The organism is Paraburkholderia sp. J7 (assembly GCF_905220155.1).
GTDB lineage: Bacteria > Pseudomonadota > Gammaproteobacteria > Burkholderiales > Burkholderiaceae > Paraburkholderia.
Window position 1 is genome coordinate 1 of sequence record NZ_CAJMYZ010000026.1, and the last position, 57671, is coordinate 57671.

At 65.0% G+C, this 57671-nt stretch carries 42 protein-coding genes (1 of these 42 running past the window's edge); 31 read left to right on the forward strand and 11 right to left on the reverse strand.

Annotated features, from left to right (window positions below):
• Positions 1-535 (forward strand): ABC transporter ATP-binding protein (locus tag U5A58_RS33115; RefSeq protein ID WP_321964590.1); only part of this gene is annotated, 535 nt, incomplete at its 5' end.
• Positions 536-630: 95 nt separating this feature from the next.
• Here the strand turns inward: U5A58_RS33115 and U5A58_RS33120 are convergent.
• Entirely contained in the window at positions 631-1842 is a 1212-nt protein-coding gene (locus U5A58_RS33120; RefSeq protein ID WP_321964591.1) for a helix-turn-helix transcriptional regulator, read from the reverse strand.
• Between the two features lie 421 nt (positions 1843-2263).
• Here U5A58_RS33120 and U5A58_RS33125 point away from each other — a divergent pair, with 421 nt between their 5' ends.
• A complete protein-coding gene (locus U5A58_RS33125; protein ID WP_321964592.1) occupies positions 2264-2866 on the forward strand; it encodes a DUF4337 domain-containing protein in 603 nt (200 codons plus the stop codon).
• A 5-nt stretch (positions 2867-2871) separates the two neighbouring features.
• Here U5A58_RS33125 and U5A58_RS33130 read toward each other — a convergent pair whose 3' ends face one another.
• Together U5A58_RS33130 and U5A58_RS33135 are read right to left on the reverse strand one after the other, a co-directional pair.
• Positions 2872-3357 carry a hypothetical protein gene (locus U5A58_RS33130; RefSeq protein WP_321909365.1) on the reverse strand — a complete coding sequence of 162 codons (486 nt, stop codon included), beginning with the start codon at positions 3355-3357 and terminating at the stop codon, positions 2872-2874.
• Between the two features lie 135 nt (positions 3358-3492).
• Positions 3493-3921 carry a DUF2501 domain-containing protein gene (locus U5A58_RS33135; protein WP_321909830.1) on the reverse strand — a complete coding sequence of 143 codons (429 nt, stop codon included), beginning with the start codon at positions 3919-3921 and terminating at the stop codon, positions 3493-3495.
• A 710-nt stretch (positions 3922-4631) separates the two neighbouring features.
• Here U5A58_RS33135 and U5A58_RS33140 point away from each other — a divergent pair.
• Entirely contained in the window at positions 4632-5882 is a 1251-nt protein-coding gene (locus U5A58_RS33140; protein ID WP_321964593.1) for a transposase, read from the forward strand.
• Between the two features lie 59 nt (positions 5883-5941).
• Here the strand turns inward: U5A58_RS33140 and U5A58_RS33145 are convergent, their stop codons facing one another.
• A complete protein-coding gene (locus U5A58_RS33145) occupies positions 5942-7462 on the reverse strand; it encodes a mannose-1-phosphate guanylyltransferase/mannose-6-phosphate isomerase (protein WP_321964594.1) in 1521 nt (506 codons plus the stop codon).
• A gap of 178 nt (positions 7463-7640) precedes the next feature.
• Between U5A58_RS33145 and U5A58_RS33150 the strand changes: the two genes are divergently transcribed.
• The 11 genes from U5A58_RS33150 (at position 7641) to U5A58_RS33200 (ending at position 20860) form a co-directional block, all read left to right on the forward strand.
• Complete coding sequence (locus U5A58_RS33150; RefSeq protein WP_321964595.1) at positions 7641-7829, forward strand: hypothetical protein; 189 nt, start codon at positions 7641-7643, stop codon at positions 7827-7829.
• A 131-nt stretch (positions 7830-7960) separates the two neighbouring features.
• Entirely contained in the window at positions 7961-9340 is a 1380-nt protein-coding gene (locus tag U5A58_RS33155) for an undecaprenyl-phosphate glucose phosphotransferase (protein ID WP_321933575.1), read from the forward strand.
• Positions 9341-9417: 77 nt separating this feature from the next.
• The gene (locus U5A58_RS33160; RefSeq protein ID WP_321964596.1) at positions 9418-10833 is read left to right on the forward strand and encodes a UDP-glucose/GDP-mannose dehydrogenase family protein; all 1416 of its coding nucleotides are present in this window, start codon (positions 9418-9420) and stop codon (positions 10831-10833) included.
• Positions 10834-10883: 50 nt separating this feature from the next.
• Entirely contained in the window at positions 10884-11333 is a 450-nt protein-coding gene (locus U5A58_RS33165; RefSeq protein ID WP_321909354.1) for a low molecular weight phosphotyrosine protein phosphatase, read from the forward strand.
• Positions 11330-12505, forward strand: coding sequence for a polysaccharide biosynthesis/export family protein (locus U5A58_RS33170; RefSeq protein WP_321909352.1), 1176 nt, complete (start codon positions 11330-11332; stop codon positions 12503-12505). Before U5A58_RS33165 ends, U5A58_RS33170 begins: the two co-directional genes overlap by 4 nt.
• Positions 12506-12564: 59 nt before the next feature.
• The gene (locus U5A58_RS33175) at positions 12565-14811 is read left to right on the forward strand and encodes a polysaccharide biosynthesis tyrosine autokinase (protein ID WP_415774336.1); all 2247 of its coding nucleotides are present in this window, start codon (positions 12565-12567) and stop codon (positions 14809-14811) included.
• A gap of 40 nt (positions 14812-14851) precedes the next feature.
• Complete coding sequence (locus U5A58_RS33180; RefSeq protein ID WP_321964598.1) at positions 14852-15778, forward strand: glycosyltransferase family 2 protein; 927 nt, start codon at positions 14852-14854, stop codon at positions 15776-15778.
• A gap of 34 nt (positions 15779-15812) precedes the next feature.
• A complete protein-coding gene (locus U5A58_RS33185; RefSeq protein ID WP_321964599.1) occupies positions 15813-16958 on the forward strand; it encodes a glycosyltransferase in 1146 nt (381 codons plus the stop codon).
• 2 nt (positions 16959-16960) lie between these two features.
• The gene (locus U5A58_RS33190; RefSeq protein ID WP_415774332.1) at positions 16961-18454 is read left to right on the forward strand and encodes a glucose-6-phosphate isomerase; all 1494 of its coding nucleotides are present in this window, start codon (positions 16961-16963) and stop codon (positions 18452-18454) included.
• Positions 18451-19671 carry a glycosyltransferase family 4 protein gene (locus U5A58_RS33195; protein WP_321964600.1) on the forward strand — a complete coding sequence of 407 codons (1221 nt, stop codon included), beginning with the start codon at positions 18451-18453 and terminating at the stop codon, positions 19669-19671. The genes U5A58_RS33190 and U5A58_RS33195 overlap by 4 nt, the downstream gene beginning before the upstream one ends.
• 31 nt (positions 19672-19702) lie before the next feature.
• The gene (locus tag U5A58_RS33200) at positions 19703-20860 is read left to right on the forward strand and encodes a glycosyltransferase family 4 protein (RefSeq protein WP_321964601.1); all 1158 of its coding nucleotides are present in this window, start codon (positions 19703-19705) and stop codon (positions 20858-20860) included.
• Positions 20861-20942: 82 nt separating this feature from the next.
• On the opposite strand, the gene U5A58_RS33205 is transcribed toward U5A58_RS33200, so the two are convergent.
• From U5A58_RS33205 to U5A58_RS33215, 3 genes are read right to left on the reverse strand one after another with little or no spacing between them, the layout of a single operon-like run.
• Positions 20943-21899: a GDP-mannose 4,6-dehydratase gene (locus tag U5A58_RS33205; protein ID WP_321964602.1), complete on the reverse strand. Its 957-nt coding sequence runs from the start codon at positions 21897-21899 to the stop codon at positions 20943-20945.
• Positions 21886-22929 (reverse strand): GDP-mannose 4,6-dehydratase, encoded by a 1044-nt coding sequence (gmd, locus tag U5A58_RS33210; RefSeq protein WP_321964603.1) that lies wholly within the window; start codon positions 22927-22929, stop codon positions 21886-21888. Before gmd ends, U5A58_RS33205 begins: the two co-directional genes overlap by 14 nt.
• A 37-nt stretch (positions 22930-22966) precedes the next feature.
• On the reverse strand, positions 22967-24061 hold the full coding sequence (locus tag U5A58_RS33215) for an acyltransferase (RefSeq protein ID WP_321964604.1): 1095 nt from the start codon (positions 24059-24061) through the stop codon (positions 22967-22969).
• A gap of 345 nt (positions 24062-24406) precedes the next feature.
• Here U5A58_RS33215 and U5A58_RS33220 point away from each other — a divergent pair, with 345 nt between their 5' ends.
• The 3 genes from U5A58_RS33220 to U5A58_RS33230 are packed head-to-tail and all read left to right on the forward strand — an operon-like array spanning position 24407 to position 30617.
• Positions 24407-26638, forward strand: coding sequence for a hypothetical protein (locus U5A58_RS33220; RefSeq protein ID WP_415774333.1), 2232 nt, complete (start codon positions 24407-24409; stop codon positions 26636-26638).
• Positions 26639-26667: 29 nt separating this feature from the next.
• A complete protein-coding gene (locus U5A58_RS33225) occupies positions 26668-28134 on the forward strand; it encodes a flippase (protein WP_321964605.1) in 1467 nt (488 codons plus the stop codon).
• Complete coding sequence (locus tag U5A58_RS33230) at positions 28131-30617, forward strand: glycosyltransferase family 4 protein (RefSeq protein ID WP_321964606.1); 2487 nt, start codon at positions 28131-28133, stop codon at positions 30615-30617. The genes U5A58_RS33225 and U5A58_RS33230 overlap by 4 nt, the downstream gene beginning before the upstream one ends.
• 596 nt (positions 30618-31213) lie before the next feature.
• On the opposite strand, the gene U5A58_RS33235 is transcribed toward U5A58_RS33230, so the two are convergent.
• Entirely contained in the window at positions 31214-32395 is a 1182-nt protein-coding gene (locus tag U5A58_RS33235) for an acyltransferase (RefSeq protein WP_321964607.1), read from the reverse strand.
• A 199-nt stretch (positions 32396-32594) separates the two neighbouring features.
• On the opposite strand from U5A58_RS33235, the gene U5A58_RS33240 reads away from it, so the two are divergent.
• The 4 genes from U5A58_RS33240 to U5A58_RS33255 all read left to right on the forward strand — a co-directional run bounded on the left by U5A58_RS33240 (position 32595) and on the right by U5A58_RS33255 (position 37685).
• Entirely contained in the window at positions 32595-32738 is a 144-nt protein-coding gene (locus U5A58_RS33240) for a hypothetical protein (protein ID WP_321964608.1), read from the forward strand.
• Positions 32739-33002: 264 nt separating this feature from the next.
• Positions 33003-33893, forward strand: coding sequence for a UTP--glucose-1-phosphate uridylyltransferase GalU (gene galU / locus U5A58_RS33245; RefSeq protein ID WP_321964609.1), 891 nt, complete (start codon positions 33003-33005; stop codon positions 33891-33893).
• A 372-nt stretch (positions 33894-34265) separates the two neighbouring features.
• Entirely contained in the window at positions 34266-35888 is a 1623-nt protein-coding gene (locus U5A58_RS33250; protein ID WP_321964610.1) for a S53 family peptidase, read from the forward strand.
• A 123-nt stretch (positions 35889-36011) separates the two neighbouring features.
• Complete coding sequence (locus U5A58_RS33255; RefSeq protein ID WP_321964611.1) at positions 36012-37685, forward strand: S10 family serine carboxypeptidase-like protein; 1674 nt, start codon at positions 36012-36014, stop codon at positions 37683-37685.
• Between the two features lie 17 nt (positions 37686-37702).
• Here U5A58_RS33255 and U5A58_RS33260 read toward each other — a convergent pair whose 3' ends face one another.
• A complete protein-coding gene (locus U5A58_RS33260) occupies positions 37703-38227 on the reverse strand; it encodes a nucleoside 2-deoxyribosyltransferase (protein ID WP_321964612.1) in 525 nt (174 codons plus the stop codon).
• A gap of 322 nt (positions 38228-38549) precedes the next feature.
• On the opposite strand from U5A58_RS33260, the gene U5A58_RS33265 reads away from it, so the two are divergent.
• The 10 genes from U5A58_RS33265 (at position 38550) to recD (ending at position 56541) form a co-directional block, all read left to right on the forward strand.
• Complete coding sequence (locus tag U5A58_RS33265; protein ID WP_321964613.1) at positions 38550-39857, forward strand: MFS transporter; 1308 nt, start codon at positions 38550-38552, stop codon at positions 39855-39857.
• A 193-nt stretch (positions 39858-40050) separates the two neighbouring features.
• A complete protein-coding gene (locus tag U5A58_RS33270; RefSeq protein ID WP_321964614.1) occupies positions 40051-40959 on the forward strand; it encodes a transporter substrate-binding domain-containing protein in 909 nt (302 codons plus the stop codon).
• A gap of 145 nt (positions 40960-41104) precedes the next feature.
• On the forward strand, positions 41105-42346 hold the full coding sequence (locus tag U5A58_RS33275; RefSeq protein WP_321909317.1) for an NAD(P)/FAD-dependent oxidoreductase: 1242 nt from the start codon (positions 41105-41107) through the stop codon (positions 42344-42346).
• 105 nt (positions 42347-42451) lie between these two features.
• Entirely contained in the window at positions 42452-43687 is a 1236-nt protein-coding gene (locus U5A58_RS33280) for an autotransporter strand-loop-strand O-heptosyltransferase (protein ID WP_321964615.1), read from the forward strand.
• Positions 43688-43838: 151 nt separating this feature from the next.
• Positions 43839-44720, forward strand: a complete 882-nt coding sequence (gene ugpA / locus U5A58_RS33285) for a sn-glycerol-3-phosphate ABC transporter permease UgpA (protein ID WP_321909313.1) — start codon at positions 43839-43841, stop codon at positions 44718-44720.
• Positions 44721-44733: 13 nt separating this feature from the next.
• Positions 44734-45579, forward strand: coding sequence for a sn-glycerol-3-phosphate ABC transporter permease UgpE (gene ugpE / locus U5A58_RS33290; protein ID WP_321909311.1), 846 nt, complete (start codon positions 44734-44736; stop codon positions 45577-45579).
• A 25-nt stretch (positions 45580-45604) separates the two neighbouring features.
• Positions 45605-46696: a sn-glycerol-3-phosphate import ATP-binding protein UgpC gene (locus U5A58_RS33295; protein ID WP_321909310.1), complete on the forward strand. Its 1092-nt coding sequence runs from the start codon at positions 45605-45607 to the stop codon at positions 46694-46696.
• A gap of 229 nt (positions 46697-46925) precedes the next feature.
• Positions 46926-50510 carry an exodeoxyribonuclease V subunit gamma gene (gene recC, locus U5A58_RS33300; RefSeq protein ID WP_321964616.1) on the forward strand — a complete coding sequence of 1195 codons (3585 nt, stop codon included), beginning with the start codon at positions 46926-46928 and terminating at the stop codon, positions 50508-50510.
• Positions 50507-54343 (forward strand): exodeoxyribonuclease V subunit beta, encoded by a 3837-nt coding sequence (gene recB / locus U5A58_RS33305; protein WP_321964617.1) that lies wholly within the window; start codon positions 50507-50509, stop codon positions 54341-54343. The genes recC and recB overlap by 4 nt, the downstream gene beginning before the upstream one ends.
• A complete protein-coding gene (recD, locus tag U5A58_RS33310) occupies positions 54340-56541 on the forward strand; it encodes an exodeoxyribonuclease V subunit alpha (protein WP_321964618.1) in 2202 nt (733 codons plus the stop codon). The genes recB and recD overlap by 4 nt, the downstream gene beginning before the upstream one ends.
• Before the next feature lie 78 nt (positions 56542-56619).
• Here the strand turns inward: recD and U5A58_RS33315 are convergent, their stop codons facing one another.
• Together U5A58_RS33315 and U5A58_RS33320 are read right to left on the reverse strand one after the other, a co-directional pair.
• A complete protein-coding gene (locus tag U5A58_RS33315) occupies positions 56620-57045 on the reverse strand; it encodes an organic hydroperoxide resistance protein (RefSeq protein ID WP_321964619.1) in 426 nt (141 codons plus the stop codon).
• Positions 57046-57337: 292 nt separating this feature from the next.
• A protein-coding gene (locus U5A58_RS33320; RefSeq protein WP_321964620.1) for a TetR/AcrR family transcriptional regulator crosses the window boundary here: on the reverse strand, positions 57338-57671 show its 3' portion. Its footprint extends 233 nt past the window's final position; the window shows 334 of its 567 coding nt (coding positions 234-567); its start codon lies beyond the right edge, outside the window; the stop codon is at positions 57338-57340.

Here is a 57671-nt window from a genome sequence, read left to right on the forward strand (position 1 = left end):
GAAGGTGACGTTCGAGGGCGAGGACATCACGCGCATGCCCACGCACGACATCATGCGCAAGGGCATGGCGATTTCGCCGGAAGGGCGCCGCGTGTTCCCGAGCCTTACGGTGCTCGAAAACCTGCAGATGGGCGGTTTCTTCGCCTCGCAGCACGAGATCGATGCGGGCATTGAGCACGTGTTCAAGCTGTTTCCGCGTTTGAACCAGCGTGCGAAGCAGCGTGCGGGCACGATGTCGGGCGGCGAGCAGCAGATGCTCGCCATCGGCCGCGCGCTCATGAGCCGTCCGCGCTTGCTGCTGCTCGACGAACCCACGCTCGGCCTCGCGCCGCTCGTGATCGCGCAGATCTTCGACATCATCCGCACGATTCGCGAGGAAGGCGTGACGGTGTTCCTCGTCGAGCAGAACGCGAACAAGGCGCTGCATGTGGCCGACCGCGGCTATGTGCTGGAGACCGGGCGCGTGGTGCTCGCCGATAGCGCCGATAACTTGCTCGCCAACGACAATATCAAGCGCGCGTATCTGGGCGGTTGATCGTCTGAGGTCGTGTCGCGCTGCGGCCCGCGCAATCCGCGTTCATCGAACGTGGGTTGCGCGGGCCGTTTCTTTTATGGCACCCGGAACATGCTTCAATCGCCGCGCGCAATCGCAAGCTGCGCGATCAGCCGCATCAGCTCGGCCTGGCGGCGCGTGGTCGTTTTCGCGAACACGTGATGCAGATGCGTGCGCACGGTGGAGGGCAGAACCTCCAGCGCCTCGGCCACGTCTTTCGTGTTGAGGCCCTTGCCGACTTCGCAGGCCACGCGCGCTTCGGCAGGCGTGAGGCCGAACAGCGCGACGAGACGCGTTTCCACGCCGCGCCGCGACGACTGCGGATCGATCACGATCAGCATGGCCGTGCCGGCGCGCGCGGCTTGCGCGCAGCAGTCGGCGCGCCGGTGCGCGCCCAGCGGCGAAATGAGCGCCTGGAGCGGCTCGTCGGGCGGCTGGCGGGCGATCAGCATCGCGCCGCCCGTGCGGTCCCGTGCGTCGCGTCCGGCTGCGCGCGCGATCAGCGCGTGCAACTGCTGCGTGGCGGCGGCCGTGGCGGCGCTGAGTGCGGCGTGTTCGGTGCGCAGCCCGTTTGCGCGTGCGAGCTGCGCGGTGGCAGCGCGATTCGCGAACACGATGTGCGCATCGGCATCGACGATCAGGACGCCGTGTGCGAGCGCGTCGAGCGCGTCTGCGGGCGCATAGCCGCTTTTGTCGTACGAGGCGACGGTGCGTGCGGTGTGCCGCTGCACGCGCAACGCATTGCGCAGATGCGGCAGCAGCTCGCGCAGGGCGTCCAGTTCGTCTTCGCTATAGAAGCGCTTTTCGTGGCGCAGTGCGCCGAGCACGGCGGCCATGTCGCCTTCGCGCAGCACGTTCGCGAAGGCCACCGTGTAGAAGCGCTGCGGGCGCACCCACTCCTGCACGAAAGCGCTGCGTTCCAGACTCCCCTGCGGGTGGATCATCGTGTCGGTGACGAGTGTGCCGGCGGCCCAGCGGCGCGCCTGCGGCACGATCGGATCGAAGCCGCCGTAGTACTGCGCATACGAGTGGGCAAACGAAGCGTCGATGCCGTCCCACTCGGCGAGCGAGAACGTGCTTTCAGGCGGCAGCATGGTGAGATTCACGTGTTGCGCGCCGATGCGCTGGGCAATGCGCGCACACACATCCGGCCAGCGTTGTGCGTCGAAACCGGCGTCGTAGATCGCGTCGATCAGGCCGCCCGTTTCGTCCGGCCCGGAAAGCCTCACGCGCGCACTGTGTGCAACGGTATCGATAGCCGTAGCGTGCGCGGCCGTTGTAGGCCCCATGGCGGTCTCCCAGGCTGGAATTTATTCACGGCAGAAGGCCTCAAGGCATGCGTTGCGACGTTGCATATAGGGCCATGTGGCACTGCAACGACGCCGGCGGCGCGAAGGGGCAAACTGAGGCGTCAATTCACGTTTGCAAACGGCAGGCGGGAGGGGATGCGCTGCAGCATCCCGGGGTGCCTATTCTGAATGAATAGACGATAAAGCCTACGTTTCGCTTTCGTCAGAAGACATTTCGGGTTTCGTTACATCCAATGCATTCCGGGTACTGGACAAGCGCGCTGCGCTCACGATAATTGAGCGTCCCATATCGGGCGCGCTGCACGGGGGAAAGGCGGCGCGCGCTGTCGCGCGAGCCGCCGGAGCGAAGGGCGACAGGGCGACGAATTGGTGAAAGTCAGATCAAGCGGAGAGTCTTTGGATGTCTGAAGAGTACGAAGTGCATGGGCCGCACGACCACGCGGTCGAACACGCCGCGACGGGCCATGGCGGGCACGGCGAGGGCGACCCGTTCCCGGGCCGCATGGCAGTGATGACGGCGATCCTCGCTTCCATTGGGGCGATCTTTGCCTACCAGAGCGGCAACAGCGAGAACCAGGCGCTCTATTACAAGAACGAAGCGGCGATTCGCAAGACCGAAGCCGCGAATCAATGGGCCTACTATCAGGCGAAGGGCGAGAAGCAGAATCTGGCGGAACTGGGCGCGCAACTCTCTGCGCTTGCGCCGAATTCGGACGCCGCGCAAAAGCGCTTTGCCGCCGACGCCGACCGCTATCGCCAGCAGAAGGAGCCGATCCGCGCGAAGGCGGAGGCGCTCGAAAAGATCGTCGAGCAGGACGATGCGCTAAGCGAGCAGGTGCTGCACGGCCATCATCGCTGGGCGCAGGCCACGACGCTCATCCAGATCTCGATCGCGCTCACGGCCATCACGCTGCTTACGCGGCGCCGCTGGCTGCTCAATACGTCGGTGGGCGTGGCCGTCGTTGGCGTGGGCCTGGGCGCATTGGCGTTCTTCGGCGGCTGAGTTTTTCACCCGCCGCACACGATCGCCGTGAGCAGCAACGGCACGACCGATTGCACCGTGGCGTCGCTGTTGGCTTCGCGCACGCGCGAGCGCACCTTCTCCGCGGGCGCGGACACGACGACGCCATAAAGCGGCGAGGCGATCTCCTTGCCCGCGCCTCGCTTGAAGAGCGTGTCGTCGCGGTCGTAGCCGAGTACCACGTAAATGGGAAAGCCGAACGCGCTCAGGCGGGTGCCGCGCACGGGGCTGAACGCGTTGACCGAATTCGCTTCGACGCGCGTCGGCTCGGGTTCGATGGATTTGTCGTCGATAAGCGACGAAATGAACGTGTGGGGATCGGACTTGCAGTCGAACTGCTGGTCGCGTGTGCTGGTTTGCGCATGCGCGACCAGCGGCGCCAGCAGGGCGGCAAAAGCGGCAAGGCCGCTAAGCGCGGCCCGCAGCGTAATCGCCGGGAACGCGAATATCACGGAAGTTTGGCGCTTGGTCATGGCTACGAGCAGCAATGCCGGGAGAAGTCCGGTTGACTCTATTCGACACCCGGACTTCGTTCGTGTTCAAAGCTTACGGCACATAAATTGCGCGGGGCGTGCGCCCGCACACATCCGCATGCGCGATCGCGGCCGTTACAGCATGGATTTCGCCTGGCTCAGGATCTTGTCGCAGACCTGCTTCGTGGCCTGCTCCTTGAGGCCGCTACCCGTGAGGTCGAGCTTCTGCCCATTGCCGGCCGTGAGGATGCCGCTCGTGCCCTGCGTATAGCCGCTGTCTGTGGTGTTCGCGCCGCCGGGCAGTTTGCTCAGCAGCGAGTCCTTCACGTTGCTCGCGGCGTCGGCGTTCAGGTAATTGTTCTTGATGCAGTACTGCAGCACGCCGGTGACATTGCCGAGACTGCTCGAGGTGAGCGAGGACGCGGAAAGCGAACTGCCGAGTCCGCCCAGATTGCCGAGCGCGCCCTGTGCCGAGCCGCCGCTGCCGCCCTGGTTGAGCAGGTTGCCGAGTTGCGCCTGTGCGCCGCCCCAGGGGGCGAGCAGCGCCAGAGTCAGGGTGGCCATCAGCGCCGTGGCAATGCGCGGCGTGGCGACGCCCGGGACAGAGGTTTGCATACACGAATCTCCGTGGTGGTTCAGTGCGCTCTTACTATAGACGGATTCGTTTGCGCGGCTTCGCTACGTGACGCCGCACGGGCGTTCGGCCGGTGGGGGTGCAACCTGTGCAAAGTACGGTCGCCGCATCTCGCCGTGACCGTTTTGTGTTGCATCCGATGATTTCATCGGCATGTCATTTGTTGCGGGCACAACGATGGCGATGCAGGAGCGAACCGGGGTGTGCAAAGAGGGGGGTGTGTCTCAAGTGGTATGCATGCGTTTGGAATTGCGCACGACGCGGACCACGCGCGGGCTACGCAACGAATGCGCTTGTTACAACTGTATCGACGCTGTAAAACACCACGTTTACAGGCCTTTTCTGGCAATATTCCCGACGATTCAAGCGGGAGATTGTTTCTAACCGTAACACTTATTACGGTCCTCCTCATCGGCTGGTTTCAGGTGGTATGCTTCCTGCACAAATTCTCCCTTGCACGAGTGAGACCACGTTTATTGCGTCAATACAGTGAAAGAACGCACTGCCAGAGTGCGCGCAGCGACGCAAATGAACACGTCATATAAGCATATGGTGCAACCGAGCTAGCCAACGCGGGCAGCAAGATCCGCGAGCCAGTGCTCCGTCAATGCAGCCCCGGTCCGGCTGCGTGGAGAACAGCATGAATTTCGAAGAACTGAGCGACGACGAGTGGATGCAGGTGTCCTCGCTCGTGTCAGATGAACCTCCTATTAGACTCAACCGGCGCGGCCGCCCTCGCGCCGAGCCGCGCGTCGTGGCCAATGCCGTCCTCTGGATTCTCACCACCGGTGAGTCGTGGTCGCGCCTGCCCGCGCGTTATCCGTCCGGGCCCACCTGCCGCCGTCGTTTCGAGGAATGGCACGGCAGCGGCACGTTGATCGAACTGGTCGAGTTGCTCTCGCAACGCGGCCGCAAGTTCGTTTATGTGCCCCAGCCGGTGCAGGCCGATGCGCAACCCGTTGCAGTTGCAGTCGAGGAAGTCGCCGAGGACGACGGTCAGCCGGCCGTGTTCTGGAAGAGCCCTGAAGCCTGGCAGGCGCCCGCCGCGCTCGCCGACGCGCCGCTGGCCGATCCCATGGAAAGCATGATGCGTCAGCTCGCTGGCGGTGAGCCGGCGTTGCCCGTTTCGATCGACGCGCCTGTCGTGTCCAACGCAACGACGGCAACGACGGCCGCGGCTGTTGCGAGTGCGACGCGTTCGCAAAGCGAATCCGCATTCGCACCGTTCTCGCCTTCGCGCGTGAACAAGCCTGCTGCGACTCGCGCAATGCCGCGCGACGCGTCGCATCGGGTCGCACACCCGGCGGGCGGCGTGGTGCAGGTCGCGGAATGGCGCGGCTATACGATGAGCCTGACCGTGCAGCCCGTGCGCAACCGCATGTTTCGCGGGGCCGTGGAGATCCTCAAGGATGGCAAGCGCATCGAGCGCTCGGGCCTGATTGGGCCGCCGTTCCAGGATCGCGAATCCGCGCGCAATTTCGCTTTCGACTGGGCGCGTGAATGGCTCGATCGCGAAGGCTCGGCCGAGTCCGAGTCCGAGTCCGGCGTGTCGTGGCCGGGCTCGCATCTCGCGAGGCATGCCGCCTCGACGGGCGCGGCACAGAGCGGCTCGCGAACCACGTCGGCGAACGCCGCGCCGCACGCGGGCGTTCAGAGCACGAGCGTGACGCGTGGTGACCCGTCGAATGCCGCCGCCGCACGCGCGTTGCCTCCGGCCGTGCCGGGCAGCGTGCGGCTCACGCCGCTGCAACCGCCGGTCCAGCGTTACACCGCCAAAGGCGCACTGCTTGCCGGCGGCGAGTCTCACGAAGCCAATACGGCGTCGTCCGGCACCGCCGAGCGCCGCACTGCCGGCACCACCGGAACGCGCTACCGCACGCTCTCGCGTTGATCTTGCGAGGCCGCGCGCGCGGTGCGCGCAGCCTTCCTGCATGGCCTCTACTGCTTTCTTCACTGCCTGCCGTACTGATCGTCCAGACGCACGATATCGTCCTCGCCGAGATACGAGCCCGACTGCACCTCGATGATCTCGAGCGGCATCTTGCCCGGATTTTCCAGTCGATGCGACACGCCCAGCGGGATATACGCTGACTCGTTTTCCGAAACGATGAAGCGTTCTTCCCCGCGCGTGACGAGCGCCGTGCCGCGTACGACGACCCAATGCTCGGCGCGGTGGTGATGCATCTGCAGCGAGAGGCGTGCGCCCGGCTCGACCACGATTCGCTTGACCTGGAAGCGCTCGCCGCTGTCCACGCTGTCGTAGTGGCCCCACGGACGATGCACGAGGCGGTGCGCCACGGCTTCCGTGCGGCGTTCCTGCTTCAGGCGTTGCACGATCTTCTTGACGTCCTGGGCGCGCGAGCGGTCGGCAACGAGGAGAGCGTCGGGCGTCTCCACGATCACGAGGTCCTTCGTGCCGAGGCAGGCCACGAGCCGACCGTCCGCATGCGCGAAGGTGTCGGTTGCGCCTTCGAACATCACGCGGCCTTGCGCGACGTTGCCTTCGTCGTCCTTCGGCGAAACTTGCCAGACGGTGTCCCATGAGCCGAGGTCGGTCCAGCCGGCCGTGAGCGGCACGACTACGCCGCTTGCGATCGACGGGTCGCCGGCGAGCGGCTCCATCACGGCGTAGTCGATCGAGTTCGAAGGCGAACGTGCGAACGCTTCGCTATCCACGCGGAAGAAGTCGCCGTCCGCCTTGCCGTGCTCGATCGATTGTGCGCATGCGGCGTAGATAGCCGGATGGAAATGGCGAATCGCCTTGAGCCAGGTCGATGCACGCACGATGAAAATGCCGCTGTTCCACCAGTAGCGCTGCGAAGCGACGTATTGCTGCGCCAGCTCGAAATAGGGCTTTTCGACGAAGCCGTTCAGACGCCGTGCGCCGCCCGGCTCGGTGCTCGCGAGCGGCTCGCCCACGTGAATGTAGCCGTAGCCCACTTCGGGATGCGTGGGCACGATGCCCATCGTTACGATCTGCCCGTTCGCCGCATGACGCACGCCTTCGGCCACCGCGTTCTGGAACGCTTCGAGGTCGGCAAGCGCATGGTCGGCCGGCATCACCACGAGAATGCCGTCCTCGTGCGAGGCGACGACCGACATGGCGGCGATCGTGAGTGCGGGAGCCGTATCGCGGCCCACCGGCTCGAGGATCAGACGCGCGCGCTTGCCTGTCGCGCGAACCTGGTCGGCGGTGGTGAATCGATGTTCTTCGTTGCAGACGATCAGCAGTTCCTCTGCGAGCGTCACGCGCTCGGCGAGCGCATCGAGGCGGCCCGCGGTGTTGGCAAGCAGCGACTGCTCGCCCACGAGGTTGATCATCTGCTTCGGATATTGCTCGCGCGACAGTGGCCACAGTCGCGAGCCCGCGCCGCCCGCAAGCACGACAGGGCATACCTGCAATGCGCTGCGCGTTTCGGCACGCGTCTGGGACGCTTTTGCCGATGCCGTAGCGGAACCCGTATCCGTCATCTCGCTCTCCTGTAAAAGGTATCGGTGATGCGATTTGTAGCATGCTTAAAATCGTCATAAATCGAGTCGTAAAGAAGAAAACGGAAAATATTGGAATTAAATTTAAATCGCATAAGCGATGCATCTAAATATCGATAAAAAATTCAATAAAAAATCGGCTGTATGCCTATGAAATTTCTTGTCGAAACCCGAAATTTCACACCGTGACAGGAAAAATCTGCCGGAACGATCAGGGCTATGGGTCAATGCGGAGGCGGATTCCGGCAATCTTTGCCGACAAAATTCGCAAAAAATTGACCCGAAAGCGACGAAACAATTAGAGATACTTTTGAGGCTTGCGGGCGGAATTTTTATCGCGCCTTATTAGGGTTTATTCGGATCAGAATTAGCGTCGCCAAGCGTTTCTCACGGTGGCGCAGTCCCAGAAACTTTTGAAGAGAACGGCCACGATGTGCAGTGCGTGGCCGCGATTCATTTTTTTAACCCGAGGTGCCGGACATGCTCAGCGTTCTAGCCAGAATATTCGACGTTGCCGCCATTGCTGCTGGAGCGTTGCTCGCGGCCGCCTTGCATCGTGGCCAGCTCGTGCCGCTCACCGACGCGGAAAGCGTGGCGCTCGCGTTCAACTGCGTGCTCGCGATCTGGATGTTCCCGGCATTCGGCATCTACAAGTCGTGGCGCGGCAAGTCGCTGTACGCGCTCTTTGCCCGCGTGTGCGCGGCCTGGCTCGCCGTGGAGGGCACGGGCATCCTGCTGAGCTTCAGCCTGCACCGCGCCGATTCGCTCTCGCGCCTGTGGCTCGCGTACTGGGTCGTCGCCTCGGTGGCGTTGCTGATCGTCTCGAAGGCGCTCGTGCACATGGTGCTGCGTGGCATTCGCCGCGAGGGCTACAACCAGAAGGCCGTGGCCGTGGTGGGCGGCCCGCGCAACGGGCGTTTCCTGATCGAGCACATGCGCTTTCACCCGGAAGCGGGCTTTCATCCCGCGATCGTGTTCGACGAGGACAGCGACGCGGACGGCGCCGCTGCGATTGACGGCGTGCCTGTGGAGCGCAACCTCCAGGCGTTGCTCGCGTTCGTGCGCGAGAACGAAGTGCGCGAACTGTGGCTCGCGTTGCCGATTACCAAGGAGCGCACGATCCATCGCATCGTCACGGCCTTGCGCAACGACTTCGTGAACATCCGCTTCATTCCGGACGTGCGCAGCCTCTCGTTCTTCAGCCAGCCTGTGGTCGACCTGCTCGGCGTGCCGGCCATCAATCTCGCGGCCTCGCCGGTCACGGACCTGAGCGTGCTGCCCAAGCGCGTGTTCGACATCGTGTTCGCGGGCGGCGTGCTGGTCGCGCTCGCGCCGCTGCTCGCCGCGATTTCGTTCGCCGTGAAGCTCACGTCGAAGGGCCCGGTGTTTTTCAAACAGCGCCGCAAGGGGCTGGATGGCAACGAGTTCGAAATCTACAAGTTCCGCTCGATGAAAGTCCACGCGGAAGTCGCCGGCCAGATCACGCAAGCGCGCCGCAACGATCCGCGCGTGACGCGCGTGGGCGCGTTCCTGCGCCGCACGAGCCTCGACGAGCTGCCGCAATTCATCAACGTGCTCAAGGGCGAGATGTCGGTGGTGGGGCCGCGCCCGCACGCGCTCGCGCACGACGACATCTACAAGGACCTCGTGCGCGGCTACATGGCGCGCTACCGCATCAAGCCCGGCATTACCGGCTGGGCGCAGGTCAACGGCTTTCGCGGCGAAACCGATCGCGTGGAAAAGATGCGCGACCGCGTGCGCTTCGATCTGCACTACATGCAGCACTGGAGCTTCGCGCTCGACCTGCGCATCGTGGCGATGACCATGTGGAAGGGTTTCGCAGGCCAGAACGCATATTGAGGCGAAGCGAGTGCGCGCACGGCTCGTGTGCGCAACGGTTCGCATGACAGGAAGAACCAATCACTTTTGAGGTGGGCATGAATCTGACGATCATTGGCAGCGGTTATGTGGGTCTCGTGACGGGCGCTTGTCTTGCCGACATCGGCAACGACGTGTTCTGTCTCGACGTGGACCAGCGCAAGATCGACCTGCTCAACCAGGGCGTCGTGCCGATTCACGAGCCGGGTCTGAAGGAAATCATCGAGCGCAATGTGCGCGCGCGCCGGCTCAAGTTCTCGACCGACGTGCAAGCCGCGGTCGCGCACGGCGACGTGCAGTTCGTCGCCGTGGGCACGCCGCCCGACGAAGACGGCTCGGCCGATCTGCAATACGTGCTGGCGGCCGCGCGCAATATCGGCCGTCACATGACCGGCTTCAAGGTGGTGGTGGACAAGTCCACGGTGCCGGTGGGTACGGCCGCGCTCGTGCACGACGCGATCGCTTCCGAGCTGCGCAAGCGCGGCGAAAGCCACATGTTCTCGGTGGTCTCGAACCCCGAGTTCCTGAAGGAAGGCGCGGCCGTCGAGGACTTCGCGCGGCCGGACCGCATCGTGCTCGGCTGCAACGACGACGTGCCCGGCGAGCGCGCGAAAGAGGTCATGAAGCGGCTTTACGCGCCGTTCAACCGCAATCACGAGCGCACGCTCTACATGGACGTGCACTCGGCTGAATTCACCAAGTACGCGGCCAACGCCATGCTCGCCACGCGTATCTCGTTCATGAACGAACTCGCGAACCTGGCCGACCGCGTGGGCGCCGATATCGAGGCCGTGCGCCGCGGCGTGGGCTCGGACCCGCGCATCGGTTACGACTTCCTCTATGCGGGTTGCGGCTACGGCGGCTCGTGCTTCCCTAAAGACGTGAAGGCGCTCATGCGCACCGCCGAGGATTTCGGCGAGCCGCTGCAGATCCTGCGCGCCGTGGAGTCCGTCAATGAAGCGCAGAAGCAGGTGCTCGCACAGAAGATCGTCACGCGCTTCGGCTCCGACCTCACGGGCCGCACGTTCGGCGTCTGGGGTCTCGCGTTCAAGCCGAACACCGACGACATGCGCGAGGCGCCGAGCCGCACGCTCATCGCCGAACTGCTCGCGCGCGGCGCCACGGTCAAGGCTTACGACCCGGTTGCGACCGCAGAGGCGAAGCGTGTTCTCGCGCTCGATCTCGCGCACGCGCCGGAACATCAGACGCGGCTGTCGTTCGTGACCGACGCGATGGAGGCCGCGGGCGAAGCGGACGCCGTTGTGATCGCAACGGAATGGAAGGTCTTCAAGGCGCCCGATTTCGAAACGCTCAAGCAGCAGTTGAAGATGCCGATCGTGTTCGACGGCCGCAATCTCTACGAGCCGTCCGCGCTGCAGGAACTCGGCATCGAGTACCACGCCGTGGGCCGCGCGAGTGCGACGCAGGCAAGCCGCGCGCGCGCCGAAACCGCCGCCACGCAGGCGCTGGCCTGAGCGCTGCCGGGCTACGCATCGCGCATGTCAAGGAAGGGAGTCACGCGACCATGATCAAGAACGTGCTCATCGTTTGCCACGCCAACGTCTGCCGCTCACCGGCTGCTGAGCAGCTCTTTCGCGAGCGTCTGCGCGAACAGCAAGGCTCAGGGGCGGAATCGTTTCAATCGGCAGGCCTGCGTGCGCGCGACGGCGACGACATGGACCCCGTGATGCAGTGGCTCCTTGCCGAGCGCGGCATGAAGGTGGGCGAGCATCAGTCGCGCCGCCTCACGAGCCGCCTCGTGCGGTCGGCCGACCTCGTGCTCGTGACCGAGCGCCGTCAGGTCGCCGCGGTCGAGCGCATTGAACCCACCGCGCGCGGCAAGGTGTACGCGCTCGGTAACTGGGAAAACTCTGATGTCAGCGATCCGCATGGGCTCCACGAGTCCGCGTATCGCAAGAGTCTTGAATTGATGGATCGTATGGTTAAGGGATGGTTGAGCCGAATATGCCAATGACAAAACTGAAACTGACGGCGGTGGTCGCGTTGAGCGTCTTCGTTTCCGCGTGCGCAACGGCGCCCGGCAACTATCTCGACACGTCGAGCCTGAAAGAAGCGCCGAACAACCAGCCGCAGCAGCAGTTCAACGTGCAGCTCATTACGCAGCAAGTCGTGCTGCAGCAGGCGCAGGCGGCGGCCACCGCGCCGAAAGCGCCGCTGCCGCCCTCGAAGTTCGCAAGCGCTGCCGACTACGTCTATCACATCGCGCCGCAGGACATTCTCGGTGTGACCGTGTTCGATCACCCCGAGCTTTCGACGCCGCAGGGCTCGACGTTCTCCACGGGCGGCAACACCACGCAGACCGTGGGTCAGGCGCTCACGCAGCCCTATACCAATGCGCTCTCGGGGCAGTCCGACCCCTACGGACAGACCGTGTCGAAGGACGGCACGATCTTCTTTCCGTTCGTGGGCCGCGTGATGGCGGCGGGCAAGACGCCCTCGCAGTTGCGTGAGCAGCTCGCGGCAGGACTCGGGCCCTACGTGAAGAACCCGCAGGTGGACGTGCGCGTGCTCGCCTATCGCAGCCAGAAGGTGCAGGTCACGGGCGACGTGAAGACGCCCGGCCCACTTTCCATGAGCGACGTGCCGCTCACGCTCGTCGACGCCATTACGCGCTCGGGCGGCACGACCGACAGCGCCGACATCAACCGCGTGCGCCTCACGCGCGGCGGCAAGCTGTACACGCTCGATGCGAACCGTATGCTCGACGGCGGCGACACGACTCAGGACGTGATGCTGCAGGACGGCGACGTCATCAATATTCCGGATCGTTCGGATAGCAGAATATTCGTGATGGGTGAAGTGAAGACGCCGACGCAGACGAGCCTGATCCGCGGCAATCTGACGATCGCCGATGCGCTCACCCAGGCGGGCGGCATTCTCGATACCGACGCGAACCCGCGCCAGATCTTCGTGATGCGCGGCATGAAGGACAACCCGACGCAGCCCGAGATCTACCGTCTCGACATGACCAAGCCCGACGCGATCATGCTTTCGTCGCAATTCCAGCTCAAGCCGCTGGATGTGGTGTACGTGGGCACGGCCGCTTCGACGACCTTCAACCGTGTGTTGCAGCAGGTGCTGCCGACCATCCAGACCGTCTTCTATCTGAAGCAGATCGCGAAGTAAGCGCGCATCCACGCGCTTGCAGGGAAGACGCAGGAGCAACACCTAAACAACGGGATTGAATCGTGACCATACAAGCCAATAGCCAGGCCGCCCCGGCGGCCCGCACCGAGGAAGAGGACGTCGTCCTCGGCCAGTTGCTGCGCGTCATCATCGACGACATCGGCTGGCTCATCGCGATCGCGGCGGCGGTGATCGCCATGGCCGTGTTTTATTGCTTCATCGCCAAGCCGGTCTATACGGCCGACACCCAGGTTCGCGTGGAGCAATCCGACTCCACGTCGCAGGCCCTCACGCAAACGCAAACGGGCGCGAACATCAGCTCCGGATCGTCGGCGGGCAGTTTGCCCACCGACGCCGAGATCCAGATGATCAAGAGCCGCAGCGTGGTCGAGCCGGTGGTCAAGCAGTTCAAGCTGAACACCACCGTCACGCCGGTCATGCTGCCCTTGATCGGCAGCCTTTCCGCACGCCTCGCGACGCCGGGCACGCCCGCGCGTCCGTGGTTCGGGCTCAGCAACTGGCTCGGCAGCTATGCGTGGGGCGGCGAGGTCATCAATATCGACTCGGTCGAAGTCACGCCCGGGCTCGAAGGCAAGAAGCTCACGCTCACCGCGCTGGACAACGACCGCTATGTGATCTCGACGCCGGACGGCGCGCGCCTGCTCGAAGGCACCGTTGGCCAGGTCGAACAGGGCGGCGGCGTGAAGCTGCTCGTGAGCAAGCTCGTGGCGCGTCCGGGCACGCGCTTCAAGGTCGTGCGGCTGAACGACCTCGACGCGATCAGCGGCTTCCAGAACGCCATCCAGGTGCAGGAGCAGGGCAAGCAAACGGGCGTGATCGACATCTCGCTCGAAGACAACGACCCCGAGCACGCGGCCACGATTGCCAACGCGGTGGCGCAGTCGTACCTGCGCGAGCATGTGGCGACCAAGCAAGCCGACGCAAGCAAGATGCTCGACTTCCTGCGCAGCGAACAGCCGCGCCTGAAGGGGGACCTCGAAAACGCCGAAGCGGCGCTCACGGCGTACCAGAGCAAGTCGGGTTCGATCAACGCGAGCGACGAAGCGAAGATCTATCTCGACGGCAGCGTGCAATACGAGCAGCAGATTTCGGCGCTGCAACTGCAGATTGCCTCGCTTCAGCAGCGATTTGGCGACCAGCACCCGGTGCTGATCGCGGCACGCCAGCAGCTCGCGCAACTGCAGGGCGAGCGCGCGAAGTACGACACGAAGTTCCGCGACCTGCCGGCCACGGAAGTGAAGGCCGTGCAACTGCAGCGTGACGCGAAGGTGGCAGAGGACATCTACGTGCTGCTGCTCAACCGCATTCAGGAGCTTTCGGTGCAGCGCGTGGGCACGGGCGGCAACGTGCATATCATCGATCCGGCGTTGCGCCCCGGCAGCCCCTCGAAGCCCAAGAAACTGCTGATCGTTTCGGCGGCGTCGCTGCTCGGCATCATTCTCGGCACGGGCTTCGTGCTCATGCGCCGCAACATGTTCAAGGGCATTGTCGATCCGGACCAGATCGAGCGCTCGTTCCAGCTGCCCGTGTACGGCCTCGTGCCGCTTTCGCCGGAGCAGCTGGCGCTCGAAAAGCGCGGCCCGGTGCGTGGCGGCTCGCGCCTGCGCGAAGTGCTCGCCAACGCGCGCCCCAAGGACCTCACGGTCGAAAGCCTGCGTAGCCTGCGCACCTCGCTGCAGTTCAGCGTGATGGATGCGCGCAATCGCGTGGTCATGCTGACGGGTTCGGTGCCCGGCGTCGGCAAGAGCTTCCTGACCGCGAACCTCGCCGTGCTGCTCGCGCATTCGGGCAAGCGCGTGCTGATGATCGACGGCGACATGCGCCGTGGCGCGCTCGAACGCCATCTGGGCGGCCCGCAGGAAAACGGCTTCTCCGAGCTGCTTTCGGGGCAGATTGCGCTGGACGAGGCGATTCGCGCGACCGAAGTGGACAACCTGCACTTCATCTCGTGCGGCCGTCGTCCGCCCAACCCTTCCGAGCTGTTGATGTCGCCGCGTCTTGGCCAGTACCTCGAAGGCCTTTCGAACCGCTACGACGTGCTGCTCATCGATACGCCGCCGGTGCTCGCCGTGACCGACGCCGCCATCATCGGCGGACATGCCGGCTCGACGTTCCTCGTGTTGCGCTCGGGCCTGCACACCGAAGGCGAAATCGCCGAGGCGCTCAAGCGTCTGCGCAATGCCGGCGTGCGCGTGCAGGGCGGTGTATTCAACGGCGTGCCGGCACGCACGCGCGGCAACTATGGCTACGGCTATGCGAACGTGCGCGAGTACCTGAGCGCATGACGTCTACCCACTTATCCAGCACAGCAAAGGAGAACACGCGATGAAAGTGACCGTGCTCGTGCCGACGTATCGGCGTCCTGACGATCTGTCGCGCTGTCTTTCGGCGCTCCTGCGCCAGCAGCGCGCGCCCGACGAAATCGTGGTGGTGGCCCGCGCCGACGACGAGGCCACGCACGCGTGCCTCGCCGAACACGTCACGCCCCGCGTGCTGAACGTGGAAGTGGCCATTGTCAAGGAGCCGGGGCAGGTGGCGGCGCTCAACCGCGGCATCGAGGCCGCGACGGGCGACGTGATCGCCATCACCGACGACGATGCCGCGCCGCGCGCCGACTGGGTCGCGCGCATTGCCGCGGCCTTCGAGTCCGACCCGAAGCTCGGCGCGCTCGGCGGCCGCGACTGGGTGCACGAAGGCGGCCGCATGATCGACGGCGAGCGCACGCTCGTGGGCAAGCTGCAGCGCTCGGGCCGCATCGTCGGCAACCATCATCTGGGTGCGGGCGGCGCGCGTGAAGTGGATCTGCTCAAGGGCGCGAACATGAGCTATCGCCGCGCGGCAATCGGCGACCGGCGTTTCGACCGGCGCCTGCGCGGCACCGGCGCGCAAACGCATAACGACATGGCGTTCAGCATGAGCGTGAAGCGCGCGGGCTGGAAGCTCGTGTACGACCCGCTCGTGGCCGTGGACCATTACCCCGCGCCGCGCCCGGGCGAAGACCCGCGCAACGCGCAGACGCTCGCCTCGATCCGCAACGCCGCTTACAACCTGCATCTGATCCTGCTCGGCCATCTCACGCCGCTGCGCCGCGAAACCGCCTGGTGGTGGTATGCGCTCGTCGGCACGCGCGTGTATCCGGGCCTCGTGCACACGGGCCTGAGCGCCGTGCGCGGCGATTCCGCGGGTGCGGCGTTCGCACGCTGGCGCGCGGTGCGCGGCGGCGCACGAGAGGCGCGCCGCGCGCTCGTTTGAGCGGCGCGGCCAACGACTATACGGAGGACCCCGAATGAGCGGTACGCAAGTCCACGTCCACCTTTTCTATGGCGCCGATCCGCGCCGCTATCGCAAGGGCGAGAATATCGGCAGCCTGTATGGCTACCATCACGCGGAATCTGCGGAATTCGCGCTTAATTACGCGCAGGACGCGAGCGAGAGCACGCCCATGCGCTTCGTGCGGCGCGGCCTGAAGGCGGCGTTCGGTTTCGACTTCATTCACGCATGGCGCAATCGCCGCGCCATTCTGCAGTCCGATGTGATCTGGACGCATACCGAGCAGGAGCATCTGGCCGTGGCGCTGGTGCTGCTGATGAACGCGAAGAAGGGCGGCGCGCGCCCGCTGCTGCTCGCCCAAAGCGTGTGGCTGCTCGACCGCTGGCCGGGCTATGGCGCGCTGCGCCGCGCGATGTACAAGCGGCTGCTCAAGCGGGCCGATCTGCTCACCACGCTCGCGAGCGAGAACGCTGCGCTGTGCGGCGAGTATTTCGGGCGCGAGGCGCGCCACGTGCTCTATGGGCTGAACACGAACGACTTTCCGCTGCGTCCGCCTTCGGAATGGAAACCGCATACGCCGGTGCGCGTGGCCGCGATCGGCAACGACCGCGACCGCGACTGGACCACGCTCGTGAGCGCGCTCGGCAACGATTCGCGCTACCAGGTGCGGATCGCCACGCGGCGGCGCATGCCGGCATCGGCGCGCGCGGACAACGTCGAAATCGTGCGCGTTTCCGGCATCAAGCAGCAGCATGCGCTCTATGACTGGGCGGACATCATTGTCGTGCCGCTTCGTCCCAACACGCACGCTTCGGGCATCACGGTGATGCTCGAAGCTGCGGCGCTCGGCAAGCCGATGATCGCAACGAAGGTCGGCGCGCTCGAAGACTACTTCGACGACAAGGCCGCGTCGTATGTCGAACCGTTCAACGCCCAGCAGTTGCGCGACGCCGCGAATGCGCTCGTGGCCGATCCGGCGCGCGCGCTCGAACAGGCGCGCGAGGCCGGCGAGCAGCTGCGTACGCGCGATCTCACGACGCAGCACTTCGCGCGCCAGCACGCGCAGCTCACGCGCGAGATGCTGCTCGAGCGCGACGCGCTCAATGGCGGCTCGATTGCGGGCGAACCCCAGGGCCGGGGCGTCGCTGCGCGCGGGATGTGATCATGGATGTCACGACCGCTATCCCTGCACCGGCGCCGCAGCCTTCGAGCCCGCAACGCGCCCGCCGTGGGGGGCTGCGCAGCCTGATGGGCCGCGATACGCTGCCGCCGCTCGCCTTGTGGGTGTTCACAGTGCTGCTGATCGGCGCGCACCAGGGCACCGTGCTCACGCTCGCGTTCCCCGTGCTTTCGATCGCGGTGGGCTTCTGGCTCTACTTCGTGAACCCGGTGCGCTATATCGGTTTCATGTGGTGGCTGTGGTTCCTGAGCCCGGAAGTGCGGCGTCTGGCCGACTACGGCAAGGGCGGCTTCACGCCCACGAGTCTTATTCAGGTCGCCCCGCTCGCCGTGACGATGATCAGCGGCATTTCGCTGCTGCGCTACTACCCGATCCTCGGGCAGCGGCGCGGCCTGCCGCTCCTGCTCGCGCTGCTCGGCATCGGCTATGGGTTCGCGGTGGGCGTAGTGGGCAGCGGCCCGGCGGCGGCCGTCTATGACCTCGCGAACTGGATCTATCCGTTCCTGATCGGCTTTCACATCATGGTGCTCACGCGCCAGTACCCCGAATGCAGCAAGACCATCATCAACACCTTCATCTACGGCATGCTCGTGATGGGCGCGTATGGTCTCGTGCAGTTCTTCATCATGCCGCCGTGGGACGCCATGTGGATGATCGGCTCGGACATGAACTCGCAGGGCGACCCCGTGCCGCTCGGCGTGCGCGTGTTCAGCACGATGAATTCGTCGGGCCCGTTCGCATTCGCGATGATGGGCGCGATGGTGTTCGTGATGGCCGCGAAGCATCGCGTGCGCTGGGTCGCAGCGGCGTTCGGCTTCTTCTCGTTCGCGCTCTCGCTCGTGCGCTCCACCTGGGGCGGCTGGGCGATCGCCATGGTCATCCAGTTGATGAAGTCGAGCAACAAGGTGCGTATTCGCATCATCGTGAGCGCGGTCGTGCTGGCGGGCGTATGCGTGCCGCTGCTCACGTTCGGTCCGGTGGCGGACCGCATGCAGCAGCGCCTGAATACGCTCGTGAATCTGAAGGACGACCAGAGCTACGAGGCGCGTAACCAGTTCTATGCCGACTTCGCAAAGAAAGCCTTCACCGACGTGACGGGCGAGGGCCTCGGCGCCACCGGCGCATCGACGAAGCTCTCAAGCAACAACGGCCAGCTCGGCCAGTACGGCAGCTTCGACAGCGGCGTGATGAACATTCCGTTCGTGCTCGGCTGGCCCGGCACGCTGCTCTATATGTCGGGTGTGATGTGGCTGCTCGTGCGCGCGGTGCGCGTGTCGTTTCGCCTGCAGGAGGACCGCTACGTTTGCGCGTGCCTGAGCCTCGCGATCTCGATCTTCGCCATGCTCGTCTTCACCAACTCGCTCGTGGGCACCGGCGGCCTGCTGCTCTTTTCGAGCGTGTTTTCCATTCTCAGCGCGGGACATTGGACGAAGCTTCAACGCCAGGCCAATGTCCGCACCACGGAGGTCTCCGATTGAGAGTCGCAATCGTCACGCATGTCGTGCGCCACAATGACGGCCAGGGCCGCGTCAATCATGAAATCGCGCGCGCCGCGCTCGACGAGGGGTTCGAGGTGACGCTGGTCGCCTCGCATGTCGCGCCCGAACTGCTTGCCCACCCGAAGGTGAAGTGGGTGAACGTGCAACCATCGCGCGCATGGCCCACCAACCTGCTGCGCCAGCAGGTGTTCGCGCTGAAGAGCGCACTGTGGCTGCGCCGCAACCGGCGCGCATACGACGTGCTCCATGTGAACGGCTTCATCACCTGGGCGCACGCCGACGTCAACACCGCGCACTTCGTGCACGGCGGCTGGGCGCGCAGCAAGTACTACCCGTTCGGTCTCACGCGCGGCGTGTGGTCCGCTTACCAGTTCGTGTACACGCGTGCCAATGCGGTGCTGGAGCGCTGGGCGTACCGGCGCTCGCGCGTGATCGCCGCAGTCTCGCGCAAGGTCGCGGACGAAATCCGCGCGTCGGGCGGCCACCCCGTGGAGCGGCTCGACGTCATTTACAACGGCGTGGACACGCGCGGCTTTTCGGCCGCGAGCGCCGACCGCGCGAAGTTCTCGCTGCCCGCCGATGCGTTCCTGCTGCTTTTCGTGGGCGATCTGCGCACGCCGCGCAAGAACCTCGGCACGGTGCTGCACGCGCTCAAGCAGATGCCCGGCAACGTGCATCTGGCCGTGGCCGGCTACCTGCCGGGCAGCCCGTATCCCGATCTCGCGCGCGAGCTTGGCATCGAGTCTCGCGTGCATTTTCTCGGCCTTGTGCGCGAGATGCCCACGCTCATGCGCTCCGTCGATACCTACGTATTTCCTTCGCGCTACGAAGCAATGAGCCTGTCGCTGCTCGAAGCGATGGCGGCGGGTTTGCCCGTCGTGACGGCGCGCACGGCGGGCGGCGCGGAAATCATCACGCCGGAGTGCGGCATCGTGCTCGACGATCCCGACGACGTGCCCGCGCTCGCCAATGCCGTGAAAACGCTCGCCACCGACACACCGCGCCGCCTCGCAATGGGCGCGGCCGCGGCCGAACTCGCCACGCAATTCGGCTGGGCGCGTATGGCTGCGCAATACATCTCGCTCTACCGGCAACTAGCCGGCGACGCAAGCGAGGCCGTGCACCGCGAAGAACCCGAGTTCGCTGCTGCGACGCTGCCGGGCGGTCAACCGCTCCAGCGCGCAGAAACCCCCTGATAACCGCATACGTGCAGAACAAGGACACGCGATGACCACACAATCCATTCAATCGCTGCAAATCGGCATGCACTGGTTTCCCGAGCGCGCAGGCGGGCTCGACCGCATGTACTACTCGCTGGTGGGCGCGCTGCCCGGTGCGGGCGTGCGCGTGCGCGGCGTCGTGGCCGGCTCGCCCAAGGTGGCCCAGGACAGCGGCGGTGCGATCCAGGGCTTCGGCTCCGCTTCGCGCTCGCTGCCGTTTCGCCTGATGGACGCGCGCCGCGCATTGCGCCGCGAGATTCGCCGCCACCGTCCCGACGTGATTTCCTCGCACTTCGCGCTGTACACCTTCCCCGGACTCGACGTCACGCGCGGCATTCCGCAGGTTTCGCATTTCCAGGGACCGTGGGCCGACGAAAGCTTCGTGGAAGGCGCGGCCACGCTGAGCCAGCGCATCAAGCACTCGCTGGAGCAGTCGGTGTATGAGCGCTCGTCGCGGCTCATCGTGCTTTCGAAGGCGTTTGGCGATATTCTCACGCGTCGCTACGGCATTTCGCCCGAGCGCGTGCGCATCGTGCCGGGCTGCGTGGATACGGCGCATTTCGACCCGGCGTGCTCGTCCGCCGAGGCGCGCCTGAGGCTCCAGCTGCCGCAGGGCCGCCCGATCATCCTGGCTGTGCGCCGCCTCGTGCGCCGCATGGGTCTGGAAGACCTGATCGATGCGATCAAGATGGTGAAGCAGCGTCATCCGGACGTGCTCCTGCTGATCGCAGGGCGCGGCCGTCTGGAGTCCGAACTGCAGCAGCGCATCGACGAAGCGGGTCTGGTCGATAACGTGAAGCTGCTCGGTTTCGTGCCTGACGCGCACCTGCCGTCGCTCTATCGCGCCGCAACGCTGAGCGTGGTGCCGACGGTCGCGCTGGAGGGCTTCGGCCTGATTACGGTGGAATCGCTTTCCGCTGGCACGCCGGTTCTGGTGACGCCAGTGGGCGGTTTGCCGGAAGCGGTGGCAGGGCTCTCACAGGACCTCGTGCTGCCGGCCACGGGTGCGAACGCGATTGCCGACGGCATCGACGGCGCGCTTTCTGGGCGCATCAAGCTGCCGGATGAAGCGGCATGCAAGGCGTATGCGCGCGAGCACTTCGACAACGCCGTGATCGCGAAGCGCGTGGCCGGTGTTTATGCGGAAGCGATTGCTACCCACTGAAGCGGGCCGTTAGACCAAAAGAAAACCGCCGCTCGGGAGAGCGGCGGTTGATGTGTAGACGAGAGAAAGCGCGCAGGGCGCGCTATTGCGTTTCGAGCACGCGTTCGCGGGCTTCGTCGTACATCCAGCGCAGCGTGTCTTCTAGGTGCTTGCGCGAGCTGTCGCCGACGATCGAGCGAAGCTTCGCGTTAGACCCGATCAACTGGCGCACCTCGTTGGCGCGCACGAAACGCGGATCGACATGCACCTCGATCTCGTAGCCGGCAATGCGCGCAAGCATGCCGAGCAGCGCGCCAAGCGTTTGACCACTGCCCGAGCAGACGTTGACAGTGACGCCGCGCGGCGCGACTTCGACAAGCCGCGCATAGGCGTTCACGACGTCGCGCACATCGGAGAAGTCGCGGGCCACGTGAAGGTTGCCAAGCGAAATCTGCTTTTCGCCGCGCGCATAGTGCTCGACGATCTTCGGGATCAGGAAGTCCGGCGACTGGCCAACGCCTGTGTAGTTGAACGGGCGCGCGATGATGATCGGCAATTGCGCCTGAAAACGCCTCGCGACGTATTCCATCGCAAGCTTGCTGACTGCGTAGTCGTTGGCGGGTTGGGGTTCGACGTGCTCGTCGATCACGCCGTTCGTGGCGTTGCCGTAGACGTTCGCGCTGCTCGCCAGCAGCACGGCGCGCGGCACGTGCTCTTGCTGCGCGAGGGCTTCGAGCAGATTGCGCGTGCCGACCACGTTCACGAGATACGTGCGCGCAACGTCGCTGTCGGCCACGTGGGCCACCGCGGCGAGATGCACGACCACGTCCGGTCGCGCGGACTCGAGCGCATGGGCGATGGCACCGCGTTCGAGCAGGTCGGCTTCGATCGCCGTGGCGCCAAACGGGAAGGCTTCGGCGCTGAGCGATTCGCCGGCCCGGACGGTGCCCCAGACACGGTAGCCGTCCGCCGCGAGGCGGGCGGCCATATAGCGGCCCGTAAAGCCGCCAATGCCCGTGATGAGCGCGCGCGGACGGCTAGCGGGATCAGAATGTGTCATGGCGTTCGTTGCGCGCAAGGTCGGCCGTGACCATCATCTGGCAGAGTTGCTCGAGCGAAGTCTGCGGCTGCCAGCCGAGCTTTTGCTGAGCCTTGGTCGGGTCGCCAATGAGCAGATCGACTTCGGCCGGGCGGTAGTAGCGCGGGCTCACGCGCACGAGCGTGCGGCCCGTGGCGACGCAAATGCCGGTTTCGCGCTCGCCCTTGCCCGACCATTCGAGCTGGATGCCGGCCGCCGTGAACGCCATCTTCACGAAGTCGCGCACGGTTTCGGTGCGGCCCGTGGCGAGCACGTAGGTGTCCGGTTCATCGGCCTGCAGCATGCGCCACATGCCTTCGACGTATTCTGAGGCGTAGCCCCAGTCGCGCTTGGCGTCGAGATTGCCGAGTTCGAGCATGTTGAGCTTGCCGAGCTTGATCTTGGCAACGCTGTCGGTGATCTTGCGCGTGACGAACTCGCGCCCGCGCAGCGGCGACTCGTGATTGAAGAGAATGCCGCTCGTCGCGAAGATGTCGTAAGACTCGCGATAGTTGATGGTCGACCAGTGCGCGAACAGCTTGGCCACGCCATAGGGGCTGCGCGGATAGAACGGCGTTTCTTCGCATTGCGGGATCGCCTGAACCTTGCCGAACATTTCGGAGGTCGAAGCCTGATAGAAGCGTGCTTTCGGATTCACCACGCGAATCGCTTCGAGCATGTTCAGCACGCCAATGCCGGTGACTTCGGCGGTCGTGGCAGGCTGGTCGAACGAGACGCCCACGAAGCTCTGGGCCGCAAGGTTGTAAACCTCCTGCGCTTGTGCGCGCTCGACGAGGCGCAGGGTCGAGCCCGCATCCGTGAGGTCGTGTTCGACGAGCTCGAGCGAAGGATGGTCGAGGATCCCCAGCTCGTTCATGCGCCAGAAGTTCACGGAGCTGGTGCGGCGATACGTGCCGGTGACGTTGTAGCCCTTGTCGAGCAGAAGGCGCGTGAGGTAGGCGCCGTCCTGGCCGGAAACACCGGTGATGATCGCTTTGCGACGTTCGTTCATGTGATGTGTCCTTGAAATAGCGAACGGGATTCAGGAATTACGATTGCGTGCTCGACTGGCGCACGCGCGCGGTGATGTCCACCGGCTTCGCCGCCGAGCGGCGGCGCGGGCCGCGCGTGAGGCGGCGCTCGAAGAGGAACCAGCTCGCACTCGCATAAGCGAGCGTGAGGACGAGCGCAATCGCGGCGCTCTCGATGCGGCCGTAGTGAAGCGGCCACACGGCATAGAGAATCGTAAGGTGAATGAGGTAGATCGTGTAGCTGATCGTGCCGATATACACGAGCACCGGGTTCGACAGCAGGCGCCGCACGATGCCTTTCGACTGCAGCGCGAACACGACGATGGAGGTGCAGAGCACGAGCGAAATGCTATAGAGCGTCGCATTCGAGAGCGGCGTGTTCATCGCGCGAAAGCGCGGGTAGTGCAGGTGCAGCCAGGCCAGCGCGCCGAGCGCCGCAAAGAACAGCACGGCGGCGGGCCACTTGAAGGGTTCGAGCGCGTTGCGGTCGCGGCGCACGAGCACGGCGAGCAACGCGCCGGCGGCCAGCAGGTCCATGCGGAACGGCGTGAGATAGTAGATCGGCCAGTACGTGTCGAACCACGGCGTCGCAACGGCGCGCAGTACAGGCACAAGCAGGATGAGCGCGGCGGCCACGAGCGCCATGAGGCGCTGCGGCAGGAACAGCACGACGAAGGGCCACACGATGTAGAACTGCTCTTCTACGGCGAGCGACCAGAGAATGTTGAGGCTGTCGTGTCCGCTCTGGCCGAGCGCGTCGCCGATATTGGTGGCGAAGAACGCATACCACGGCCAGTAGTGCGCCCAGCCGAAGCCGAACAGCAGCGACGACACCACGAGCAGCAGCACGTAAGGCGGCAGAATGCGGCGCAAGCGGCGCGCATAGAAGTAGCTGAAATACGATTGCCCGCGCGCCTTGCGCTCGAGCAGGATGCCGGTGATCAGAAAGCCGCTCAGCACGAAGAACAGGTCGACGCCCATCCACAGCGGCGCGTGCAACGCGTGCTGCGCGAACACGGCGAGCACGGCGAAAGCACGCAGACCGTCCAGCTGGACTATGCGGTGGGAATGGTCGGCGGGGGCTTGTTGATGGACCAGGCGGCTAACGGTCATCGGTTCTCCGGTGAGTTCATGCATGCACGATTACTGTGCGATTCATTCTAGAAAGAATTAAATCTTCAAAAAGCCGAAATATATTGGCATTGGATTTTTAATTTTAATTACCGGAATTTGCGCGATATGAAATACGCATGGCTGTCCGGAAATGAGGTCACGTCAAGCTGCGTAGGCCTTACAGGCTTCACGTCCCGGCTCTGGGATTTATTTCCGGCGCACTCGGAAATGGGTCATAAATACTGAATTTTTTTGAATTATTTTCCCTTTTTTGGAGGCGATTTTTCATACGGTTTGTGCGGCATGATCCAGGCAGATTGCCGTCATCAGACCGGAGGAATTGCCTTGCCGTTATCGAATCCCGATCGCCGTTTGCGCAGGACGTTGGCGCTGGCCGCGACGTGCACGTTTATCTGCACGTCTTCGGTCCAGACCATCGCCGCGCCGCAGCTCAACGTGACGACCTCGTGGATCGGCAACACCTTTGGTAATGGCCAGGGCACCTGGATGCAAATCAACGTCACGGCCATTGCCGTCACACCCGAAGGCAAGGTCTTCACCAACGCCCCGTGGGACGAGAGCGGCGCCGAGATCAGCGCGTACCAGGACGGCAAGCCGCTCGGCTTTGCCGGCGGCACGCATGGCTGGGGCGGCGGCGGTGGCAGCGCGGTGGCCGTGAATCATCGCTATCTGTATGCGGCGGTGGGCGTGGGCAACGAGAAGGGCCATCTCGTCGGCAGCGGCATCTGGCCTGCGAAGGGCAGCCAGTGGTACGGCATCACGCGCCGGCCGCTCGACGAGCCCAAACGTCCGGCCGCGTTTCAGGCTTCGCCCGATCCGCTCAATCCGCATGCGCAGCTTTCGGCGTCGTTTCTGAAGATCAACGAAGTCCCTGCGGGCACGCCTGCCGACATTGGCGGCCTCGCCGCTACGGATTCGACGCTCTACGTGAGCAACACGCCGATGAACCGCATCGAGGTGTACGACGCGAACTCGATGCAGCGCAAGACGCAATGGGACGTTGAGGCGCCGGGACGTATCGCGCTCGCGGCCGACGGGTCGGTGTGGGTGCTCACGGGGAGTGGCGCGGGCAAGGGCGCTGCCCAGCCGCGCGTGGCGCATTACTCGGCAGATGGCAAGCGCCTCGACGACACGCTCGCGCTGCCCGACGATGCGGTGCCCGTGGATCTCGCGTTCGATCCGCAGCAACGCTTGCTGATCGCCGATAACGGGCCACGCCAGCAGATTCTGATCTTCACGCGCAACGGCAAGACGTGGACGCAGAGCGCCACGCTTGGCGAACGCGGCGGCATCTTCTCGGGTGTCGCGGGCAGGCCGGGGCCGGGCCGGTTCAATGGCCTGACGGGCGTCGGCACCGATGCGCGCGGCAACATCTACGTCTCGACCAACGGCGTGGGGCCGCAGCACGATGGCAGCATCGGCGCAGGCCTTGGCGCGACGCTGGAGGCGTATACGCCCGCAGGCAAGCGCCTGTGGAACCTGGAAGGCCTGCTCTTCGTAGATGGCGCCTGGGTGGACCCGCAGCGCCCCAACAGCGTTTATACGGGCAACAAGCGCTTCGAACTTGATTTGTCGAAGCCAGCAGGGCAGGACTGGAAATATGTCGGATTCCTGTCTAATCGGTTCCGCTATCCCGACGACCCCGTTTTTCACACCGATCAGTGGCCGGGTCTGCCGACCGCGCGCGTGTTGGATGGACACACGTTCCTGTTCCTGACCGACATGTATGCGGACCACCTGAAGATCTATCGCTTCGACGCGCAGCGCGACGGCGAGACCGCGATTCCCTCGGGCTTCATCGCGGGGCGCGGCCGCGGGGTGCAGAACGTGCCGAACGCGCCAACCGTGCCGTCGGCCGGCGACTGGATCTGGCGCGACACGAACGGCAACGGCGCGTTCGACGCCGACGAATTCACGCGCAATCCGGGCCGCGATCACCTTGCAGGCGGGTGGGGCTGGTGGATCGACACGCGCGGCGACATCTGGCGCGCGCGCGACGACAAGGGCATCTGGCGCTTTCGCTTTGGCGGTCTCGATGCGAAGGGCAACCCGATCTACTCGTACGACAAGCTCGACAAGTACGCGATTCCCGCGCCGTTTACCGAGGTGCATCGCGCGATCTACGAACCGCAGACCGACACGCTCTACGTGACGGGCTACACCGCCGACGCGCCGCACGATCCCGGCTTCTGGAAGGAAGCGGGGCGTGTGCTGGTGCGCTACGACAAGTGGTCGAGCGCTCACCCCGAGCAGCGCTACATGCTGCGCCTGCCGTGGGACCCGAAGGCGAAGCCGCCTGTCACGCCCGCAGGGCTCACGGTGGAAGGCCAGTACATGTTCGTGGTCGAGCCCGCGGGCAACGTGCACGTGTACGACAAGGACAGCGCGAAGGAGATCGGCACCTTCGGCCCGGGCGCGGAAGTGGGCAATACCTCGGGTTGGGTCGACGTGCCGTTCGGCATCACCGCGCATCGCGAAGCAAACGGCGAATACCTCGTGTTCGTCGAGGAAGACGCGCGCGGCAAGGTCCTCATGTACCGCTGGAAACCGGCCTGACCCTCACGGGCCACGCAACTGGATACCTAATGGATAAAGGAATACTGCGCAACGTCGCAATCAATCTGTTCGGTCTCGTGCTGCCGACCTTCGTGTCGCTCGTCACGGTGCCTTCGTATATTCGCCTGCTCGGCGTGGAGCGCTACGGCGTGATCGCGCTCGTGTGGACCTTGATCGGCTACTTCAGCGTGCTCGATCTCGGCATGAGCATGGCCGCGCAGAACCAGATCTCAAAGGCGTATGCGTCCAAAGATGCCGATGCGTGCGAGCGCGTGTTCTGGAGCGCGTTCTGGCTGAACTTCACGACCGGCGCGATCGGCGGCCTGCTGATCTATTCGGGCGGCGCGCTCTATACCGCGTATTTCACGCACGTCACGCCCGAACTGCGCCACGAGGTTTATCTCGCACTGCCCTGGCTCGCCGTGGCGATTCCGGTGGCGAATGTGTCGTGGGTGTTCGCGGGCGCGATCAACGGTGCGGAGCGATTTGGCATCTACAACACGAACCAGACGCTCGGCACGTTCCTGTTCCAGCTGCTGCCGCTTGCCGCCGCCTGGGCCTACGAGCCGAATCTGCAGACCGTGCTTGCCGCCGCCGTGTTCGCGCGTCTCGCGGCCGCCATCCTGCTTGGCCGCTCCGCGCTGCGCGTACTCGGCATTCGCAAGGTGCGCGGGCCGCGCCTCGATACCTCGAAGGCGCTCTTCAATTTCGGCGGCTGGATGCTGGTTGCGAGCGTCACCACGATGGTCGCGGACTCGCTCGACCGCATGATGCTGGGCGCGGGCCTCGGCGCGCGCTTCGTCACTTATTACACCGTGCCGCAGAACCTCGTCACGCGCCTGAACATGGTGCCCAATGCGCTCGTGCGCACACTGTTCCCGCGCCTCTCGGCACTCGGTCGCGAGCATGCGGATGAAATCGCCGCGCAGTCGCTGCAATTTCTCAATGCCGTGTTCACGCCCATCGCCATCGGCGCGATCGTCGTGCTCGCGCCCTTCCTGCATGCGTGGGTGGGGCCCGTGATCGCCGAGCATGGCGCGCCGGTTGGACGCGTGCTGATCATCGCCGTGTGGCTCGTCGGGCAGGCGGGCGTCACGCGTATTCTCATCCAGTCGCAAAACAATCCTGCCGCTGCCGCACGCGTGGGGATCGTGGAATTGCCGCTCTTTGCGGGCCTGCTGTGGCTCGGCATTTCGCGTTTCGGTTTGCCGGGCGCAGCGGCCGCCGTGCTGTTTCGCGCACTGTTCGACTACGTCGTGCTGTTGTGGCTGTCGCGCATTCATAGCCGCACGATCATCGTCGATATGTTTGCACACCTGAGTTTTCTTGCCACGGCGCTCGCTCTCGCGTGGTGGCTGCCGGACGCGCTGTACGCCATTGGCGCCGGTGTCGTGCTGGCGCTCGGCAACGTGGTGTGGTCGGTAGCGACCACGCCCATGCTGCGCGGCTACGCCCGCTCCCTTCTCTTTCGACTGAATTCACGGAAAAGCGCATGAGTCACGAACTGATCGACGAAGCGGCGCCGTCCGAAAGCGCCGCCGCGCCCATTCAACGGCGCGACGCCACCGAACCGCGACGCGCCGAAACGGGCGCTGTCATGCCGCTGCGTCCCTTGCGGCCAGCCTTCGCCGCGGGCCGCGCGCCGCGCGTGGCCATCGTGCACGACTGGCTCGTGACCTACGCGGGCGCGGAGCGTGTGCTCGAGCAGATCCTGGCCTGCTTTCCCGACGCGGACCTGTTCTCGGTCGTCGACTTCGTCGATGCGAAGGACCGCACGTTCCTGCGCGGCAAGCGTGCCACGACCTCTTTCATTCAGAAGCTGCCCGGCGCGCGCAAGCGATATCGCGCGTACTTGCCGTTCATGCCCCTCGCCATCGAGCAACTCGACGTGTCGGGCTACGACGTGGTGATTTCGAGTAGCCACGCGGTAGCCAAGGGCGTGCTCACGGGACCGGACCAGTTTCATATCAGCTACGTGCATTCGCCGATCCGCTATGCGTGGGATCTCCAGCATCAGTACCTGCAGGAGTCGAGCCTCACACGCGGCCCGAAGTCGATGCTCGCGCGCCTGATCCTGCACTACATCCGCAACTGGGATGTACGTACGGCGAATTCTGTGGACCAGTTCGTCGCCAATTCGGAGTTCATCGCGCGCCGCATTCAGAAGGTGTACCAGCGCCAGGCCGAGGTGGTGTACCCGCCCGTGGATGTCGACGCGTTCGAGCTGGAAACGCAGAAGGAAGACTTCTATGTGACCGCCTCGCGACTCGTGCCGTACAAGAAGATCGACCTGATCGTCGAGGCGTTCTCGCGCATGCCCGAGCGACGTCTCGTGGTGATCGGCGACGGCCCCGACATGAACAAGGTGCGCGCGAAGGCCACGCCTAACGTGGAAGTGCTCGGCTATCAGCCGTTCGCGGTGCTGCATGACCGCATGCGGCGCGCCAAAGCCTTCGTGTTCGCGGCGGAAGAGGACTTCGGTATTTCCGTGGTCGAGGCGCAGGCTTGCGGCACGCCTGTAATTGCCTTCGGGAAGGGCGGCGCACTCGAAACGGTGCGCGACACCGGTTCGCGGCCCACGGGCATCTTCTTCGAAGAGCAAAACGCGGACGCGATCATCGCGGCCGTCGACTCGTTCGAAAGCGATCCGGGGCGATTCCGAGCCGAGGATTGTCGCGCGAACGCCGAGCGCTTTTCTTCGCGGCATTTCCGCGAGCAGTTCTTCGCACGCGTGGCGAAGGCGGTGCCGGCGATCTCGCAGGCGGGCTCCGCGCACGGCGCGCCGCCGTTTGAAGTCGATGCGGACGCAACGGAATCGCCGCGAGTACTCGCGATCGACCAGAGCGGCGTGCTGGGCGGCGCCGAGCTATCGCTGCTCGAAGTGGTGAAGGGCTTGCGCTCGCGTATCGACGTGCTGCTCTTTAACGACGGCCCCTTCAGGGAGGCGCTCGACAAGGCAGGCGCGCGCGTGGAGGTGCTCGATTCGGGGGCATTGAGCAAGGTGCGGCGCGATGGCGGTGCAGCGCCGCGTCTCGGTGTGCTCGCGGGCATTGCCGCGCTCGTGCGCGAGACGCGCCGCCGCGCCCGTGAAGCTGACGTGCTTTACGCCAACACGCAACGCGCCATGGTGATTGGCGTGCTTGCGGGCAAGTTGGCGCGTAAGCCGGTGGTTTGGCATTTGCGCGACATCGTGAGCGACGAGCACTTCGGCCGCGTGCAGCGCGCCGTGATCAAGGGCTGCGCGAAGCTGGGGCTCGCGCATGTGATTGCGAATTCGCATGCTTCGGCGAAGGTGTTTGCACAACTCACGCGGTTCGATGCGAAGCGAATCGATGTCGTGCATAACGGGGTGGATGAATCGCCGTTCCGTGCGCTTGCGCGTGTGCCTCAGGCGCAATTGCGCGCGCAGATCGGGTTGCCCGAGGACGCGTTCCTCGTTGGCGCGTTTAGCCGGCTTGCGCGCTGGAAAGGGCAGCATGTGCTGCTCGAAGCGTTGCTCGATGAGCCGCGGGCGCATGCTGTGTTTGTGGGGGCGCCGCTGTTTGGCGAGGACGCCTATGCGGCGGAGTTGCGTGCGTTTGTCGATGCGAATGGGTTGCAGGCGCGTGTGCATTTTCTTGGCTTCCGGCATGACATCGCGGCGTGTATGCGTGCTGTCGATGTGATCGCGCACACGTCTATTACGGCTGAGCCGTTCGGGCGCGTGGTCGTGGAAGGCATGCTCGCGCAGCGGCCGGTTGTGGCTTCGCGTGATGGTGGTGTGACCGAGATTGTCGAGCACGGTAAGAGTGGGTTGCTCTGCACGCCTGCCGATGCGAAGGAACTGGCTGCGACTATCGGCAGGTTGCATGATGATGCGGGTTTGCGTGAAGCGCTTGCCGCGCAAGGGCTCGCTACTGCGCGCGAGCGGTTTGGGAAGCAGCAGTATGTCGAGGCGGTCGAGCGGGTGCTCGATGGTGTTGTTGCGCGGGGGAAGTGAAGGGTTTTTGGCTCCTTGCCGCTTTGGCGTTTCCTTGTGTTCGCGTCGGTATGCCAGCGTTGCCCCTGTGCGGGGCCGCACCTACTTTTCTTTGCAGCGGCAAAGAAAAGTAGGCAAAAGAAAGCCGCTCAAACCGCTAGCGCCTGCCACAGTTCACATCGCGCCACCAAGGGTTAATGGCTCCGGAGCGTCTGTCACCTCGCACCATTCTCGTTAGTGACAAAGGGCTTGTCCGTTCCCGCTGCTCGCTACGCGCGCTGCGGTTGGGTCTGCACGGGAAACCAGGGGGCATTGTCATGCGGTAACGCAATGCAAACGCACCACTGGTTTTAGGTTATGCGCTTCGGCGCGCGTAGCGCCGCCGGAAGGATGAGCGCCTTGTCACTCAGTTCAGTGGTGCGAGGTGCCAGACGCTCCGGAGCCATTAACCCTTGGTGGTGCGATGTGAACTGTGGCAGGCATTAGCGGTTTGAGCGGCTTTCTTTTGCCTACTTTTCTTTGCCGCTGCAAAGAAAAGTAGGTGCCGCCCCGCACAGGGGCAACGCTGGCATACCGCCGCGAAAACAAGAAAAGGCCAAAGCGCCAGGGACCCACGATCAAACGGCGACCCGCCTCCTAAGCCGCGCGGCAGCATTCAGCGCAGGCCGCTCGAAGAGCCGATAGAACACCCAGGCAACAGGAATCACGGCGAGGGTAAAACCGAACGACGGCCAGATCGAAGTCTGCAACTCGGAGCGGAACAACAGCGATCCGAGCAGCACGAACAGTGGCAAATGGATGAGATAGAGCGAGTAGCTGAAATCGCCGAGTTTGGAGAACAGCAGGTGGAGCGCGCCAGGAGAAGCGGGCTGCGCAAGCGCCTTCACGAGATAGCACGCAAACGCACAGGCCCAGAGCTGGAACGCGCCAAACTGGCCAAAGTGAAACGCCACGCATCCGGCCACGGCGAAAAGCGCCGCAGCGGGATAGGCAAACCGGAACCCGGAAGACCCACGCAAGCGCACTTCGGCGATCCATGCGCCGAGCACCCACGAGAACCAGTACGACGTGAAGACGACGACGTCATGCCGCTCCAGCGTCAAAGCAGACACGACATTAACGAGCGCCACGGCAGCAAGCACAACATTCAGCCCAAACCGCCGGCGCGCAGCGAAAAGCAGCGGATAGAGCAGGTAAAACTGCACTTCGAGCGAAAGGGTCCAGAGCGCGCCGTTAGAGCCATACGTCTTACCGGCCACGCCCTGCAGAGAAAACAGATTGACGAAGAAGTCACGCACCCCGATGCCATTGATCTTGTGGCTCACAGGAAAGAGCGAGAGGCTGACCGAATCCACAGCCAGCGTGAGCAGCAACGCCGCGAGCAGCACCGGATAAATGCGCACGAAACGGCGCAACCAGAACTGCCGCGCGTCGAGCCGGAAATTGGGGTTTGCATTCAGGCGCGCGGCGCCGCTGCGGTGAATGCAATACCCGCTGATGACGAAAAAAATCGGCACGCCCGCCGATCCCCAGGCAATGGGAAACGTAAGCCACGCGGCGATCGTGCCTGGGCTCGCGAGGCTCGCGTGCAGCTGGTGAAACGCACCCATGCCGATCCAGGTCACCTGACGGCAATGGAAATAGGCCACCAGCAAGGCCGCAAAGCCGCGCAGCGCCTCGATCAGTTGATCGCCTGCAAGCTCGCGCGCCGCGGTCGCGGGCCGCGCTGCAGGGGACACCACAGCGCCGGGAAGCGCGGACGCAGGCGGCATGGCGGTTTGGAGTACGGGATCGCTCATCGGTGTCAGCCGGTCCTTGGGGAGAGTACCCGGCGATCTTAGAGGCGCGCGCGCGAGTGAAGTAAGCAAAAGATTTTCAAAATGTATTCGAGCGGTTAAGAGAAATGGAGAAATAAATGGATTGAAAATCAAAGCGGTTTATTTGTGGAATTTGAAATGCTAGTTTGTGTGTGATCGACTATGGTCGCTGGAGAATCCGATGAACCTGCACTTGCTGGCCGGCGTGGCCGTGCTGTTGATACTCGTGGGGGTATCCGCATATCGTGAGGCCTTGCGCAATGAGCCAATCCGGCGCACACGCACGCGTTCCGGCGCGTTGCCGCCCGCCGATGAAGCGGAGTAGACTGCGCCCGAACGAGACGCGTCACCGACACAAGCCGGATCAGGAAATTCATGCCGATTCGCTCTAAATTATTCAGAATGAATGGAAATAATTTCCGGTGTTAAGTTGGAATCTTACAATCTGAATTTATTGGCCTTTTTTATTCTTTAAAAGGCGGTAAACAATCTTGTTCAATACAAGAATCTGCCAGGGCAGAACCTCGGGGAAGTCGGCTTGCCTCGCTGCGAGACCGAGACTCAAACGAACGATCTGGGAATGGACATCATGCTCAAAGTAACCAAAGCGGTATTTCCTGTTGCAGGCCTGGGGACGCGCTTCTTGCCCGCCACCAAGGCGAGCCCCAAGGAAATGCTGCCGGTCGTCGACAAGCCGCTCATTCAGTACGCGGTGGAAGAGGCGATCGCTGCGGGGATTACCGAAATGATCTTCGTGACCGGCCGCAGCAAGCGCGCGATCGAAGACCATTTCGACAAGTCGTACGAGATCGAATGCGAACTCGAAGCCCGCAACAAGCAAAAGCTGCTCGACCTCGTTCGCAGCATCAAGCCGGCCAATGTGGACTGCTTCTACGTGCGCCAGGCCGAGGCGCTCGGTCTGGGCCACGCCGTGCTGTGCGCGGAAAAGCTCGTGGGCGGCTCGCCGTTCGCCGTGATCCTGGCGGACGACCTGCTCTACAGCCCCACGCCGGTCATGAAGCAGCTCGTGAACACGTTCAATCACTATCACAGTTCGGTGATCGGTGTGGAATCGATCGCGCGTGAAAACAGCGCGTCGTACGGCATCGTCGATGGCCGCGAGTGGGAAGAGGATGTGTTCAAGCTGTCGGGCATCGTCGAAAAGCCGGCGCCGGAAGCCGCGCCCTCGAATCTCGGCGTGGTGGGCCGCTATGTGCTGATGCCCACGATTTTCGACCATCTGCGCGCGCTGAAGCCGGGTGCAGGCGGCGAGCTGCAGCTTACAGACGCATTGCAGTCGTTGCTCACCGAAGAGCAGGTGCTCGCGTACCGCTATATGGGCACGCGTTTCGACTGCGGCAGCAAGCTCGGCTACCTCAAGGCAACGGTGGAGTTCGCGCTGCGCCATCCGGAGGTGAAGGACGAGTTCGAGGCGTATCTGCAAACGCATCTGCCGGCCGCGCTCGCTGCTGCGGCATAACAACGCCGCAGCGGCGCAACCACGCTACGGGGTCATTCGAAGCGCGCGGGCTCAGTGCCCGCGCGCTTTTTGCACATCTTGCCTTCCTCCCCAACGACCTCCTGGCATGGCTATGCGCTTGCGCCCGGAGAGATTTGCAATCGTCATCGGTGTATAACGATTCTGGCGGGCACGCCGAATGCGCACAACGTTTCGTTTGTGTTCGCGCTGCGCCGTTGGCCGCATCGTGCGGTGGCGATGCTGCATGAATATCCCAACGATTCTTGTATGGCATGCCGGGCTGGTTTGGTGCGCGCAATTGCGGTGATTCAACGCGCGTGCGGGCGCCAGGATCCAGTCACAGGTACGCGCTTCACGAAGGAGAAACCGGCCATGACCAGGCACCTTCCCGTGGCAGGCAGCGAACATCCCGCGCCCGCTGGCGCGCAGTGCGTCGGCGCGTGCGACCCGGCGGAGCGCTTCAAGATCGTGTTGATCCTGCGGCGTCAGGCGTCGCCTGAATTTCACGAGCTGGTGAACCGGCTCACCGCCAACGACCCCGCCGCCAAGCCGGTTTCCCGCGAAGAGTATGAGCGGCGCTTTGGCGCCAGCGCGGCGGATATCGAGCGTGTCGAACAGTTCGCGAAGGCGCACGGCCTCGCCGTGGACCACGCCGACGCCTCGGCGCGCCGGGTCGTGCTCTCGGGCACGGTGCAGCAGTACAACGCCGCCTTTGGCATCGACCTGCAGCGTTTCGAGCATCAGGTCGGCAAGACCACGCATCACTTTCACCAGCCGAGCGGCCCTCTGCATTTGCCGCAAGACATGCACGAGGTCGTCACCGCCGTCGTGGGGCTCGACAATCGCGCGAAGGCGCAGCCGCACTTTCGCTTCGTGCCGACGAGTCTCGCCAATGCGCCGGCTGCTGGCGCACCCATCCGTCCGCCCATCCGTGCCGCGCGCGCGGTGACCCGGTCGTTCACGCCTTTGCAGCTTGCGGAGCTTTACAGCTTTCCCGCAGGCGACGGCAGCGGCCAGTGCATTGCAATCGTCGAAATGGGCGGCGGATACGACACGGCGGACCTCACCGCGTATTTCAAGGCACTGGGCGTGAGCGCGCCGCGCGTCGAGGATGTGTCTGTCGATCAGGCGACGAACGCGCCGACCGGCGACCCCAACGGGCCCGACGCCGAAGTTACGCTCGACGTGGAAATCGCGGGCGCGCTGGCTCCCGGGGCGCTCATTGCCGTGTATTTCGCGCCGAACAGCGAGGCCGGTTTCGTGGATGCGGTGAGCGCGGCGCTGCACGACAGCCAGCGCAAGCCATCGGTCATCTCGATCAGCTGGGGCGCGCCGGAGTCGGCGTGGTCGCAGCAAACGCTCGGCGCGCTGAACGACGCCATGCAAACGGCCGTTGCGCTCGGCGTGACCGTGTGTGCGGCCTCGGGCGACAGCGGCTCATCGGACGGCGTGGGCGACGGCGCCGATCATGTTGATTTCCCCGCGTCGAGCCCTTATGCGCTCGGCTGCGGCGGCACGCACATCGCGGCGTCGAACGGACGCATCTCGCAAGAGACCGTGTGGAGCGACGGCGAAAACGGCGCGACCGGCGGCGGCGTGAGCGCGACGTTCGCGCTGCCGGACTGGCAAAAGGGCTTGCGCGTCGTGCGTGGCAGCGGCGGGGCCGGCGCGCTGGTGCGGCGCGGCGTGCCCGATGTCTCAGCCGATGCCGACCCAGCCACGGGCTACGCGGTGCGCGTGGCCGGCGCGGATACGGTGGTGGGCGGCACGAGCGCTGTCGCGCCACTGTGGGCTGCGCTGATCGCGCGCATCAACGCGGCGCGCGGCACGCCCGTGGGCTTCGCGAACGCGAGGCTCTATGCGCAGCCCGGCGCCTTCAACGACGTGACGAGCGGCAGCAATGGCGACTTCTCCGCGGCGCCCGGCTGGGACGCCTGCACGGGCCTCGGCACGCCGGTCGGCAGCAAGGTGGCGGCGGCACTCGGCTCGACGTAGGATGAGCGCGGCGCGTCGCCCCGGTGAGAAGGAAATGGCGATCGCATGCGAGTTGCATGAAAGGTTGCCATTCGAAGTTGCATTCACGGTCTCAAACGCGAACACACAGAAAGTGGAGACGACATGAACGACGAAGCGCAGTCCACCAAGGGCAACGGCGGCGCTCAAGGGGCCAGCCCCGCGAGCGGCAACGGCAAGCATCGCTCCCAGGCCGACCAGCCGTGCTTCGATCCCACCGCTTACGGCAACGGTCCCGACGACTTCGTCACCGACGTAACCGAGAACGCCGCGATCACGCACCACGCCATTCAGATCGGCAAGGAAGTCATCGCCTATACGGCTACGGCCGGTCATCTCGTGACGGTCGATCCGAGCAGCTCGCAGCCCAATGCCAAGATGTTCTACGTGGCGTTCACGAAGGACGGCGTGCAGGCGCAGGACCGTCCCGTCACGTTCTTCTACAACGGCGGGCCGGGCTCGTCATCCGTGTTCGTGCTGCTCGGCTCGTTCGCGCCCAAGCGCATCAAGACCTCGATGCCGGGCTTCACGCCGCCCGCGCCCTATACGCTCGAAGACAATCCGGACAGCCTGCTCGACAAGAGCGACCTCATCTTCATCAATCCGGTGGGCACGGGCTATTCGGCCGCGATCGCGCCGCATCACAATCGCGACTTCTGGGGCGTGGATCAGGACGCGGATTCGCTCAAGCAGTTCATCAAGCGCTACCTCTCGGCGAACGATCGCTGGAATTCGCCGAAGTTTCTCTACGGCGAATCGTATGGCACGGCGCGCAGTTGCGTGCTCGCCTACCGGCTGCACGAGGATGGCGTGGATCTGAACGGCATCACGCTGCAGTCGTCGATACTCGATTACACGCAAAGCGGCAATCCGGTGGGCGCGCTGCCCACGGCGGCCGCCGACGCCTGGTACCACAAGCGCCTTGGCGTGACGCCCGCGCCGAAGGACCTGCAGGCGTTCGTCGCGCAGGTCGCGCAATTCGCGCGCACCGATTATCTGCAGGCGCTGTCGAAGTTTCCCGATCCCAGCGACAAGGGCATTCCGGCCACGCTGAAGACGCTGTCGCAATACACGGGCATCGACACGCAAACGCTGGAGTCGTGGAATCTCGACATCGCCTCGTACGACAGCCGCGGCAATTCGCTATTTCTCACCACGCTCATGAAGGACAAGGGCGTGGCGCTCGGCTCGTACGACGGCCGCGTGACTGCCATCGACACGGGCATTGCCGGCAATATCGACCCCAACTCGGGCGGCAACGATCCCACCATGACGGCGGTGAGCGGCGTGTATACGGCGATGTGGAACAGCTACCTGAACGAGCAGCTGAAGTTCCGCACGAACTCGTCGTTCACGGACCTGAACGATCAGGCATTCAAGAACTGGAACTTCGGCCATATCGATCCGACGGGCGCGCAAAAGGGCGTGGATGCACAGGGCAATATCGTGCTCTACACGGCCGGCGACCTGGCGGCGGTGATGGCGCTGAACCCGGATTTGCGCGTGCTTTCGGCGAACGGCTACTACGACTTCGTCACGCCGTTCTACCAGACCGTGATCGACTTGCAGAAGATGCCGCTCCTCGACCAGAAGGTGCGCGACAACCTGAGCGCACGCTTCTATCCGTCGGGGCACATGGTGTATCTCGACGCCGGCTCACGCACGGCGCTCAAGGCCGATCTCGCGAAGCTCTATCAGGTCGCCGTGACGGACCGCCCCGCGGTGGCGCGCATCCGCGCCCTCCAGCGCATGAGCACGATGAGCACCATGCATCATTGAGGCGGGGGCGCGCGCTGTCATCGCGTGCGCCCTTGCGCCATGGCTTCGAGGCACGCGCGCGCGTCGCCCTGCACGAGGCGCGCCGCGCACGCGATCATCAGGTTCTTGGCGAGGCCGAAATCTTCCACCAGATAGCCGCGTTCGCATACGCGCCCCTGCGCGTCGGGCACCGAAGGCACGCGTTCGATGAGCGTGCCCTGGTCGGACGTGTAGGCCCAGACTTCCTTGCCTAGTGCGGCTGCATAGCCAATCTCGAAGGCGGTGCCGGAGTCGGGCTCGCCGGGGCCGCGAAAGTCGTTCACATTTGCCATCACGATATCGGCGGCGCGGATCGCTTCGACGTTCGCGCGATAGATCCACGCGGCGAGGCGCGGGCCGTCGAGGTCCGGCGGCACTTGCGCGTCGAGCGGATAGACGCCCTCGAAGCCATATTCCGCACACGCAGAGACGAGGCGGGCGCCGTGCTCGAGCGCGTCGCGCCGGAAGACGTCGAAGCCGGCGAGATACACGCGCGGGCGGCGGGGCAGCGGGGTGGAATTCATGGCGCGCGGTTCTCCATGCAAGCGGTGCGTCGAGAGCGAGTTCGACGATTCTAGCGCCAGGTCCCGGGGCAGCGGCGTTTCGGGCGTATTCCCGTTACTTACAAACAGTTGACAGCAATTGTTGCGTCTCGCTACGATGATGCGCTTTGCATGCTATCGTGCGGCGTTGCGCGCCGTGCAACTGCGCGCAATTTGTTGTGGGCGCAACGTATTGGGGACAAACCTCGGGGGATAAACCTCGGGGTTGATACCCGGCCGATGCGCCCTCGTTTTCCTTGGCCCTTGTCGTTTGCGGCGTGGGCTTCGCACCATGTTGGAGACCATGAATACGATCGCCGGCGGCCAGTCGAAGGCCGCACTACACAATCTCGAAGCGGGCGCCTATTCCAAGGCGACGCTGCGCCTGTTGCCGTTTCTTTTCCTCTGCTATGTGGCCGCGTATCTCGACCGCGTCAACGTAGGCTTCGCCAAGCTGCAGATGCTGAGCGACCTGCAGTTCAGCGAAACCGTGTACGGTCTCGGCGCGGGCATTTTCTTTATCGGCTACTTCTTCTTCGAAGTCCCAAGCAATATTCTCATGCACCGCGTGGGCGCGCGCGTGTGGATCGCGCGCATCATGATTACGTGGGCCGTGCTTTCGGCGGCCACGCTGCTCGTGAAGACGCCCACGCAGTTCTATTTCGTGCGCTTCCTGCTGGGCGTGGCCGAGGCCGGCTTCTTCCCTGGCATCGTGCTCTATCTCACCTACTGGTTTCCGGCCGCGCGCCGCAGCCGCATGAACGCGCTCTTCATGATCGGCATTCCGATCGCGGGTGTGCTGGGCGGCCCGCTTTCGGGCTGGATTCTCTCGGCGTTCACCGGCACGAACGGCTGGGCGGGCTGGCAGTGGCTTTTCCTGATCGAAGCAGTGCCTTCGCTCGTGCTGGGCGTGATCACGCTCTTCTATTTGCCTAACGGCATTCGTGCGGCGAAGTGGCTATCGGACGACGAGAAGGCCGCGCTCGAACGCAATATCGAGCAGGACCAGGCCGGCAAGGGCCACGCATCGATCGGCTCGGTGTTCGCCAATGGCCGCGTGTGGCTCATGGCCGTGATCTACTTCTGCTGCATGATGGGCCTCTACGGCATCAGCTTTTATCTGCCCACGCTCATCAAGGCGAGCGGCGTGAAGAGCGCGCTCGACGTGGGCCTGCTCACCGCCATTCCGTACGCGTGCGCGGTGTTCAGCATGCTGTTCGTGGCGAAGAGCGCCGACCGCACGGGCGAGCGCCGCTGGCACTTCGCCATCGCTTCGCTGGCTTCGGCACTCGGCCTGTATTTCAGCACCGTGTTCGGCAACAACGTGCCGCTCGCCATGCTTGCGCTCTCGGTGGGCGCGGCTGGCATGCTCGCCACGATGCCCGTGTTCTGGACCTGGCCGAGCGCGATTCTCGCGGGCGGTTCGGCCGCCGCCGCCATCGGCATGATCAACTCGATCGGCAATCTCGCGGGCTTCGTGAGCCCTTCGATCATCGGCTGGATGAAGGACGCGACGCAAAGCACGAATGCGGGCATGTACTGTGTTTCGGCGGCCATGGTGCTGGGCGCGGTGCTGGCGCTGCTGCAGCCGAAGAAGATCGTCAACGGCTGATGGCGTTTGCCGCGAAGATTGTGCGGCATTGAGCAAGAAAAGCAGCGGCAAGGTCCGCTGCTTTTTTTTCGTCGTCGGCTTAACATCTCGGGAAAGCCCTGGTATTTCCCGCATGTTGCGCGATGATCGATTCTGGCGACATATGTAGGCTTTGAATGCGCAAGACAACGATACGCGAGTAGAGGACCGACTGATGAACGCACTGAAGCTGCTGTCGCTGGCTTGCTGGTCCATCGCGGCATGCATTGCGCTGCTGCAGCCGGCGGCCGCCCAGGTCGCACAGCCCACGCTCGACAAGATCCGCGCGGCAAACATCATCGCCGTTGGGTATCGCGAGACTTCGGTCCCGTTCTCCTACGTGATTGGCGACAACCAGGTGATCGGCTTTTCGCAGGACATCTGCAACAAGGTGATCGACGCGGTCAAGCTCAGGACGAAGCGCCCGAATTTGCAGGTGCATTTCATTCCCGTCACTTCGCAAAACCGCATTCCGCTCGTGCAGAACGGCACCGTGGATCTGGAGTGCGGCGTCACGACGAACCTGAAGGCGCGCGAGGCTCAGGTGAGCTTTTCCAATACGTTCTTCATTGCGACCACGCGCCTGCTCACGCACAAGAATTCGGGCATTCACGACTTTCCCGATCTCGCGGGCAAGACGGTGCTCACGAACCAGGGCACGACGTCCGAGCGCATCCTGCGGCGCATGAACCTCGACAAGCAGATGAACATGCGCATCATCAGCGCGCGCGACTATGCCGAGGGGCGCGCCACGCTCGAGTCGGGGCGCGTCGTGGCCTACATGATGGACGACGTGCTGCTCGCCGGTACGCGCTCGCTCACGCAGAAGCCGTCCGAATGGGTGATCGTGGGTACGCCGCAATCGTTGGAGGCGTATGCGTTCATGATGCGCAACGGCGACCCCGAATTCCGGCAACTCGTGAACGACACGATGGCGGGAATCATGAAGAGCGGCGAAATCAACGCAATGTACGCGAAGTGGTTCGAGAAGCCGGTGCCGCCCAAAGGCGTGAATTTCGCGTTTCCGATGAGCGAGCAATTGCGCGCGCTCTATGCCGCGCCGAACGATCGCGCGTTCGACTAAGCGCCGCGTGCGTGTGCGAACCATGAGATGATCTCGTTCCTGGCGCGGCGGGCGGCGTGGATTCAAGTGCATGAATGAGTCCTGGCCGCTGATGCACGCGATGAATCGATTAATAGGTAAAGAGCAGGATCAAGCGGGAGCGGACATGCAAGAAAACGGCAGCACAGTGGTGATCGTTGGGGCAGGGCATGCGGGCGGCAACGCCGCGGCGCTGCTGCGGCAATATGGATTCGACGGCCGCGTGGTGCTGGTTGGCGAAGAACCGGTGCCGCCCTATCACCGGCCGCCGCTCAGCAAGGCCTATTTGAAGGGCGAGGCCGACGTCGAACGTCTGTGGCTCAAGCCGCGCGCGTTCTATGACGAGCAGCGCATCGAGCTGAAGCTCGGCGCAAGCGCGCAGTCGCTCGACCGCGCGAACCGCACGCTCACACTCGCCGACGGCAGCCACGTTCAATACGACAAGCTGATTCTCGCCACCGGCTCGACGCCGCGCGCGTTGACGGTGCCAGGCCACGATCTCGCGGGTGTGATCGCGCTGCGCTCGCTCGCGGACGCAGACGTGCTGCGCGAGCGCGTGAAGCCGGGCGAAAAGCTCGTGGTGATCGGCGCCGGCTATATTGGCCTCGAAGCGGCAGCGGCGGCGCGCCAGCTCGGCCACGAGGTCACGGTGCTCGAAGCGGCGCCGCGCGTGCTGGGCCGCGTGGCGGGCGAGACCGTTTCCGCGTTCTACGCGAACGAGCATCGCGCGCAAGGCGTGGAACTGCGCCTGAACGCGACGATCGAGGCGCTCGTGGGCGAGGGCGGCAAGCTCACCGGCGTGAAGCTGGCCGATGGCGAAATCGTGCCCGCTACGCTTGCGCTGGTCGGCATCGGTATTTTGCCGAACGAGGCGCTCGCGAAAGCGGCGGGCATTGTGTGCGCCAACGGCATCCAGGTGGACGACGACGCGCGCACGAGCGACCCCGACGTGTTCGCCATCGGCGATTGCGCGCACCGGCCGCTTGCGCACTATGGCCGCGCGGGGCGCCTGGAAAGCGTGCACAACGCGGTGGAGCAGGCGAAGCTCGCGGCCGCGGCGATCGTCGGCAAGCCGCGGCCCGCGTGCGATGCGCCATGGTTCTGGTCCGATCAGTACGACCTCAAGCTGCAGACCGTGGGGCTGCTCGAGGGCTATGACGAGGCCATCGTGCGCGGCGACCCCGTAGCGCGCCGCTTCGCGGTGTACTACCTGAAGGACCGCGAACTGCTCGCGGTCGACGCCGTCAATTCGATGCCCGACTTTCTGTGCGGCAAGAAGCTCGTGGGCAAGGGCGTGAAGCTCGACCTCGACGCGCTGCGCGATCCGGCCACGGATATGGGCAAGTTTGCCGCGGCGGCGCTTGCCTGAGCCGCGCGTTCAACGATGAAGTCAGGGGGCGGCGACGTCCCCGTTATTTTCGCGACCGGGATACGCTGCGCGTCGGTTCAACCGTCCCAGCAGCCCGATCGCCCGATGCATCCCTCCACTCACCCCGCTCCCGGCGCCCAGCGCGGCCTCCAGTCCACCGCTTTCGCGCAGCCCGGCACCCCAGCGCTGGCTGGCCCGGAAGGCATCCGTTACGACTTCAATTTTGGTTGCCGCGTGCAGGTGCCGAAAGACGGCTGGCGTGTGCGCATGCACGATCTCGACACGGTCAATGTGTTGTTCGACGAGGTGTTGCACGCGGGCGAGATCGCCACGAGCCGCCGGAAATACTATGTGCGCTTCCTGTTGGAGGTATTCGACGGTCCGCGCTGCGTTTTTTCGCATTCCTTCGATGCGGCAGGGCGCCACGTACGCGTGGAAGTCGGATCGGGCGCGATTGGCGATGCGATCGCCTGGATGCCGGCATTCGAGGCCTTTCGTGAGCAGCATGCGTGTGCGTTGACCGTGCGGATGGCGGCCCCGCTGCATGCGCTGTTCGAGGCGAGCTATCCCGCCATCGCGTTCACGGCTGCCGCTGCTGCCGATGATGAAACCGGCGAGCCCGTCTACGCGACTTACCGCGTTGGCGCGTACCGGCCGCTCTCCGACCGCGATCACCAGCCGACCGACCTGCGCGTAAGCAATTTGCAGGACTTCGCTTCGTACATGCTGGGCGTGCCGGCGCTCGAGCGCAGCCCCCGCGTTTCCGTCGCGAGCCCCGAGCGTGTCATTGCCGGGCGCTATGTCTGCATCGCTACGCAAGCCTCTTCGCAGTGCAAATACTGGAACAATCCGCATGGCTGGCCCGCGCTCGTCGCGCACTTGTTGGCGCGCGGCTACCGGGTGCTGTGTATCGACCGCGACCGCGAATATGGCTTGCCCGGTGAACTGAACGTCATGCCCGAAGGCGCCGAGGATTTCACGGGCGCGCGGGCGCTGACCGAGCGCGCGAGCCTGCTCGCCCATGCCGACTTTTTCGTGGGCCTTGGCAGCGGGCTCTCGTGGCTCGCGTGGGCCGTGGGCGTGCCGGTCGTGCTGATCAGCGGCTTCTCGCACCCGAAGGCGGAATTCCACACGCCGTGGCGCGTGATCAACTTCCACGCCTGCAATAGCTGCTACAACGACACGCGCTACGAGTCCGACGACACCGACTTCGGCTGGTGCCCGCGCCATGCGGGCGACGCGTTCCGCTACCAGTGCACGAAGGCCATCACGCCGGCCCACGTGATCGGCGTGGTGGACCGACTCATCGCCACGCTCGGCGCAACACATCGAGACGAATAGCGTTTCAAACCGCGCTTTGATCCGCACTGTCATGACTCTCGGCTAGAATGCGAACGCGGCGCCGCCCAGGAGGTGGCTCAATTCGATAAACAAGCCGCGCCAACTGGCGTTCGCGCCCAGCCGAACGCCGCCACTCGAGGAGAGTGACGCAATGGAACAACGCTCCCGTTTTGGGGCGAGCCTGCTGCCGTACCTGCTCGTCGGCCCGCAGCTTGCGGTGACCGTGATCTTTTTCCTGTGGCCGGCCGGGGTGGCGCTGCTGCAGTCCACCCAGGCTCAGGACGCCTTCGGCACGTCGTCGGTGTTCGTCGGCTTCGCCAACTTCACACGGCTCCTGCACGATCCGCTCTATCTGGCCTCGGTCCAGACCACGCTCGTTTTTACGGCGCTCGTCACGTTCGGAGGCCTCGCCATTTCGCTGCTGCTGGCGGCCATGGCGCACCATGTGACGCGCGGCAAGCGCTTCTATCAAACGTTTCTTATCTGGCCGTATGCGGTCGCGCCTGTCATTGCCGCCGTGCTGTGGGGCTTTCTGTTCAACCCGAGCATCGGCCTCGTGACCTTCGCGCTCGCGCGTTTCGGCGTTACGTGGAATCACGCGCTCAACCCCGGCCAGGCCATGACGCTCGTTGTGATCGCATCGGTCTGGCAGCAGATCAGCTACAACTTCCTGTTCTTCTACGCGGGCCTGCAGTCGATTCCGCAATCGCTCTTCGAGGCGGCCGCCATCGACGGCGCAGGGCCCGTGCGGCGCTTCTTCGGCATTGCGTTTCCGCTGCTGTCGCCCACGAGCTTCTTTTTGCTCGTCGTGAACGTGGTCTATGCGCTGTTCGACACCTTCCCCGTGATCGACGCCGCAACTGGGGGCGGCCCGGGTCAGGCCACGCGCACGCTCGTGTACAAGATCTTCGACGAAGGCTTTCGCGGCCTCGACATCGGCAGTTCGGGCGCGCAGTCGGTCGTACTGATGCTGATCGTCACGGCGCTCACGATCTTCCAGTTCCGCTTCATCGAACGACGCGTGCAGTACTAAGGGGTATGAGCTGATGGTCGAGAACCGCAAATACTTCAACCTGTTCTGCCACGTCATGCTGCTGCTCGGCGTGGCGGTGGTGGCCTTCCCCGTGTACGTGGCGTTTTGCGCGGCCACGATGAACGAGAAAGAAGTCTTCTCCGTGCCGCTCTCGCTCGTGCCGAGCACGCATCTGTTCGCGAACATGGCCACCGTGTGGAACGTGGGCACCGGCAGCGCCGCGAGCCCGTTCGGCGCGATGCTCCTGAACAGCGTGATCACGGCGCTCGTGATCTCGGTGGGCAAGATCGCCATTTCGATCATCTCGGCCTATGCGATCGTGTTCTTCCGCTTTCCGTTCCGGCGTCTCGCGTTCTGGCTGATCTTCGTGACGCTCATGCTGCCCGTGGAAGTGCGCATCTTCCCCACGGTGCAGGTTGCGGCCACGCTGCATCTCACGAATACCTATGCGGGCCTCACGCTGCCGCTCATCGCTTCGGCCACCGCCACGTTCCTGTTCCGCCAGTTCTTCCTCACGCTGCCCAACGAACTGATCGAGGCCGCGCGTATTGACGGCGCGGGACCGCTGCGTTTCTTCTGGGACGTGGTGTTGCCGCTATCCAAAACGAACATCGCGTCGCTGTTCGTCATTACGTTTATTTTCGGCTGGAACCAGTATCTGTGGCCGATCCTCATGTCGAGCACGGCCTCGATGACGACCGCCGTGGTGGGTATCAAGAGCATGATCTCGAGCGGCGACGCGGCCACGCAATGGCATCTCGTGATGTGCGCGACGATGATCGCCATGCTGCCGCCGCTCGTGGTGGTGCTGGCCATGCAGCGCTGGTTCGTGCGCGGCCTCGTGGATGTGGAGAAATAAGCATGAATGCAAATCGGGAGACGGCATGGCGGCATTGAGCATACGGGGCGTCACGAAGTCATACGACGGCGCGCAACAGGTGTTGCACGGCATCGACGTGCAGGTGGCGGACGGCGAATTCATGGTGCTCGTCGGCCCGTCGGGCTGCGGGAAATCGACGCTGCTGCGCATGGTGGCGGGCCTGGAGACCATCACGTCGGGCGAGATCGCCATCGGCGAAAAGGTGGTCAATCGTGTGGAGCCCAAGGATCGCGACATCGCGATGGTGTTCCAGAACTACGCGCTGTATCCGCACATGACGGTTGCGCGCAACATGGGCTACAGCCTCAAGTTGCAGGGGCTCGACCGCGCAGCGATCGATGCGCGCGTGGCCGCGGCCGCCGAAATCCTGGAGCTGGGCAAGCTGCTGGAGCGCAAGCCGCGCGAGCTTTCGGGCGGCCAGCGCCAGCGCGTGGCGATGGGCCGCGCGATCGTGCGCGAGCCTTCGGTGTTCCTGTTCGACGAGCCGCTCTCGAACCTCGACGCGAAGCTGCGCGTGCAGATGCGCCTTGAAATCCAGCGTCTGCATGCGCGTCTGCGCACGACGAGCCTTTATGTCACGCACGACCAGATCGAGGCGATGACGCTCGCGCAGCGCGTGATGGTGCTCAATGGCGGGCGCGCGGAGCAGATCGGCACGCCCAGCGAAGTGTACGACCGGCCCGCTTCGATGTTCGTGGCGAGCTTCATCGGCTCGCCGGCCATGAACCTGCTGCGCGGGCGCGTGAGCGACGATGGCCAGCGCTTCGAAATCGAGGGCAACGGGCCGCATCTGCCGCTTGGCGATGCGCCGGCCTGGCTGCCGAAGGGTGCGCCATGCGTGCTGGGCGTGCGGCCCGAGCATATGCACGCGCGCGGCGCCAACGAGCCGGTCACGCTCGAAGTCGAGACCTGCGAATTGCTCGGCGCGGACAACCTTGCGCACGGCCGCTGGGGCAGCGCCGATGTGGTGGTGCGCCTGCCGCACGAAACGCGGCCCACGCCCGGCGAGCGGCTGGCGGTGCACTTGCCGCCGGCGCGCCTGCATTTCTTCGATCCGGCTACGGGTAAGCGCCTGGGTCCGGCCGCGACGGCCTGACGAGGCTGGCACCCAAACCGCGGCCTGCGCGCGAATGCGCCGCTCGCCGCGGTCCCGATTGTCGTAAACTGTCGCATCACGCGGGCGCAAAAGCCGCCCGCGCAATTCGTAACGGTAAGTACCGGCACCCAACACGAACTGGCGACATGGCCGCAATCCCTTTTCTTCGCTTTCTCGCCCACTCTGCCCAACGCGTGCCCAATGTGCGCCACGCGCGCCGGAGCCTCGCTTGAGTGCGCGCGAACTGCCCACGGGGCTGATGCTCGTTCACGGCAATCAGCCCGAGCGCATGCGCGACCTGATCGTGCACTGGATCGGGCAGAACCCGGTCGCGCCGCTCGAAAAGGAAATGTTCCTCGTGCAGAGCAACGGCATTGCGCAGTGGCTCAAGCTTGCGTTTGCCGCCGACCCTGAGGACGGCGGTTGCGGTATCGCGGCGGCGTTCGAAATGTCGCTGCCGTCGCGCTTCCTGTGGCAGGTGTATCGCGCGGTGCTCGGCAACGACGCGGTGCCCGCGGTCTCGCCGTTCGACAAGTCGCGCCTCGTCTGGCGTCTCATGCGCATGCTGCCGGCGTTGCTCGACGAGCCTGGTTATGAGCCGCTCAAACGCTTCATGGCCAACGACGAGGACCAGCGCAAGTGCTTCCAGCTCGCGCAGCGCGTGGCGGATTTGCTCGACCAGTACCAGGTCTATCGCGCGGACTGGCTCGCCGCGTGGGCCGCTAACGAGGACGTGCTGATCGATGCACGCAACGTGCGTACGCCGTTGCCCGAGGAGGCGCGCTGGCAGGCCGCGCTTTGGCGCGCGCTGCTCGCGGACGTGAGCGCGCAGGCGCCGGACGGCATCGGCCTGCGCGACACGGGCCGTGCCGCCGTGCACGAGGCATTCATGGCGCGCGCGCAATCGTGGCAGGAGGGCGATGCGCGGCCGAAGGGGCTGCCGCGCCGCCTCGTCGTATTCGGCATTTCAAGCCTCGCGCGCCAGTCGGTCGAAGTGCTCGCGGCGCTCGCGCGCTGGAGCCAGGTGCTGATGTGCGTGCACAACCCCTGCATGCACTACTGGGCCGACATCGTTGCGGACCAGGACCTGCTGCGCGCGCGCCACGCTCGCCAGCGCCGCCGCGCGGGCGCACCGGATCAGCTCGACGAGGCACAGCTGCATCTGCATTCGCAGCCGCTGCTCGCGGCGTGGGGTAAACAGGGCCGCGATTTCATCGGCCTGCTCGACGAATACGATAGCGACGAAGCGCGCGAGACCTACACGCCGCATTTCACGCGCATTGGCCAGCGTATCGATCTGTTCGACGGCGAAGACGCGCTCACTCTGCTCTCGCAGTTGCAGGACGACATTCGCGATCTGCGTCCGCTTGGCGAGACGCGCGAGCACTGGGAGCCTGTCGACATACAGGATGACGAATCAATTCGATTTCACGTTGCGCACAGCGCGCAACGCGAAGTGGAGATTCTGCACGACCGCCTGCTTGCGGCATTTGCGGCGGACCCCACATTGCGGCCGCGCGATGTGATCGTGATGGTGCCCGACATCGAGGTCTACGCGCCGCATATTCAGGCCGTGTTCGGCCTGCTCGACGGCAACGACCCGCGCAGTATCCCGTTCAGCGTAGCCGACCGCGCGCAGCGCGCGTTCGACCCGCTCATCGGCGCGCTGGAAATGCTGCTGTCGCTGCCGTACTCGCGCGTGACGGTGAGCGACGTGCTCGACCTGCTCGAAGTGCCGGCCGTGCGCGCACGCTTTGGCATCGATGTCGAAGACGTGCCGACGTTGCGCAACTGGATCGACGGCGCAAATATCCGCTGGGGATTGCACGCGGGCCAGCGCGCGAGCCTCGGGCTGCCCCAGGCAGACGAGCTGAACGCGCCCAATAGCTGGGCGTTCGGTTTGCGGCGCATGCTGCTGGGCTACGCCGCGGGCGAGCGCGCGGGGGCATGGCGCGACATCGAGCCGTACAGCGAAATCGGCGGCCTGGACGCCGCGTTGCTGGGCCCGCTCACGCGGCTCGTGGATGCGCTCGATCACGCATGGCGCACGCTGCGCGAACCGGCCACGGTGGACGCGTGGTGCGAACGTCTGCGCGACTTGAAGGCGGCTTTTTTTGAGGCCCAGGACGAAGACGCCTACACACTCGACCGCCTCGACGGCGCGCTCGAAACGTGGCGCGAAGCCTGCGACGAAGCCGCGCTCACGCAGGCGTTGCCGCTTGCCATCGTCGCGGAGAACTGGCTCGCGGCGCTCGAAGGCGGCGGCCTCTCGCAGCGCTTCTTCGCGGGCGCGGTGACGTTCGCCACGCTCATGCCGATGCGGGCCATTCCGTTCCGGCGCGTGTGCCTGCTCGGCATGAACGACGGCGACTATCCGCGCAGCCGCACGCCGCTCGACTTCGACCTCATGCGCCGCGACTACCGCCCGGGCGACCGCTCGCGCCGCGAAGACGACCGTTATCTGTTCCTCGAGGCGCTGCTCTCGGCGCGCGACCATCTGCACGTTTCGTGGATCGGCCGCAGCGTGACCGACAACACGCCGCGCCCGCCTTCGGTGCTGGTGGGGCAGTTGCGCGATCATCTGAAGGCCGGCTGGCGGCTCGACGGCGAAGAAGATGCCGATGGGGACGCGCTGCTCGACGCGTTGACCATCGAGCATCGCTTGCAGCCATTCAGCCCTGACTATTTTCCGCCGCGCCCGGAAGAGGCGACGCTCTACACGTATGCGCATGAGTGGGGCAAGCCTGCTGATGTGCGGCCCGCAGCCGAAGCCAACGCGCAAGTCCTGGCGCCCCCTGAACGCGACGAGCCGCTTTCGATTCGCGAGCTTGGCGAATTTCTGCGCGAGCCGGTGCGCAGCTTCTTCCGTCAGCGACTGCGCGTGGCCTTCGAAAGCGAAGACGCGGCGAGCGAGAATCACGAGCCCTTCGAGGTGGATGCGTTGCAGGCGTGGCAGTTGCAAAGCGAACTGATCCGCGCGCAGGTCAAGGCGATGGAGCGCGGCGAAGACGATCTCGAACCGGCCGCGCTTGCGCGCCTCGAGCGCATGCACCGCAGTGGCGATCTTGCGACGGGCGGCTTTGGCGAAGTGATCGGCGAAGAACTGCTTGCGCCCATGCCCGAGCTGTTCGCCGAATATCGCAAGGCGCTCGCGCGCTGGCCTGAGCCGCTCGAGCATCAATACGAAATTCGTCTCGATGCGATGCTGGAAGGCCGCACCGTTTCGCTAGACGACTGGCTCGGCGATTTGCGCGCGGGCCTGGACGGCGCGCTTGGCCGCGTGATTCTGGAGCCGGGCACGCTCGTGAAGGACAGCCGCTATCGCAGCGATCGTCTCGTGCCTTATTGGGTTGCGCACGTCGCCGCACAAATCGCGGCCGGACCGGTGACCACGGTGATCGTGAGCAAGGTGGGCGTGGCGGAGTTCGCGCCGCTCGATGCGCAGGTGGCGCGCGCCTATCTGCTGGCATTGCTCGCCGCATGGGACGACGGCGCACGACGGCCGTTGCCGCTCGCGGTGAAGACTGCGTTTGCGTGGCTGCGCAAGTTGCCGGACAGCTTCGACGGCGCGCGCGCCACGGTGCCGGCCGAAGCGTGGGAAGCCGCGTGCGCGGCATATGAAGGCAATGGACGCACGCCCGGCGAGCGCGAGGCGAATCCGTATCTGCGCCGCGCCTTCCCCGATTTCGAGGCGCTGGTCGCCCACGACGATTTCATCACGCTCGCCACGACGCTGTTGCTGCCGGTGAGCCGCGCGCCGCTCGCGTCGTCGCGTGCGAAGCGAGCCTCGAGCGAGGCAGGAGAAACGGCATGAATCCGCTCGGGACCATGGACGCACATGTACTGGAGCCGTTGCGCTTCCCGCTTTACGGTAGCCGCTTGATCGAGGCGAGCGCGGGCACGGGCAAGACCTTCACGATTGCCATGCTGTACGTGCGTCTCGTGCTCGGTCACGGCGCGCTCAATGCGGCAAGCGGCGAGGCGAATGCCGATGACGAGGCGCGCACGGCAGGCCGCGCGCTCACGCCGCCAGAGATTCTCGTGGTGACGTTTACCGACGCGGCGACGAAGGAGCTGCGCGAGCGTATTCGCGCGCGCCTTATCGAAGCGGCCGAATACTTTCGCGTAGCGCCGGATGACGTGCCCGAGCGCGAGCCCGGCGTCGACCTGTTGCATGACCTGCGCACAGAGTACTTGCCGGAGCAGTGGACTTCATGCGCGCGTCGCCTGCAACTCGCGGCCGAATGGATGGACGAGGCGGCCGTCTCGACGATCCACGGCTGGTGCAACCGCATGCTGAGCGAGCACGCGTTCGACAGCGACAGCCTCTTTTCGCAGACGCTCGAAACCGACCAGACGGAATTGCGCGCCGAAGTCGTGCGCGACTACTGGCGCACCTTCATGGCGCCGCTCGACGCGGCGAGCGCCGCCGAAGTGAGAGCATGGTTCGCGAGTCCGGACGAATTGCACAACGCAATACGCGGGCTGCTTCCCCACGCTGATCTTTTGCCGGATGCGAGCGACCCTGGCGCTGCGCTCGCAGACGCCCGCAAGCGCGCGCGCGACGAACTCGAAACGCTGAAGGCGCCCTGGCCCGTCTGGATCGACGAGGTCGAGGCGCTGCTGAACGCGGCGCGCGCGGCCAAACAGTTCGACGCCAGAAAGTTGAATTCTAAGCATAGCGAAACGTGGATCGGCAAGCTGCGCGACTGGGCCAACGATCCCGAGTCCGCGCATCCGGGCTTCGACGATAAGGCGGCCGTGTGGACGCGCCTCACGCCCGACGGCCTCGCCGAAATCTGGGTGAAGGGGGAGCCGCCGGACCATGCGGCCTTCGTGGCGATGCAAACGTTGCGCGAGTCGCTGGCCGCGCCGCCCGAGGCGAAGCAGGACCTGCTGTGCCACGCCGCGCGCTGGGTGGCGCGCCGCTTCGAGGAGGAAGAAGCGCGCCGCTCGCAAATGGGCTTCGACGATCTGCTCACGCGGCTGCGCGCGGCACTGCAGCGCGAGAACGGTGTGCGCCTCGCGGAAATCATCCGCAAGCAGTACCCGGTCGCGCTCATCGACGAGTTTCAGGACACGGACCCGGTCCAGTACCAGATCTTCGATTCTGTCTACCGTATCGCCGGGAATGACACCGAAACAGCTATCGTTCTGATCGGCGACCCGAAGCAGGCGATCTATGCGTTTCGCGGCGCGGATATTTACACCTACCTGCGCGCGCGCCGTGCCTGCGAAGGGCGGCTCTATACGCTCAAGAAGAATTTCCGCTCCACGCGCGCGATGGTCGAGGCGGTGAACCGCTGTTTCGAGGCGGCGGAATCGCGGCCCGAGGGAAGCGGTGCGTTTTTGTTTCGCAGCCCTGATGGACGCGAGAACGCATTGCCGTTCGTCGCTGCCGATGCGCATGGACGTGCCGAGAAGCTGGTCGCTGCCGGCGCGGCGCTGCCCGCGCTCAACGTTTTCTGGATGCCGCCTGCCGCGGAGGGCAAGCCGCTCAGCAAGGGCGCGTATCTTGCGGGCATGGCGGGGAGCTGCGCGACCGAGATGGTGCGCCTGCTCAACCTCGGTCAGGAACACGCAGCGGGTTTCTCGGGCGAACACGGCATGCGGCCGTTGCAGCCCGCCGACATGGCCGTGCTCGTCAACAACCGCAGCGAAGCGCAGGCGATACGCGAAGCGCTGGCCGCGCGCGGCGTGCGCAGCGTCTATCTCTCGGATCGCGATTCGGTCTACCAGACGCCGCAGGCGGAAGAGCTGCGCTACTGGCTGGCGGCCTGCGCCGAGCCCGACGACGGCCGCCTCGTGCGCACGGCGCTCGCCACGCCCACGCTCGGGCTCGAATGGGCCGAACTCGACCGGCTCGGGCACGACGAGATCGCGTGGGAGTCGCGCGTGCTGCAGTTCCGCGAGTACCGCGAATGCTGGCGCAGGAAGGGCGTGCTGCCGATGTTGCGCCGTCTCTTCAACGACTTTCATGTGCCGCAGCGCTTGCTTGGCGAGGCGGCTGGCGCAGGACTCAACGGCGAGCGCGCGCTCACGAACCTGCTGCATCTCGCCGAACTGCTGCAACAGGCGAGCACGCAGCTCGATGGCGAACACGCGTTGATCCGCTATCTCGACGAGCAGCGCGAAGACGAAAGCGCAGGCGGCGGGGGCGACGCGCGCCAGTTGCGTCTGGAGAGCGACGCGGGGCTCGTGCAAGTGGTCACGATTCACAAGTCGAAAGGTCTCGAATACCCGCTCGTGTTTTTGCCGTTCGCGTGCGCGCACCGCGCCGTCAAGCCCGACGACGTGCCGTTCAAGTGGCACGACGGCGAAGGCGAATTGCGCGTGACCCTCGAGGCGGACCCGCGCGTGCTGAGTCAGGCCGATCGCGAACGCCTCGGCGAAGATCTGCGCAAACTCTACGTTGCGCTGACGCGCGCGCGTTACGCGACGTGGGTCGGCTATGGACCGGTGCAGGGCGTCGAGGCAAGTGCATTCGGTTATCTCATGAGGGGCGGCGCGGCTATTCCTGCTGAGGAAACCGAAGCATTGCTCGATGCGTTGCGCGGACCGTGCGCGGATATCGCCGTGGCGAGCGCTCCCGAAGCGCGTCGCGACGCGCTCGCGCTGCGCGACACCGGTGCCGTGCGCGGCGAAGCGCGCACCCTTGCCCATCGCGAGCGCGAACGCTGGTGGATCGCGAGCTATTCGAGCCTGAAGACGGTCGAAACGTCGATCGGGTCGGGCGTTCCCGTCGAAGCGGACGACGCGCGCGGCGCGCCCGACACGCGCAGCGAGGACGTGTTCCTCGAACTGCTCGATGCGAGCGTGCCACCCGAGGACGACGAGGCGTTCGCAAGCGCCGGGCAAGCGCTCGTCGCCCCCGCGCTCGCGCCGATGCACGGCTTCGAGCGCGGCGCGGACGCAGGCACCTTCCTGCACGAACTGATGGAGTGGGCGGCCAACGAAGGCTTCGCCGAAATCGCACTAGACGAAGCGCGGGTGCGCGACATGGTGGCGCGCCGTTGCAGCGTGCGCGGCTGGTCGCACTGGATCGAAACGCTCACGGCGTGGATGCTGGAACTCGTGCGCACGCCGCTGCGCCTGCCCGATATCGAAGGCGAGCGTGTGGCGAGCGTGGCGTTCGCGCAGTTCGCGCCCGGTGCGTATATGGCCGAACTGGAGTTCTGGGTCACGGCACACGCCGTCGATACGCTGGCAATCGATGCCCTCGTCACTGAATTCACGCTGGACGGCGAGGCGCGCCCCGCGCTCGACGCCGCCACGCTCAATGGCATGCTCAAGGGCTTCATGGATCTGGTGTTCGAACACGAAGGCCGCTACTACGTGGCCGACTACAAGTCGAACTGGCTCGGTCCCGACGATGCTTCGTATACGACCGCGAAAATGCGCGCGCAGATTCTCCATTCGCGTTACGAGCTGCAATACGTGCTCTATTTGTTCGCGCTGCACCGCCTGCTCAAGGCGCGTTTGCCCGATTACGACTACGACCGCCACGTGGGCGGAGCCGTCTATCTGTTCCTGCGTGGCGGCCGCGCGCCGGGGCAGGGGCTGCATTGCGAGCGGCCGCCGCGTGAGTTGATCGAACGACTCGACGCGCTCTTCGCGCGTCGCAACGCGCTGGAGGACGTGGCATGACGAGGCGCCGCACGAAAGGGCAGGACGGCCTCACCGGCGATCTGTTCGAGAATCTGGACATGCCGGACGCCGAGCCGCAAGCGGGGACGGGCGGCGCGCGCGAAACGCCCGCGCACATGCTCGGCGTGCTCGACAACTGGGTGGAGCGCGGCTGGCTGCGTACGCTCGATGCCGCATTCGCGCGCTTTCTGTGGACCGAAGCGCCGCACAGTGAGCCGTTGTTGCTGCTCGCGGCCGCGCTGGCGAGCCATCAACTCGGGCGCGGTCACGTGTGTCTCGACCTGAAGGCCACGCTGGAGGACCCGGCGTTCGCGCTTTCCCTGCCGCCCGATGGACCGCAGGTGCTGGCCGCGGTGCCGGCGCAGCCGCCTGCCGAAGTGCTCGCGGGCGTCACGCTCGCGCAATGGCGCGCGGCGCTCGCTGCGCCCGATCTGGTGAGCGAAGAGACCGCGGCTACCGACGTTGCAGCGGGCAACGCGCCGCTCGTGCTCGTGGGCACGCGGCTTTATTTGCGGCGCTACTGGCAATACGAGCAGGACGTGCGCGAGGGGATCGAGCGCCGGCTTGGCCGCGCCGCACGGCTCGAAGCCGCGCTGCCGCTCGACGTCGCGCGCGCGGCGCTCGATGCGCTGTTCGCGCCGCGCAGCGGCGAGATGCGCACCGCCGACTGGCAAAAGCTCGCTTGCGCGCTCGCCGCACGCAGCGCGTTCAGTATCGTCACGGGCGGCCCGGGCACCGGCAAAACGACTACGGTCGTGAGATTATTGGCACTCCTGCAAACACTTGCGCTGGGCCGCGCAGGGCAGGGAACGCCCGCCTCGCGGCCGTTGCGCATTCGCCTTGCCGCGCCCACCGGCAAGGCCGCAGCGCGGTTGAACGAATCGATTGCGGGCGCGGTGGAGCGGCTGCCGTTCGACGCGCTGCAGGCACACGTAGATGCCGTGGCGCTGCGCAAGGCGATTCCGACTGTCGTGACCACGCTGCATCGCGTGCTGGGCACGCGGCCAGGCAGCCGGCGCTTCCGCCACGACGCCGCGAACCCGCTGCCTGTGGACGTGCTCGTAATCGACGAGGCCTCGATGGTGGACCTCGAAATGATGGCCGCCGTGCTCGACGCGCTGCCGCCCACCGCGAGGCTCATCCTGCTTGGCGACAAGGATCAGCTCGCGTCGGTCGAAGCGGGCGCGGTGCTCGGCGAACTGTGCGACCGGGCGCGCGAAGGCCATTACACGCAGGCGTCGCGCGCGTGGCTCGAAGCTGCCACCGGCGAGCGTATCGAAGCCGCCATGCTCGACGCGCACGGTCTGCCGCTCGACCAGGCCATCGCGATGCTGCGCGAGAGCCATCGTTTTGCATCGGAAAGCGGTATCGGCGCGCTGGCCGAACTTGTCAATACGGGCGATGCCGTGGGTGTCGCGAAGATCTGGTCACGCGGATACGAGGATCTCGCGCGGCTCGTCTGTCCCGCCGACGATGACGGTCCGTTGCGCTCGCTGATCGTCGATGGCCGTGTGGGAGGGCAAAGCGCCGCCCAGCGCCAGGGCTACCGGCACTACCTGGAAACGATGCGAACGACGCGGCCCGAACCCGGCGCCACGACCGATGCGCTTTCCGCCTGGGCCGCGGGGGTGCTGAAAGCGCACGGCGCGTTCCAGCTGCTGTGCGCGCTGCGGCGCGGTCCGTGGGGCGTCGAAGGCCTGAACCGGCGCGTCGCGCGCCTGCTGCAGGAAGAAGGACTCATCGAACCGTATGGCGACTGGTACGCGGGCCGGCCCGTGCTCGTCATGCACAACGACTACGAGCTTGGACTCATGAACGGCGATATCGGCGTCGCGCTGGCGTTGCCCGTTGCGGCAGGCGCGCCGCCCGTGTTGCGCGTGGCGTTCCCGGCCGGCGACGGCTCGGGCGGCGTGAAGTGGGTGTCGCCGAGCCGACTGCAAGGCGTGGAAACCGTGTTCGCGCTCACCGTCCACAAATCGCAGGGCTCGGAGTTCACGCACGCCGCGCTCGTGTTGCCCGATACGTACAGCCCCATTCTCACGCGCGAACTCGTCTACACCGGCATCACGCGTGCGCGGTCGTTTCTTACGCTTGCAGTGCCCGAGGGCCGTTCCGTGCTCGATCGCGCGGTGCTCGCCAAGGTGCAGCGCGCAAGCGGCCTCATGGCAGGGCTCGCGCGCGACGCGCAGGCCGCATGAGCGGTAAGCAAAACAGTCGAGGGCCGCTTATGGCGGCCCTCGACTTGTGCTGCATCTCGCTCGCGTGGAGCGTGACGCTTAAACGATCGTGAGCGTCACGTCGATGTTGCCGCGCGTGGCGTTCGAGTACGGGCACACGATATGGGCCTTGTCGACGAGCGCCTGGGCGGCCGCGCGGTCCATGCCGGGCAGCGAAATCTTCAGTTCGACTTCAATGCCGAAGCCATTCGGAATCTGGCCGATGCCGACATTGCCGGTAATCGAAACATCGGCGGGCAGGGCAATCTTGTCGCGCGCCGAGACGAACTTCATCGCACCGATGAAGCACGCGCTATAGCCCGCGGCAAACAGCTGCTCGGGGTTCGTGCCGTCGCCGCCCGCGCCGCCGAGTTCACGCGGCGTGGTGAGCTTGAGGTCCAGGTGGCTGGCGGGGACGACGGCGCGGCCATCGCGGCCACCGGTGACGTTGGCTTCGGCGCGGTAGAGGACTTTTTCGATCGACATGACAGGCTCCTTTGAGCAAAGACGGTTCGGTAAAGGTAAATAAGGGTACGGCGGAGTACAGCGTCCAATTTACTGGTGCAAGGCGACAGCCATGTGCACCAGGGTCCAGCAGAAGAGCAGCGCTTGCGAATTTCCGGTCGTCAGCTTTTGCATTCTATCTATTGCCAGATAGATTTCCGGCCGTCGAAACACACTCATGATGCTCCTCCTTTTAACTATCTATCAGAAGATAGAACCAAGGGGCTAATAAAAGAGGCGGCTAGCCGCCCCGCATTACGGGCAAAAAAATCCTTCACTGCGCCACGCGCCACATGGCTTCGACATCTTCGAGGCGCGACTTCGTATGAAACAAGCGGCTCGCCAGCACGCTGCCCTGCAAGGCCGCGAACAACGTGCGGGCCGCGCTTTCGGGCTTGCTCTTCACGACCAGCGTGCCTTCTTTCGCGCCTTGGGCCAGCACCTCGGCCAGCCAGTTTTCGTTGGCGCGGAAGAATGCCTGCACAGCCTGACGCACGGTTTCCGGCAGCGACTCGATGTCGGCGGCCAGCATGCCGCACAGACAGATCTGGTGGCCGTCGCCGAGCGTCTTGCCGAAGAGCCGCGTGTACGTAGCGAGCTTTTCGCGC

Excerpts from the sequence above, each read along its gene's own strand:
- U5A58_RS33120 (WP_321964591.1), bottom strand. The coding sequence starts at position 1,842 with ATGGGGCCTACAACGGCCGCGCACGCTACGGCTATCGATACCGTTGCA.
- U5A58_RS33125 (WP_321964592.1), top strand. The coding sequence starts at position 2,264 with ATGTCTGAAGAGTACGAAGTGCATGGGCCGCACGACCACGCGGTCGAA.
- U5A58_RS33130 (WP_321909365.1), bottom strand. The coding sequence starts at position 3,357 with ATGACCAAGCGCCAAACTTCCGTGATATTCGCGTTCCCGGCGATTACG.
- U5A58_RS33135 (WP_321909830.1), bottom strand. The coding sequence starts at position 3,921 with ATGGCCACCCTGACTCTGGCGCTGCTCGCCCCCTGGGGCGGCGCACAG.
- U5A58_RS33140 (WP_321964593.1), top strand. The coding sequence starts at position 4,632 with ATGAATTTCGAAGAACTGAGCGACGACGAGTGGATGCAGGTGTCCTCG.
- U5A58_RS33145 (WP_321964594.1), bottom strand. The coding sequence starts at position 7,462 with ATGACGGATACGGGTTCCGCTACGGCATCGGCAAAAGCGTCCCAGACG.
- U5A58_RS33155 (WP_321933575.1), top strand. The coding sequence starts at position 7,961 with ATGCTCAGCGTTCTAGCCAGAATATTCGACGTTGCCGCCATTGCTGCT.
- U5A58_RS33160 (WP_321964596.1), top strand. The coding sequence starts at position 9,418 with ATGAATCTGACGATCATTGGCAGCGGTTATGTGGGTCTCGTGACGGGC.
- U5A58_RS33165 (WP_321909354.1), top strand. The coding sequence starts at position 10,884 with ATGATCAAGAACGTGCTCATCGTTTGCCACGCCAACGTCTGCCGCTCA.
- U5A58_RS33170 (WP_321909352.1), top strand. The coding sequence starts at position 11,330 with ATGACAAAACTGAAACTGACGGCGGTGGTCGCGTTGAGCGTCTTCGTT.
- U5A58_RS33180 (WP_321964598.1), top strand. The coding sequence starts at position 14,852 with ATGAAAGTGACCGTGCTCGTGCCGACGTATCGGCGTCCTGACGATCTG.
- U5A58_RS33185 (WP_321964599.1), top strand. The coding sequence starts at position 15,813 with ATGAGCGGTACGCAAGTCCACGTCCACCTTTTCTATGGCGCCGATCCG.
- U5A58_RS33190 (WP_415774332.1), top strand. The coding sequence starts at position 16,961 with ATGGATGTCACGACCGCTATCCCTGCACCGGCGCCGCAGCCTTCGAGC.
- U5A58_RS33200 (WP_321964601.1), top strand. The coding sequence starts at position 19,703 with ATGACCACACAATCCATTCAATCGCTGCAAATCGGCATGCACTGGTTT.
- U5A58_RS33205 (WP_321964602.1), bottom strand. The coding sequence starts at position 21,899 with ATGACACATTCTGATCCCGCTAGCCGTCCGCGCGCGCTCATCACGGGC.
- gmd (WP_321964603.1), bottom strand. The coding sequence starts at position 22,929 with ATGAACGAACGTCGCAAAGCGATCATCACCGGTGTTTCCGGCCAGGAC.
- U5A58_RS33215 (WP_321964604.1), bottom strand. The coding sequence starts at position 24,061 with ATGACCGTTAGCCGCCTGGTCCATCAACAAGCCCCCGCCGACCATTCC.
- U5A58_RS33225 (WP_321964605.1), top strand. The coding sequence starts at position 26,668 with ATGGATAAAGGAATACTGCGCAACGTCGCAATCAATCTGTTCGGTCTC.
- U5A58_RS33230 (WP_321964606.1), top strand. The coding sequence starts at position 28,131 with ATGAGTCACGAACTGATCGACGAAGCGGCGCCGTCCGAAAGCGCCGCC.
- U5A58_RS33235 (WP_321964607.1), bottom strand. The coding sequence starts at position 32,395 with ATGAGCGATCCCGTACTCCAAACCGCCATGCCGCCTGCGTCCGCGCTT.
- U5A58_RS33240 (WP_321964608.1), top strand. The coding sequence starts at position 32,595 with ATGAACCTGCACTTGCTGGCCGGCGTGGCCGTGCTGTTGATACTCGTG.
- galU (WP_321964609.1), top strand. The coding sequence starts at position 33,003 with ATGCTCAAAGTAACCAAAGCGGTATTTCCTGTTGCAGGCCTGGGGACG.
- U5A58_RS33250 (WP_321964610.1), top strand. The coding sequence starts at position 34,266 with ATGACCAGGCACCTTCCCGTGGCAGGCAGCGAACATCCCGCGCCCGCT.
- U5A58_RS33255 (WP_321964611.1), top strand. The coding sequence starts at position 36,012 with ATGAACGACGAAGCGCAGTCCACCAAGGGCAACGGCGGCGCTCAAGGG.
- U5A58_RS33260 (WP_321964612.1), bottom strand. The coding sequence starts at position 38,227 with ATGAATTCCACCCCGCTGCCCCGCCGCCCGCGCGTGTATCTCGCCGGC.
- U5A58_RS33265 (WP_321964613.1), top strand. The coding sequence starts at position 38,550 with ATGAATACGATCGCCGGCGGCCAGTCGAAGGCCGCACTACACAATCTC.
- U5A58_RS33270 (WP_321964614.1), top strand. The coding sequence starts at position 40,051 with ATGAACGCACTGAAGCTGCTGTCGCTGGCTTGCTGGTCCATCGCGGCA.
- U5A58_RS33275 (WP_321909317.1), top strand. The coding sequence starts at position 41,105 with ATGCAAGAAAACGGCAGCACAGTGGTGATCGTTGGGGCAGGGCATGCG.
- U5A58_RS33280 (WP_321964615.1), top strand. The coding sequence starts at position 42,452 with ATGCATCCCTCCACTCACCCCGCTCCCGGCGCCCAGCGCGGCCTCCAG.
- ugpA (WP_321909313.1), top strand. The coding sequence starts at position 43,839 with ATGGAACAACGCTCCCGTTTTGGGGCGAGCCTGCTGCCGTACCTGCTC.
- ugpE (WP_321909311.1), top strand. The coding sequence starts at position 44,734 with ATGGTCGAGAACCGCAAATACTTCAACCTGTTCTGCCACGTCATGCTG.
- U5A58_RS33295 (WP_321909310.1), top strand. The coding sequence starts at position 45,605 with ATGGCGGCATTGAGCATACGGGGCGTCACGAAGTCATACGACGGCGCG.
- recB (WP_321964617.1), top strand. The coding sequence starts at position 50,507 with ATGAATCCGCTCGGGACCATGGACGCACATGTACTGGAGCCGTTGCGC.
- recD (WP_321964618.1), top strand. The coding sequence starts at position 54,340 with ATGACGAGGCGCCGCACGAAAGGGCAGGACGGCCTCACCGGCGATCTG.
- U5A58_RS33315 (WP_321964619.1), bottom strand. The coding sequence starts at position 57,045 with ATGTCGATCGAAAAAGTCCTCTACCGCGCCGAAGCCAACGTCACCGGT.